The organism is Sphingomonas hankookensis (assembly GCF_022664465.1).
GTDB lineage: Bacteria > Pseudomonadota > Alphaproteobacteria > Sphingomonadales > Sphingomonadaceae > Sphingomonas > Sphingomonas hankookensis.
Genome location: NZ_JAKREV010000007.1, coordinates 1 through 56,157, shown reverse-complemented (window position 1 = coordinate 56,157; position 56,157 = coordinate 1). Strand labels below are relative to the sequence as shown.

At 66.0% G+C, this 56,157-nt stretch carries 54 protein-coding genes and 2 pseudogenes (1 of these 56 only partly in view); 25 read left to right on the top strand and 31 right to left on the bottom strand.

What is annotated here, in order from left to right:
• Both MF610_RS16475 and MF610_RS16470 read left to right on the top strand, forming a co-directional pair.
• On the top strand, positions 1-34 hold the 3' end of the coding sequence (locus tag MF610_RS16475; RefSeq protein ID WP_242200981.1) for a TOBE domain-containing protein. 173 nt of this gene lie to the left of the window's left edge; 34 of the gene's 207 nt are visible here — the last part of the coding sequence; its start codon lies beyond the left edge, outside the window; its stop codon occupies positions 32-34.
• Positions 31-423 (top strand): MFS transporter, encoded by a 393-nt coding sequence (locus tag MF610_RS16470; RefSeq protein ID WP_242200956.1) that lies wholly within the window; start codon positions 31-33, stop codon positions 421-423. Before MF610_RS16475 ends, MF610_RS16470 begins: the two co-directional genes overlap by 4 nt.
• Before the next feature lie 41 nt (positions 424-464).
• Here MF610_RS16470 and MF610_RS16465 read toward each other — a convergent pair whose 3' ends face one another.
• Both MF610_RS16465 and MF610_RS16460 read right to left on the bottom strand, forming a co-directional pair.
• Positions 465-3,473 carry a glycosyl hydrolase family 28-related protein gene (locus MF610_RS16465; protein WP_242200923.1) on the bottom strand — a complete coding sequence of 1,003 codons (3,009 nt, stop codon included), beginning with the start codon at positions 3,471-3,473 and terminating at the stop codon, positions 465-467.
• Positions 3,474-3,535: 62 nt separating this feature from the next.
• Entirely contained in the window at positions 3,536-3,784 is a 249-nt protein-coding gene (locus tag MF610_RS16460; protein ID WP_242200909.1) for a helix-turn-helix domain-containing protein, read from the bottom strand.
• A 259-nt stretch (positions 3,785-4,043) separates the two neighbouring features.
• Here MF610_RS16460 and MF610_RS16455 point away from each other — a divergent pair, with 259 nt between their 5' ends.
• Positions 4,044-5,396, top strand: a complete 1,353-nt coding sequence (locus MF610_RS16455) for a GntT/GntP/DsdX family permease (protein WP_242200882.1) — start codon at positions 4,044-4,046, stop codon at positions 5,394-5,396.
• 22 nt (positions 5,397-5,418) lie between these two features.
• Positions 5,419-6,096: a FadR/GntR family transcriptional regulator gene (locus MF610_RS16450; protein ID WP_242200880.1), complete on the top strand. Its 678-nt coding sequence runs from the start codon at positions 5,419-5,421 to the stop codon at positions 6,094-6,096.
• A 125-nt stretch (positions 6,097-6,221) separates the two neighbouring features.
• Here the strand turns inward: MF610_RS16450 and MF610_RS16445 are convergent, their stop codons facing one another.
• The gene (locus MF610_RS16445) at positions 6,222-6,716 is read right to left on the bottom strand and encodes a gluconokinase (protein ID WP_242201442.1); all 495 of its coding nucleotides are present in this window, start codon (positions 6,714-6,716) and stop codon (positions 6,222-6,224) included.
• 213 nt (positions 6,717-6,929) lie between these two features.
• Between MF610_RS16445 and MF610_RS16440 the strand changes: the two genes are divergently transcribed.
• The 3 genes from MF610_RS16440 (at position 6,930) to MF610_RS16430 (ending at position 13,899) form a co-directional block, all read left to right on the top strand.
• Positions 6,930-10,004: a glycosyl hydrolase family 28-related protein gene (locus tag MF610_RS16440; RefSeq protein ID WP_242200878.1), complete on the top strand. Its 3,075-nt coding sequence runs from the start codon at positions 6,930-6,932 to the stop codon at positions 10,002-10,004.
• Positions 10,005-10,122: 118 nt separating this feature from the next.
• The gene (locus tag MF610_RS16435; protein WP_242200876.1) at positions 10,123-13,098 is read left to right on the top strand and encodes a TonB-dependent receptor plug domain-containing protein; all 2,976 of its coding nucleotides are present in this window, start codon (positions 10,123-10,125) and stop codon (positions 13,096-13,098) included.
• A gap of 96 nt (positions 13,099-13,194) precedes the next feature.
• Positions 13,195-13,899 carry an NAD-dependent deacylase gene (locus MF610_RS16430; protein WP_242200866.1) on the top strand — a complete coding sequence of 235 codons (705 nt, stop codon included), beginning with the start codon at positions 13,195-13,197 and terminating at the stop codon, positions 13,897-13,899.
• 84 nt (positions 13,900-13,983) lie between these two features.
• Here the strand turns inward: MF610_RS16430 and MF610_RS16425 are convergent, their stop codons facing one another.
• The gene (locus tag MF610_RS16425) at positions 13,984-14,319 is read right to left on the bottom strand and encodes a hypothetical protein (protein WP_242200865.1); all 336 of its coding nucleotides are present in this window, start codon (positions 14,317-14,319) and stop codon (positions 13,984-13,986) included.
• Between the two features lie 106 nt (positions 14,320-14,425).
• Here MF610_RS16425 and MF610_RS16420 point away from each other — a divergent pair, with 106 nt between their 5' ends.
• A complete protein-coding gene (locus tag MF610_RS16420) occupies positions 14,426-14,782 on the top strand; it encodes a hypothetical protein (RefSeq protein ID WP_242201441.1) in 357 nt (118 codons plus the stop codon).
• 183 nt (positions 14,783-14,965) lie between these two features.
• Here the strand turns inward: MF610_RS16420 and MF610_RS16415 are convergent, their stop codons facing one another.
• The 7 genes from MF610_RS16415 to MF610_RS16385 all read right to left on the bottom strand — a co-directional run bounded on the left by MF610_RS16415 (position 14,966) and on the right by MF610_RS16385 (position 20,728).
• Entirely contained in the window at positions 14,966-15,853 is an 888-nt protein-coding gene (locus MF610_RS16415) for an MBL fold metallo-hydrolase (protein ID WP_242200863.1), read from the bottom strand.
• 20 nt (positions 15,854-15,873) lie between these two features.
• The gene (locus tag MF610_RS16410; RefSeq protein ID WP_242200861.1) at positions 15,874-16,374 is read right to left on the bottom strand and encodes a DsbA family protein; all 501 of its coding nucleotides are present in this window, start codon (positions 16,372-16,374) and stop codon (positions 15,874-15,876) included.
• Positions 16,375-16,572: 198 nt separating this feature from the next.
• A complete protein-coding gene (locus MF610_RS16405; RefSeq protein WP_242200851.1) occupies positions 16,573-17,352 on the bottom strand; it encodes a sulfite exporter TauE/SafE family protein in 780 nt (259 codons plus the stop codon).
• Positions 17,349-19,010, bottom strand: coding sequence for a bifunctional protein tyrosine phosphatase family protein/NAD(P)/FAD-dependent oxidoreductase (locus MF610_RS16400; protein ID WP_242200849.1), 1,662 nt, complete (start codon positions 19,008-19,010; stop codon positions 17,349-17,351). Before MF610_RS16400 ends, MF610_RS16405 begins: the two co-directional genes overlap by 4 nt.
• A complete protein-coding gene (locus MF610_RS16395) occupies positions 18,988-19,266 on the bottom strand; it encodes a DUF6691 family protein (protein ID WP_339328547.1) in 279 nt (92 codons plus the stop codon). Before MF610_RS16395 ends, MF610_RS16400 begins: the two co-directional genes overlap by 23 nt.
• Before the next feature lie 77 nt (positions 19,267-19,343).
• A complete protein-coding gene (locus MF610_RS16390; protein ID WP_242200811.1) occupies positions 19,344-19,781 on the bottom strand; it encodes a YeeE/YedE family protein in 438 nt (145 codons plus the stop codon).
• Positions 19,781-20,728, bottom strand: a complete 948-nt coding sequence (locus tag MF610_RS16385) for an MBL fold metallo-hydrolase (protein ID WP_242201440.1) — start codon at positions 20,726-20,728, stop codon at positions 19,781-19,783. The genes MF610_RS16390 and MF610_RS16385 overlap by 1 nt, the downstream gene beginning before the upstream one ends.
• 58 nt (positions 20,729-20,786) lie before the next feature.
• Between MF610_RS16385 and MF610_RS16380 the strand changes: the two genes are divergently transcribed.
• From MF610_RS16380 to MF610_RS16365, 4 genes and pseudogenes are all read left to right on the top strand, one after another.
• Entirely contained in the window at positions 20,787-21,407 is a 621-nt protein-coding gene (locus MF610_RS16380; protein WP_242200807.1) for a peroxiredoxin, read from the top strand.
• Entirely contained in the window at positions 21,404-21,781 is a 378-nt protein-coding gene (locus tag MF610_RS16375; RefSeq protein WP_242200803.1) for an ArsR/SmtB family transcription factor, read from the top strand. The genes MF610_RS16380 and MF610_RS16375 overlap by 4 nt, the downstream gene beginning before the upstream one ends.
• A 126-nt stretch (positions 21,782-21,907) precedes the next feature.
• Positions 21,908-22,369, top strand: coding sequence for a DsrE family protein (locus tag MF610_RS16370; protein ID WP_339328546.1), 462 nt, complete (start codon positions 21,908-21,910; stop codon positions 22,367-22,369).
• 8 nt (positions 22,370-22,377) lie between these two features.
• A pseudogene (locus tag MF610_RS16365) lies at positions 22,378-22,668 on the top strand (integrase core domain-containing protein); the annotation flags it as partial.
• Positions 22,669-22,922: 254 nt separating this feature from the next.
• On the opposite strand, the gene MF610_RS16360 reads toward MF610_RS16365, so the two are convergent.
• From MF610_RS16360 to MF610_RS16330, 7 genes are all read right to left on the bottom strand, one after another.
• Positions 22,923-23,516, bottom strand: a complete 594-nt coding sequence (locus MF610_RS16360) for a peptidylprolyl isomerase (RefSeq protein WP_242200781.1) — start codon at positions 23,514-23,516, stop codon at positions 22,923-22,925.
• Complete coding sequence (locus tag MF610_RS16355; RefSeq protein ID WP_242200778.1) at positions 23,516-24,136, bottom strand: TetR/AcrR family transcriptional regulator; 621 nt, start codon at positions 24,134-24,136, stop codon at positions 23,516-23,518. Before MF610_RS16355 ends, MF610_RS16360 begins: the two co-directional genes overlap by 1 nt.
• On the bottom strand, positions 24,133-25,515 hold the full coding sequence (locus MF610_RS16350) for an MFS transporter (protein ID WP_242200760.1): 1,383 nt from the start codon (positions 25,513-25,515) through the stop codon (positions 24,133-24,135). Before MF610_RS16350 ends, MF610_RS16355 begins: the two co-directional genes overlap by 4 nt.
• Positions 25,515-27,641 (bottom strand): TonB-dependent siderophore receptor, encoded by a 2,127-nt coding sequence (locus MF610_RS16345; RefSeq protein WP_242200757.1) that lies wholly within the window; start codon positions 27,639-27,641, stop codon positions 25,515-25,517. The genes MF610_RS16350 and MF610_RS16345 overlap by 1 nt, the downstream gene beginning before the upstream one ends.
• A 459-nt stretch (positions 27,642-28,100) precedes the next feature.
• Positions 28,101-29,324 carry a dicarboxylate/amino acid:cation symporter gene (locus MF610_RS16340; RefSeq protein ID WP_242200754.1) on the bottom strand — a complete coding sequence of 408 codons (1,224 nt, stop codon included), beginning with the start codon at positions 29,322-29,324 and terminating at the stop codon, positions 28,101-28,103.
• Entirely contained in the window at positions 29,321-30,361 is a 1,041-nt protein-coding gene (locus tag MF610_RS16335) for an LLM class flavin-dependent oxidoreductase (protein WP_242200737.1), read from the bottom strand. The genes MF610_RS16340 and MF610_RS16335 overlap by 4 nt, the downstream gene beginning before the upstream one ends.
• Positions 30,361-31,299, bottom strand: a complete 939-nt coding sequence (locus MF610_RS16330) for an ATP-grasp domain-containing protein (RefSeq protein WP_242200720.1) — start codon at positions 31,297-31,299, stop codon at positions 30,361-30,363. The genes MF610_RS16335 and MF610_RS16330 overlap by 1 nt, the downstream gene beginning before the upstream one ends.
• A gap of 121 nt (positions 31,300-31,420) precedes the next feature.
• Here MF610_RS16330 and MF610_RS16325 point away from each other — a divergent pair, with 121 nt between their 5' ends.
• Both MF610_RS16325 and MF610_RS16320 read left to right on the top strand, forming a co-directional pair.
• Positions 31,421-31,585, top strand: coding sequence for a hypothetical protein (locus MF610_RS16325; RefSeq protein WP_242200717.1), 165 nt, complete (start codon positions 31,421-31,423; stop codon positions 31,583-31,585).
• 373 nt (positions 31,586-31,958) lie between these two features.
• Positions 31,959-32,792, top strand: coding sequence for a LysR substrate-binding domain-containing protein (locus MF610_RS16320; protein WP_242200714.1), 834 nt, complete (start codon positions 31,959-31,961; stop codon positions 32,790-32,792).
• Between the two features lie 22 nt (positions 32,793-32,814).
• On the opposite strand, the gene MF610_RS16315 is transcribed toward MF610_RS16320, so the two are convergent.
• The gene (locus tag MF610_RS16315) at positions 32,815-33,408 is read right to left on the bottom strand and encodes a TetR/AcrR family transcriptional regulator (RefSeq protein ID WP_242200712.1); all 594 of its coding nucleotides are present in this window, start codon (positions 33,406-33,408) and stop codon (positions 32,815-32,817) included.
• Between the two features lie 108 nt (positions 33,409-33,516).
• Here MF610_RS16315 and MF610_RS16310 point away from each other — a divergent pair, with 108 nt between their 5' ends.
• Both MF610_RS16310 and MF610_RS16305 read left to right on the top strand, forming a co-directional pair.
• Positions 33,517-34,590, top strand: coding sequence for a saccharopine dehydrogenase NADP-binding domain-containing protein (locus MF610_RS16310; protein WP_242200697.1), 1,074 nt, complete (start codon positions 33,517-33,519; stop codon positions 34,588-34,590).
• Positions 34,591-34,817: 227 nt separating this feature from the next.
• Entirely contained in the window at positions 34,818-35,960 is a 1,143-nt protein-coding gene (locus MF610_RS16305; protein WP_242200678.1) for a cytochrome P450, read from the top strand.
• Here MF610_RS16305 and MF610_RS16300 read toward each other — a convergent pair.
• Positions 35,880-36,407, bottom strand: coding sequence for an MmyB family transcriptional regulator (locus tag MF610_RS16300; protein WP_479687782.1), 528 nt, complete (start codon positions 36,405-36,407; stop codon positions 35,880-35,882). The genes MF610_RS16305 and MF610_RS16300 overlap by 81 nt on opposite strands.
• Positions 36,408-36,413: 6 nt before the next feature.
• Here MF610_RS16300 and MF610_RS19195 point away from each other — a divergent pair, with 6 nt between their 5' ends.
• From MF610_RS19195 to MF610_RS16285, 5 genes are all read left to right on the top strand, one after another.
• Positions 36,414-36,740 (top strand): NAD-dependent epimerase/dehydratase family protein, encoded by a 327-nt coding sequence (locus MF610_RS19195; protein ID WP_339328545.1) that lies wholly within the window; start codon positions 36,414-36,416, stop codon positions 36,738-36,740.
• Positions 36,737-37,051 (top strand): hypothetical protein, encoded by a 315-nt coding sequence (locus tag MF610_RS19190; protein ID WP_339328544.1) that lies wholly within the window; start codon positions 36,737-36,739, stop codon positions 37,049-37,051. Before MF610_RS19195 ends, MF610_RS19190 begins: the two co-directional genes overlap by 4 nt.
• A complete protein-coding gene (locus tag MF610_RS19185) occupies positions 37,030-37,335 on the top strand; it encodes a Rossmann-fold NAD(P)-binding domain-containing protein (RefSeq protein WP_339328543.1) in 306 nt (101 codons plus the stop codon). Before MF610_RS19190 ends, MF610_RS19185 begins: the two co-directional genes overlap by 22 nt.
• 111 nt (positions 37,336-37,446) lie before the next feature.
• Positions 37,447-38,430 carry an amidohydrolase family protein gene (locus MF610_RS16290; protein ID WP_242200674.1) on the top strand — a complete coding sequence of 328 codons (984 nt, stop codon included), beginning with the start codon at positions 37,447-37,449 and terminating at the stop codon, positions 38,428-38,430.
• Positions 38,431-38,670: 240 nt separating this feature from the next.
• Positions 38,671-40,875, top strand: a complete 2,205-nt coding sequence (locus MF610_RS16285; protein WP_242200659.1) for a TonB-dependent siderophore receptor — start codon at positions 38,671-38,673, stop codon at positions 40,873-40,875.
• A gap of 30 nt (positions 40,876-40,905) precedes the next feature.
• Here the strand turns inward: MF610_RS16285 and MF610_RS16280 are convergent, their stop codons facing one another.
• From MF610_RS16280 to MF610_RS16270, 3 genes are read right to left on the bottom strand one after another with little or no spacing between them, the layout of a single operon-like run.
• Complete coding sequence (locus MF610_RS16280; RefSeq protein WP_242200574.1) at positions 40,906-41,328, bottom strand: hypothetical protein; 423 nt, start codon at positions 41,326-41,328, stop codon at positions 40,906-40,908.
• The gene (locus MF610_RS16275) at positions 41,325-41,789 is read right to left on the bottom strand and encodes a hypothetical protein (protein WP_242200571.1); all 465 of its coding nucleotides are present in this window, start codon (positions 41,787-41,789) and stop codon (positions 41,325-41,327) included. The genes MF610_RS16280 and MF610_RS16275 overlap by 4 nt, the downstream gene beginning before the upstream one ends.
• A gap of 9 nt (positions 41,790-41,798) precedes the next feature.
• Positions 41,799-42,602 carry a DUF4198 domain-containing protein gene (locus MF610_RS16270; protein ID WP_242200568.1) on the bottom strand — a complete coding sequence of 268 codons (804 nt, stop codon included), beginning with the start codon at positions 42,600-42,602 and terminating at the stop codon, positions 41,799-41,801.
• Between the two features lie 76 nt (positions 42,603-42,678).
• On the opposite strand from MF610_RS16270, the gene MF610_RS16265 reads away from it, so the two are divergent.
• The 3 genes from MF610_RS16265 (at position 42,679) to MF610_RS16255 (ending at position 46,873) form a co-directional block, all read left to right on the top strand.
• Entirely contained in the window at positions 42,679-44,973 is a 2,295-nt protein-coding gene (locus MF610_RS16265) for a TonB-dependent hemoglobin/transferrin/lactoferrin family receptor (RefSeq protein WP_242200549.1), read from the top strand.
• A gap of 11 nt (positions 44,974-44,984) precedes the next feature.
• Positions 44,985-45,965, top strand: coding sequence for a DUF6607 family protein (locus tag MF610_RS16260; protein ID WP_242200539.1), 981 nt, complete (start codon positions 44,985-44,987; stop codon positions 45,963-45,965).
• Between the two features lie 554 nt (positions 45,966-46,519).
• Positions 46,520-46,873 carry a hypothetical protein gene (locus MF610_RS16255; RefSeq protein ID WP_242200537.1) on the top strand — a complete coding sequence of 118 codons (354 nt, stop codon included), beginning with the start codon at positions 46,520-46,522 and terminating at the stop codon, positions 46,871-46,873.
• A gap of 145 nt (positions 46,874-47,018) precedes the next feature.
• Here the strand turns inward: MF610_RS16255 and MF610_RS16250 are convergent, their stop codons facing one another.
• From MF610_RS16250 to MF610_RS16225, 6 genes are read right to left on the bottom strand one after another with little or no spacing between them, the layout of a single operon-like run.
• Positions 47,019-47,822, bottom strand: coding sequence for a DUF5829 family protein (locus MF610_RS16250; protein WP_242200534.1), 804 nt, complete (start codon positions 47,820-47,822; stop codon positions 47,019-47,021).
• Between the two features lie 26 nt (positions 47,823-47,848).
• Positions 47,849-48,616 carry an ABC transporter ATP-binding protein gene (locus MF610_RS16245; protein WP_242200519.1) on the bottom strand — a complete coding sequence of 256 codons (768 nt, stop codon included), beginning with the start codon at positions 48,614-48,616 and terminating at the stop codon, positions 47,849-47,851.
• Complete coding sequence (locus tag MF610_RS16240; protein ID WP_242200502.1) at positions 48,617-49,639, bottom strand: FecCD family ABC transporter permease; 1,023 nt, start codon at positions 49,637-49,639, stop codon at positions 48,617-48,619.
• A gap of 18 nt (positions 49,640-49,657) precedes the next feature.
• Positions 49,658-50,812, bottom strand: a complete 1,155-nt coding sequence (locus tag MF610_RS16235) for an ABC transporter substrate-binding protein (RefSeq protein ID WP_242200487.1) — start codon at positions 50,810-50,812, stop codon at positions 49,658-49,660.
• Between the two features lie 2 nt (positions 50,813-50,814).
• Positions 50,815-52,914, bottom strand: coding sequence for a TonB-dependent siderophore receptor (locus MF610_RS16230; RefSeq protein WP_242200484.1), 2,100 nt, complete (start codon positions 52,912-52,914; stop codon positions 50,815-50,817).
• Positions 52,915-52,934: 20 nt separating this feature from the next.
• Positions 52,935-53,528 carry a DUF1826 domain-containing protein gene (locus MF610_RS16225; protein ID WP_242200481.1) on the bottom strand — a complete coding sequence of 198 codons (594 nt, stop codon included), beginning with the start codon at positions 53,526-53,528 and terminating at the stop codon, positions 52,935-52,937.
• Positions 53,529-53,843: 315 nt separating this feature from the next.
• Here MF610_RS16225 and MF610_RS16220 point away from each other — a divergent pair, with 315 nt between their 5' ends.
• Positions 53,844-54,974, top strand: coding sequence for a PIN domain-containing protein (locus MF610_RS16220; RefSeq protein ID WP_242200464.1), 1,131 nt, complete (start codon positions 53,844-53,846; stop codon positions 54,972-54,974).
• 163 nt (positions 54,975-55,137) lie between these two features.
• On the opposite strand, the gene MF610_RS16215 is transcribed toward MF610_RS16220, so the two are convergent.
• On the bottom strand, positions 55,138-55,803 hold the full coding sequence (locus tag MF610_RS16215; protein ID WP_242200449.1) for an HAD family hydrolase: 666 nt from the start codon (positions 55,801-55,803) through the stop codon (positions 55,138-55,140).
• A 262-nt stretch (positions 55,804-56,065) separates the two neighbouring features.
• A pseudogene (locus MF610_RS16210) lies at positions 56,066-56,157 on the bottom strand (integrase catalytic subunit); the annotation flags it as partial.

Here is a 56,157-nt window from a genome sequence, read left to right as displayed (position 1 = left end):
CGTGAAGGCGAGCGATGTGATGATCGGGAAGTGAGATCAGCAGCCTCTGCTATCACCTGCGCGCTGTTCCGCCCCGACTGGCCGGTCGCGGCGATCGTCGCGGTCCTGGCGCTGTCGGGTTTCTTCACGTCGTTCCAGTTCACCGGCTATAATGCCATCGCCTATGCCGAGGTCGAGGGCGACCGGATGAGCGCGGCGACCACCCTCTATGCGACGTTCCAGCAATTGATGCTGTCGCTCGGCATCTGCGCCACGGCGATGGTGCTGCAGGTCGGTACGCTGGCCGGCGGCCGGCGGCAGCCGACGCTGGCGGCGTTCTCGGCCGCGTTCGTCGTCGTGTCCGCGATCTCCGGCATAGCGTTCTTCTGGAACCGCCGTTTCGCCGCCGACGCGGGTGAAACAATGAGCGGGCATCGCACGTAGCGATACGCGTCGTCGAACACCGCGCGTCGGCAGCGAAAGCCCTACAGTCCGATCGCGTAGAGCGCGTGGTGGGCGAGGATGAAGAGGGTGCGTCCGTCCGGGCCGCCGATCAGCAGTTGCAGGGGGCGTTCCGGGACGTCGATGCGCCGCACCTCGCGACCGTCCTTGTCATACACCCACACCTGTCCGTTGGCGACGTAGAGTTCGCCGCCGGGTCCGCGTGCCACGCTTTCGCCGCCACGCGGCGCGACGACGCGCAGGTCGGTCAGCGCGCCGCCGGTCGTGACCCGGCCGCTATAGGTCAAATTCTCCGACGCGTTGGTCAGGACCGCGCGCTCGCCCGCCCGCGCGGTGACCAACCCGTAGCTGTCGAGCGTGTCGGACCAGCGCCAGCCCTGGTTATCGTCCGGCCCCTGGTTCCAGACCCGGAACGCCGGGATGGCGACCGACCCGTCGGGTGAGACATAGGCCTGCCGCTTCGCCTCGCCCATCTTGGCGGCGAAGAAGTCGGACAGCGGCGGGAATTGATACGTCTTCTGGTCGATGCGGTCGGCGAATTCGCCATTGGCCCACACATTGACCGGCAGGGCGATCGCGCCGCCGGCGCGTGGGGCCGTGGCGGGGATGGTGCGGACGTCGTCGGGTGCCCTGGGATCGATGCTGTAGACCGTGCCGTCGCGCCCGGCGCCGGACAGCACCAGCAATCGTCCCGACCGGTCGATCGTCAGGTTCACCGGGTCGAGGCTCGCCTGCGAAACGGTGGTCAGCCCTTCGGACGCGGACCAGCCGTGGATGCGCTGGTGAAAGCGGTCGATGAAGTAGAGCTTGCCCTGTGTATCCACGGCGCCGCCGGCGATCGAGTAGAAGCCGTCGGCGAGCTTGGTCACGCCGGGCGTTGCCGGAACCGCGGCAACCACCGCGGGGCGGGGGCTGGCGGGGGGCACGTCGAGTTTCGCGAACTCGCGCTCGCGTACTTCTTGGCCCGTCGTCAGGTCTTTGATCGCATTTTCGAATGGATATTTGCTGGCCCGGACGAAGGTGCCGCAGCCTTCGGTATCGCAATGCGCATAGGCGCTTTCGGCGTTCACATGGACGTTGCGGAAGCGGATATCGCCCGAGTTCACCAGCCGCACCGCCGTGTCCATCGGCTTGGCCGTCCGGGTGACGCGATAGCCGTGATAGTTGGCGAACAGGATGTTGTGGCTGTTGTGAAACTCGGTCGACACCGCATAGACGCCGTCGCGCACCTCCTGTTCGGTCTGGGGCGCCAGAAACTCCCAGTTTTCGACGTTGCGCAGCACGATCTCGTTCTTGAAATGATGTTCCGCGGATAGCTCATAGACATGGCCCGGCGTCTTGGTGTCGCTGATATAGAAGCCGGTCGACGCCAGCCCGTTCGGTGTCCAGATCGCGTTGAACGTGCCGCCGCCGCCATCGGTGACCCAGATGCTGGCCTGCTGCCCGTCCCAGCGGGCTTGCGGATCGATCCCGCCGCCACTCGCCTTGCCCTGATTATAGATCACCGGCCCATGGATGCGGACGTCGTTGATCATCGATCGTTCGCCCGCGCGCCAGATGATGTTCGACGCGCGCGGGTTCACGCCGCCGGCATAGAGGCCGAGGCCATAAACGATCGCATTGCCGCCCTTGGCGCTTTCGACCATCGCCCTGGCGCTGCCCACGCCCGCAAAGCGCGGCGCGTTGTCGGGCAGGTAGAGCTGCGTCTGGTTCGGGTGGAGCGCGATCAGGACGCTGTCGGGGCGCAGCTTCAGCGTGTCGCTGATGCGGTAGCGGCCGGTCGGGAGATAGACGACGCGGTGGGTGTCGACCGCGCGCTGCAATGCCGCGGTATCGTCGGTCTGGTCGTCGCCCTTCGCCCCGAGCGTACGGGCATTGGCCCATTCGCTGACCGGGGGCAGCAGCGGCAACGCGGACGCGGCACGCACCGGCGCGCTGGCGAGTGGATTCATGGTGATGTCGGTGGCGGTCTTGCCCATCTCTCCCACGCGCGCCACTTTCAGCCCGTGCGAGAAGTCGGCGACCCGCCATTGCGCGCCGGCGCCGGCGATGGTGCGGCCGCTTTCCCGAAATTTCGCGAACACCGGCGTGTTGATGCCGATCGCGTTGTCGAAGCCGACCTGGGTGAACACGCTCTGTTCGCTGGAGACGACGACGCCGGCATCGCGCACATTCTCGAACCGGACGTTCTTGCCCCACAGCGAGTCGGAATAGCCGCGGTCGATCTCGATTCCGACCGGAGTATCGCGGATCGCGACGTTCACCAGCGTCAGGTCGACCTCATGTTCGCGGATCGCGGCGGCGCGCTGGCCCGAAAATTCCGAATCGATCAGCGTGAACTGCCATGCCGGCGACGTCTTTTCGGTCACGATGCCGTAGCGGCCGCCGAAGAAGCGCAGATTGTCCGCCTCGTTCCCCGCCTGGTAGATGCCGGCAAAGCCCGAGCCGAGGCGGAAGTCGATGTGGCGCAGGAAGCCGTGCTGCGCGACGCGAAACCGCACCGCGACCGCCCCGGCATTGCCGTCGCCGATTTCGAAATCGACATTCGCCAGTGCCGAGTAAAAGGTCGTCGAGGTCGCATCGAAGATCGCGTCGTTGGCGGGCACGCTGGTGGGCGGCGGCACCGGTGGCTTGCCCGCACGATACTGATCCTCGCCGCTGAAGCTCAGCATCGCGCCGATCCCCTTGGCATAGCCGGGGGTGTTGTCGGCGAGGAGCAGCACGGGGCGGGTCGCCCCGACGCCGAACATCCGCACGCCGGAGCGCAGGAACACGGTGCGCGAGATGCGATAGCGGCCCGACGGCAGGAACACGACGCCGCCACCGCCGCGCTGGCGATCGGCCGCGACCGAGTCGATCGCCTGCTGGATCGCGGCGGTATCGTCGGCGCGTCCGTCGCCGACGCCCCGCACTGTTACGGCGCGCGGATCGTCGGGGGCGGTCAGGAAAACCGACGTCGATTGCGCGGACTGCGCGGCGGCAGGAACGGGGGCGAGCAGGGTCGCAGCGAACAGCAGGCTGTGCACCTTCATGGGGAGGCTCCGTCGATGGAGGGGCCCGGCGCCGGGGTCAGCCGCACACGCCGGGCAGGGGGTCAGGCGATGTGCGGTACCAGCGACTGCGCCGCGATCGCCACCTGCGTGCGGTTCTGCACGTTCAGCTTGCGCATCAGCGCCGTCATGTGCGCCTTCACCGTGGCTTCGGCGATGCCGAGGTCATGCGCGATCTGTTTGTTGAACTGTCCCGAACGGACGCCGTGGAGCACCTTTGCCTGGGTCGGGGTCAGTTGCACCTGCAGGCTGACGTCCCGTACCGGCGGCTCCGCTATCATGAGCGCTACCATTGCTGCCCTTTCATTGCTCTCTCCCTGTGCCATGACCGGAAACGCAGCCGACACCTGCGCCTAGGGCCTGTCCGATCCGTTCCGGTTGATCCGAAATCGGTTGGACAGCTTTGATTATGTCTGACTATAACGACGTTGTTCAAGCGGTTTTTTCAATAAAGTCGGTTTGATCTGTTGGACAACTCGCACGGCACGACCGCAGCGGGGCACATGGGGGGAGGGTGGCGATGCCACAGCGGACGAGTCGCGGAGTCGCGAAATGACGGGCGGGGACGACCTGCGGCTGGCCGTAGCCGCGATCGCCGGTATCGCGCTGGCGATCGTGTTGATCGTGCGCGGACGGCTGCATCCGTTCATCGGATTGTTGTGCGGTGCGTTTGCCGTCGGGCTGTTCGCCGGGCTGCCGCTGATCGACACGGCGAAGGCGGTGCAGAAGGGTGTCGGCGACATCATCGGCGGCACCGGGCTGGTGGTCGCGCTCGGCCTCTCGCTGGGCGCGATGCTGCACCTGTCGGGGGCGGCATCGGCACTGGCGACCAGTGCGCTCCGCCTGACCGGTCCGCGCGCTGCGCCATGGGCGACGCTGGGCATCGCCATCGTCATCGGCCTGCCGCTGTTCTTCGAAACGGGACTGGTGCTGCTGCTGCCGATCGTGGTCGCCGCCGCCAAGGAGATGGCGAGCGGCGCGACGCCTGCGGACCGCGACGCGGCGAAGCTGCGGCTCATCATGCCCGCGCTTGCAGGGCTAGGCGTCGTCCATGCGCTGGTGCCGCCGCATCCGGGGCCGCTGCTGGCGGTTGAGGCGCTGGGCGCCAATCTTGGCCTCACCATGCTCTATGGCGTCGCGATCGCCATTCCGATCGCGATCCTTGCCGGACCGGTGCTGGCGCGGTTCGTGACGCCGGGCGTCCGGCTGACCGAGCCGGTGCTGAGCGATCCGGTGATCGACCTGGTCACGCCGTCGCGGGCCAGTGCGCTGTTCATCGTCCTGCTGCCGATCGTGCTGATCGCGTCCGGCGAACTGGCCAAGCTGGTGCCGGCGCTGAAGGATTCGGGCGTACTGGCCGCCGCGGCGAACCCGATACTCGCGCTGCTGATCGCCAATCTCGTCGCGCTGCCGGTATTGTTCGGGCGGCGGTTGAGCGAGGCGGCCATCCAGGAGTCGATCTGGCACGAGACGATGGGCGCGGCGGGTGCGATCCTGCTGGCGATCGGCGCGGGCGGGGCATTGAAGCAGGTACTGGTGAGCGCCGGCCTGTCCGACCTGCTCGCGCGGCTGGTGATGATGTACCCGATTTCGCCCCTGCTGCTCGGCTGGCTGGTCGCGGTCGGTATCCGGCTGGCCGCCGGTTCCGCGACCGTCGCGACGATCACCGCCGTCGGCGTGATGCCGGGCGTCGTCGCCGCGTCGGGCGCATCGCCCGAGCTGGTCGTGCTGGCGATCGGTGCGGGATCGGTGTTCTTCAGCCACGTCAACGATCCGGGCTTCTGGCTGGTCAAGGGATATATGGGCACCAGCACCGCCGATACGTTCCGAACATGGTCGCTGCTGGAGACGGTAATTTCGGTCGCCGGGCTCATCATGGTCGCCGGTTTGAGCTACATCGTCTGATCGGGCGGAGACGAGGAAGACCGTGACGGGGGAAAGGCTGGCGGATCGCGCCTATACGGCGATCGTCCGGATCATCGAGGAAGACGACCTTGCGTCCGGCGACCGGCTGCCGTCCGAAGCACGGCTGGCCGAGATGTTCGGCATGTCGCGCACCATCGTGCGCGAGGCGCTGGTCCGCCTTGCCGCCGACGGCATTACCGAGGCGCGGCGCGGTGCCGGGTCCTATGTGAAGCGGCGCCCGTCGGACCGGCTGGGCGCGCATGTGCCGCTCGACGGGCTGGCAGCGACGCTCGGCACCTATGAAGTGCGGTTCGTGGTCGAGGCGGAGGCGGCGCGGCTGGCGGCGCAGCGTCGCTCGCACCACGACCTCGAGCTGATCGAGAAGCGGCTGGCGGCGCTGCGGGGGGCATTGCTGTCGAGCGCGCCGGCACATGAAGAGGACTGGCAACTCCACCGCGCCATTTCCGAGGCGACCGGCAACGACGCCTTCGTCGCGATCTTCGACCAGTTGCAGGAAGGCGTGATGCGTATCCTGCGCGCCGGGGTGGACATTTCGCGCGCGCGTCCACGCCAGGTGATCGAAGCGATGATGGAGGAGCATGACGCGATCGTCGACGCGATCCGCACACAGGACGGCGACGGCGCGGCGCTGGCGATGCGGTGGCATTTGTCGCAGGGGCGCAAGCGGTTGATGCCGTAGGGGGCTTTGCTTCGCCAGTCGTCATCCCAGCGCAGGCTGGGATCTCCCGGTGGTAGCACGCAGCAGGAGCCGCGGGAGACCCCAGCCTGCGCTCGGGTGACGGTTCCATGCAGAGGGATCGAACGCTAGATTATCGCCTCGCTGGGGGTATGCTCCGACACCGCTGCGGACAATCGCCCGACCGGCCACGTACAAGGCAGCACCAGCGCGTTTTCGTCCGGCGTGGGGCGTTCGAGCGTGGCGAGCTGGCTGTCGAGCAGGCTGGGCGGCATGTAATGCCCCCGACGCCGGGCAAGGCGCTTGGCGAACGCCGCCCGATCGCCGTCGAGCAGCACGAACAGCAGCGGCACGCCCGCGGCTTGTTCCAGACGCTCCCGGTAGCTGCGCTTCAGCGCGGAACAGGCAGCGATCGCCAGTCCATCGCGCTGGACCGCCGCGCCGATCGCCGCACCCAGCCGGTCGAGCCACGGCCAGCGATCGGCATCGTCCAGCGGATGGCCCGCCCGCATCTTGGCGACATTGGCCTCGCCGTGGAACGCGTCCCCTTCGAACCCGGCGCAGTCCAGCCGATCCGCGAGGTGGCGCATCAGTGTCGACTTGCCGCAGCCGCACACGCCCATGACGACGACGGCGCAGCGGGGCAGGGCGGCGGGGATCGGGGGCGGTGGCAGGTGATTCGTCCTTGCTGCCGACCCGGCCGATGCGGCGCGGGCGGGTTCCTTCGTGGGTGCTGCCTGCTTCGGCACGCGCTGACCACCGCGACCTTGGTCGCGGTCCCATGGACAACGCACCGTGCTAAGGAAGGTATCTACAGGGCGTAGAAGGATTATTCGATGGGCAAGGTGGCGACTTCGATCTGGTGCGGTGTCCTGCTCGCCGCGCTGCCCGTCGGTGCCGTCGCCGTCGCGCAGCCGGTGCGCGGGCCGTCAGTGTTTTTGACCGCCCCGAACGATCCGCGCGCGATCACGGTCAAGGCGCAGGGCGACGGGGTCGCCGACGATGGTGCGGCGATCCAGCAGGCGCTCGACGCCGCGGCGGCGAAGCCGGGCGGCGGGATCGTGTTCCTGCCCGCTGGCCGATACCGCATTACCCGCACGCTTTTTATCTGGCCGGGGGTGCGCGTGTTCGGCGTCGGGCGAACGCGGCCGGTGCTGCTGCTGGCGGCGAACACGCCCGGGTTCCAGCGCGGCGTCGGCACGATGGTGCTGTTCGCCGGCAATAATCCGCGAGGGGTCACGCTCGACAATTGGGGGAACCCGATCAAGGGGGCGGCGACCGTCCCGGTGCCGCCGCCCACCAGCGTGCCGTTCGACGCCAGCATCGCCGACGCCAATTCGGGCACCTTCTATTCCGCGCTGTCCAACGTCGATTTCGAGATCGGCGAGGGCAATCCGGCGACTACGGCCGTCCGCCAGCACACCGCGCAGCACACCTATCTCGCGCATATCGACTTCCGCCTCGGCTCGGCGCTGGCCGGGGTATATCAGGTCGGCAATCTCGGCATGGATTTGCGCTTCTTCGGCGGGCGCTATGGCATATTGGCGGAGAAGACTTCGCCGGCGTGGCAGTACACGCTGCTCGATTCGACGTTCGACGGACAGCGCGACGCGGCGATCCGCGAACATGACGCGAGCTTCACGCTGGTCAACACGCTGATCCGCAACACGCCCGTCGGGATCGATATCGATCGCGGCCATAGCGACCGGCTGTGGGGCAGCGACGTCCGGTTCGAAAATGTTTCCCAAGCCGGCGTCGTCATCAGCAACGAAGGCAGCGTGTTCACGCAGATCGGCTTTGCCAGTGCGCTGGCGAGCAACACCCCGACCTTCGCGCGGTTTCGCGACAGCGGACGGACGGTGGCGGGGAAGGGATCACGCTACCGGGTAGGGGAGTTCACCTATGGCCTGACCGTCGGTGGCCTGAACCAGCCGGGTACGTACGAGACGCGCTTCGATGCGGCTGCGATCGCCAGCCTGCCCAAGCGCCGCGACCCGGCGATCCGCGCGCTGCCACCGGTGGCGAGCTGGGTCGATGTGCGCAGTCTGGGCGTGAAGGGCGACAACAAGGCCGACGATACCCAGGCGATCCAGCGGGCGATCGACCGGAACCGCGTGCTGTATTTTCCCGCCGGCTTCTACCGCGTCACCGACACGCTGAAGCTGCGCCCCGACAGCGTCCTGATCGGCCTGCATCCGGGCATGACGCAGATCGTACTGCCCGACGACCTGCCCAATTATCGCGGCGTCGGGTCGCCCAAGGCGCTGATCGAGAGCGCGAAGGGCGGCGATGCGATCGTCAGCGGGTTCGGGCTGTTCACCGGCGGCATCAATCCACGCGCGACGGCGATGCTGTGGCGCGCGGGCGAACGCTCGCTGGTCGATGACGTGAAGTTCCAGGGCGGGCACGGCACCACGCTGGCCGATGGCAGCCGGTTCGAACCGTACAACGCGAACCACAGCGCCGACGCCGATGTAGCCAAGCGGTGGGACGGCCAGTTTGCCAGCCTGTGGGTCACCGACAATGGCGGCGGCACGTTCAACGGGCTGTGGACGCCCAACACCTATGCCCAAGCCGGGCTCTACGTCTCCAACACGACCACGCCGGGCCATGTCTACGAAATGTCGGCGGAGCATCATGCCCGCGCCGAGATCGTGCTGGACGGCGTGCGCAACTGGAATTTCTTTGCCCCACAGACCGAGGAGGAAGCGGGCGAGAGCCGCAACGCCGTCGCGCTGGAGGTGCGAAATTCGCGCAACATCCTGTTCGCCAACTTCCATGGCTATCGCGTTACCCGATCGATCCAGCCGGCAGCGGCGGCGGTGAAGCTGTACGGGTCGAGCGACATCCGCTTCCGCAACGTCCATGTGAACGCCGAAAGCGGCTTTGCGACCTGCGACGACAATGGCTGCGGCACCTATTTGCGGGCCAGCAAATATCCGTATGAGAATGCGCTGACCGATGTCACGCGAGGCGGGAACGTGCGGGAGCGCGAGTTCGCGGTGCTCGACATCACCGACGCGACGAAGACGATGCCTGCTACCGCGTCGATGACGCCGGTCAGCAAGCTGGCCGACGGCTTCTATTCGATCGGCGGCGGCGCGGTGGACCAGAGCGGCAAGCTGTATTTCATCGACCGCCAGTTCCAGCGCATTCATGGCTGGAGCGATACGGTCAAGCTGTCGGTCGTCGCCGATGCGCCGCTCGATGCGGTCAACCTGGCGGTCGATGGTTCGGGTGACCTGTTGGTCATGTCGTCGGACGGCCCGGAAACCACCGTCTATGCGATCGATCCCAAGGCACCGAACGCGGTGCGCCCGATCGCACCGACCGCCGCCCGCAGCGGATCGCGGGCACGTGTCGCACTGCCCGGCAGCTTCTGGAACAATGGCGAGTTCCGCGACCAGTACGACCCGGCGCGCGACCGGTTCACGACGCTGCCCGAGATGTTCGCGCGCGACATGTCTGCACCCAAGCCGCGCGAATATCTCTCGCCCGACGGCAGCATCGTCCTGCCCGCCTATCGCGTGTGGCAGCAGGGGCCGACCAACCATCTCGGCTGGCGTTTCTCCGACCTGCTCGACACCTATGGCTGGGTCACCGGCAAGGTCGGCGATCGGATCCACGTCGTCAACGCATCCGAGAACCGCACCTATACCGGGCTGTTGGGTACGGGTGGCGCGGTCAGCGAACTGAAGCCCTTTGCCCCGCGCGGCGGAGAAAGCGTGGCGACCGGTCCCGATGGCCGCGTCTATGTCGCGAACGGACAGGTATTCGTCTACGACGCCGCAGGTGCCGAGGTCGGTCGCATCGACGTGCCCGACCGGCCGCTCCAGCTGTTGTTCGGCGGCGAGGACCGGCGGACGCTCTATATCCTCACGCATCATGCGCTGTATTCGGCGCGACCCTGACGACCCGCGACACCCGCGACCATGGTCGTGGATGTTAGCGCGAACAGCATCCGCTAAATCCGACTCAACGGTCCGCTCCCGGAGGGGGTGACGGACCGGCCATGAACCTGGGGGTTGGATGATGCACCGTTTTTCGCCTGATCGCTGCCGCCTCGGCACCGCGTCGAGCCTTTTTGCCCTTGCCTGCGCCCTCGGCGCTGCGCCGGCCGTTGCACAGACGACCCCGAACGTGCCGACCGCCGTGCCGCAAGAAGTGCCGGCCCAGCCGGAACGGGAAAGCGATTCGTCGGACATCACCGTCACCGGCAGCCGCATCGTCGCCAACGGGTTCAACGCGCCGACGCCCACGACCGTGATCGGCGAAGAGCAGATCGCGAACAACGCCCAGCCGAACATCTTCAACACCATCCAGCAGCTGCCGTCGCTGCAAGGGTCGACCGGTGCGTCGACCGGTACGTTCAGCACGTCGAGCGGCACGCAGGGGCTCAGCTCCTTCTCGCTGCGCGGCCTTCAGCCGATCCGTACGCTGACGCTGCTCGACGGGCAGCGCGTGGTCGGGGCCAACGTGACGGGCGTGCCCGACATCAGCATGTTCCCGCAGCTGCTGGTGAAGCGGGTCGACATCGTCAATGGCGGCGCATCGGCCTCTTATGGTTCGGACGCGGTCGGCGGCGTGGTGAACTTCATCACCGACACCCGGTTCAACGGCTTCAAGGCCAATGTCCTTGGCAGCATCACCACCTATGGCGATGACAAGACCGCGCTGGTGCAGGCGGCCTATGGCACGTCGCTGTTCGACGATCGGCTGCACCTGATCGTCAGTGGCGAATATGATAATGAAGGCGGCGTCGGCCCCGGCAATTACGGCATCGACCTTGCCGGACGGCGCGACTGGCACCGTGCATCGACGCTGCTCAATACCGGGATCACCAATGGTCCGGGTCCGCAGTTCATCTATTCCGATTTCGCGCAGCCCTATCAATACGCCAAATACGGCCTGATCAACAACGGCCCGCTGCAGGGGATCGCGTTCGATGCCAACGGGACGCCGGTCAATTTCAACTATGGGTCGGGCGGTACGCCGCTGGGCAATGGCCGGGTATCGAACTGCTTCCCCGGCAACAGCTTCTGCGTCGGCGGCGACCTGTCGGGTGCCCCGGGATCGAGCGCGTCGCTGAAGTCCAAGCTGGAGCGGATCAACGGCTATGGCCGGATCGGCTACGACCTCGACGCGGCCAACGAAATCTACGCCACGGTCAACATCGCGCAGGTGAAGACCAGCAACCAGCCGAGTCCGGGCTATAACCGCCCCAACCTCACCGTGCAGTGCGCCAACCCGTTCCTGCCGCAGCTGGTCCGCGATCGGTGCGCGACGGCGGGCATCACCTCGTTCAACTTCGGGTCGAGCAACGGGCAACTGCCCAATCAGCTGGTCCAGACCGATCGCGACCAGTATCGCTTCGTCGTCGGTGCGAAGGGCAAGGTCGACGTGATCGGCACCGACTGGACCTACGACGCCTATTACCAGCATGGCACCACGAAGGTCGCGATCGACGTCGACCGAATCGTGCTCCAGCCGCGCTATGTCGCCGCGACCAACGCGGTGGTCCTGAACGGTGCGATCGTCTGCGCCGACGAACGCGCACGGGCGCTGGGGTGCCAGCCGATCAACATTTTCGGCAATTTCCGGCCGAGCCAGGCGGCGCTCGACTATCTGATGCCGCAGGCCGGGCCGCTGCAGCGTACGACGCTGAAACAGGATGTCGCCAGCCTCAACTTCTCGGGCCAGCCGGTCGACCTGTGGGCGGGGCCGCTGTCGATCGCCTTCGGTGGCGAATATCGCCGCGAATATTACCGGGTCCGGGGCGATGCCTATGGCGCGGGCGTTGCGGATGCCAGCCCCAACAATGCGCTGTATCCCGCCGATCCGCTGCTGAACTCGGCGCAGGGCAGCAACTGGGCGGCGGGCAACTACAAGAACGGCACCGGCAAATATGACGTGCTGGAAGGCTTTGTGGAGGCCAATCTGCCGTTGTTCGACAGCGACGCCGCCGGCCGGGCCAATCTGAACGCCGCCGCGCGCCTGACCGACTACAGCACGTCGGGTACGATCTGGGCGTGGAAGGTCGGTGGTACGTGGAAGACGCCGCTCGACGGGCTGACGCTGCGTGCGGTCACGTCGCGCGACGTGCGCGCGCCGAACCTGTCCGAGCTGTTCGCGGCCCCGACCGTCACCACCCTGCCGAGCTTCAACGATCCGTTCCGTAACGTCGCGGTGCAGGTGTTCCAGAACACGGTCGGCAATCCCAACCTGAAGCCCGAAACCGCGCGGGATACCGAACTCGGCATCGTCTATGCACGGCCATCGTGGTTGCCGGGCTTGAGCCTGTCGGTCGATTATTACCAGATCAAGCTGAGCGGCGTCGTCTCCACCCTGTCGCCCGACCAGATCGTGCGCTTCTGTTTCGAAGGGGATCAGGCCTTCTGCGGCGGCTTCCGGCTGGACGGACCGCAGGGCAGCAATTTCGTCAACGTGCAGCCGTTCAACCTGGCGTCGTGGAAGACGAGCGGCTTCAACCTCGAGGCCAGCTACCAGTGGCGCCAGCCGCTGGGCCTGCCGGGCAACTTCACGGTCCGCGCGCTCGGCACGCATGTCCGCGAATTCATCGTCGATGCCGGGATCGCCGGCGTCGCCAAGCGCGACGATGCCGGCGCCAACAGCGGTGCCATCCCCGACTGGAAGTGGCTGGCGACGCAGACCTATGACAGCGGCCGCTTCACGCTGACGGTGCAGGAACGCTGGTTCTCCGACGGCGTCTTCAACAACAACTATGTCGTCTGCCAGACGAGCTGCCCGGTTTCGACCGGCAACTACAACACGGTCAACTTCAACAAGATGAAGGGCGAGTTCTACCTAGATCTGGGCGCATCGTTCAAAATCACCGACAATGCCGTGCTGTACGGCAAGATCGACAACGTGGCGGACAACGACCCGACCCCGTCGCCGCAGACCAACACCGGGCTGGACGTGAACCCGGCGCTCTACGACACGCTGGGCCGCACCTATCGCGCGGGCATCCGCTTCAACTTCTAGGCCGGATCGACGATCGGCCGGTACCCCTGCCTGCGCCGAGGGGGTACCGGCTATCCGGCGCCTTGCGACATTCCCCAAGTCCCGTAAGCTCCGGCCATGCGCGCCACACGGAACATCGTCATCCTGACCGGGGCGGGTGTCTCCGCCGAGTCCGGTATCGCAACCTTTCGCGGCCCCGGCGGGCTGTGGGAAGGGCACCGTGTCGAGGACGTCTGCACGCCCGAGGCGTTGCGCGCGGATCCGGCGCTGGTCCATCGCTTCTACGACCTTCGGCGGGCGGCGCTGGCCGGGGTCGTGCCCAATGCGGCGCATCATGCGCTGGCGACCCTCGACCGCGATTGGGCGGGCGGCTTGCTGATCGTGACGCAGAATGTCGACGACCTGCACGAGCGCGCCGGGGCGACTCGGTTGCTGCACATCCATGGTGCGCTGGGTTCGGCGCTGTGCGCCGCATGCGGGGCACGCGCGCCACAGACGGGCGCGTTGCCGCCGGGCAGCCGATGCGACTCCTGTGGATCGGCGGCATTGCGGCCGGACATCGTGTTCTTCGGCGAAATCCCCTATGAGATGGACCGGATCGTCGAGGCAATCGGCGCGTGCGACCTGTTCGTATCGATCGGCACGTCGGGTGCGGTCTATCCCGCCGCCGGGTTCGTCGAATGGGCGAATGATCGCGGTGCCGCGACGATCGAACTCAACCTAGAACGCTCGGCAGGGTCGGAACAGTTCGACGAGAGCCGCCTTGGCCCTGCCAGCGAACTGGTACCCGCATGGGTGGCCGAGATACTGGCCGGGCAGTGAGCCTGGCCCGCGGCTTGCCGACCGGATATCGCGCGACCTGCCACCCGAGCCGCATCAGCCGTTGCACGCAGCCGATGACGGCGGTCAGCGCTGCTTCTTGGTGATCGTCGCGGTAAAGTCCGGGTCCTTCTTCGCTACCCAATCCACGAATTTGCGCACGTTCGGATTGTCCAGCAGCCCCGCTACCTCCATGCCATGCCGCTGCAATTCGGAATTGGTGAAATTGGAGATCAGCGTCTGCTGGCAGACCGGATGCATCGGCACGACATCGCGGCCACCGCGACTTTTCGGCACGGGATGATGCCAGACGATGGTCTTGCCGGTCGGTCGACCGCACAGCCAGCACGGTACCGGCGGGGGCGCGGAGTCCTCTTCCTGCGGAAGATGATCGTAGGGGTCGTGCTTCGAACGTCGGGCCATAATGCGATCTAACTGCGTTGCCTGCCCTGCCTGTAGCGAAACGATACGCTGCGTCCTATGGAAAGCCGGAGACAGGGTTAGATCGCCGGGATCGGCTGGGAGCATGATGACGAATCCGAAACCCTGGGACGCGGCATTGGTCCGCACATGGCTGGAACGGCGGTACGAGGTGTCGCGGCTGGATCAGGCAGCGGCGGACCGGCGCGGCTATGACGCCCGCGACGATTTCGACAAGGCCGCGGCCGAGGAATGGGTGTGCCGCGCGCTCAAGCGCGCCGACTGCACTGACGACCCGGCCAAGCTCGCCGCCCGTCTGAAGGAACTGATCGGACAGGACGAGTATCCCGCGACCGGTCTGTATGACGATGTCCGGTTCGAACGGCATGTCCGCGCCTATCTGCGGAAGCTGGCCAAGATGACGAAGGCGAACGAAGGCTTTGAGAACACGCTTCGCAATCAGTAAGGGGGATGGTCGGACCGATCGACCGGCCTAGCGCGTCGGAGTCGAGGCGATCCGGCACGCGGGCGTGACCCGTGACATGCCATCTTCGCACCCCGTCCTGGGCGAAATCCCCGATCGCCAATTCTGATACGGGAATCCGTCGGTTTGGTCGGGGAAGTGGCGGAGTCGGAGGTAGCGGTTCCCTCATTCGTCTTGTCCGAAACGATTGAGCGGCACCTTGAGGAAGGCGGTGCCGCACGGTTCCGTCTCGGGTAGCCGGCCACCCCGGATGTTCACCTGGAGCGCGGCGAGCATCAGGTCGGGCAGCGGCAGCGTCGCGTCGCGCTTCTCGCGGGTCGCGACGAACTCGGCTTCGTCGATGCCGTCATGGACATGGATGTTGTCGCGGCGCTGTTCGGCGACGGTCGCTCGGCCGTTCACCTCGCGACCGTCCTTCCCGTAATCGTGGCCTACATAGGTCACGGTGGTCGGAGCCAGATCCAGAATGGCGCGGATTGAACGCCAGAGAGCGTGCGCGTCGCCGCCCGGGAAATCGGCGCGGCTCGTGCCGCTGTCGGGCACCATCAGCGTGTCGTGAACGAACGCGGCGTCGCCGACCACATAGGTGATCGAGGCGAGCGTATGGCCGGGCGACAGCATGACGCGAGCATCGAGCGAGCCGATCCGGAACGTCTCGCCGTCAGCGAACAGCCGGTCCCACTGGCTGCCGTCGACGGGCAGATCAGGCAGGCAGTAGATATCCTGCCACAGCTTCTGTACCTTCACGACCTTCTCACCGATCGCGGTCTTCCCGCCCGTTTTGCCGGCGAGATACGGGGCGGCCGAGAAGTGATCGGCATGAGGGTGTGTGTCGAGCAGCCATTCGACCGTCAGCCCGTTCGCGCGTACATAGTCGAGGATCAGATCGGCGTTGCGCGTCGAGGTGGCGCCAGCGCGCGGATCATAGTCGAGAACCGGATCGATGATCCCCGCGATCTTGGTCGCGTCGTCGACGACGATATATTGGAAGCTGCCCGTGCGCTCGTCGTGGAGCGATGCGACCGTCATGCCCTCGTGGTGATATTCGATCATACATAGTCCTCCCATATCCGTCAGCTTGCCGCCCGCGACCGCGCGAACAGTCTTGCGAAATCGTCCGCGTTGATCGCGCCCATCACCAGCATCTGCCCCGCCAGGAACCCTGGGGTGCCGGACAGCCCGATCGAATAGGCTTCCTGTCCGTTGGCGCGGAGCCGCCCCGCGACCAGCCCAGCGTTTGCTGCCAGCCAGCGCATCGCGCGCGACCAGTCGCCGCCTGCGCCGATGACGACGTCGCGCAGCATGTCGTCGTCAATGATCCGGCTGTCGGTCATCAGGCTGCGATGCACCGCCGGGTATATCCCCTGTTCGGCACTGGCGAGCGCGATGCTTGCCACACGTTCGGAGGGCGGGCCGAAGATCGGCCAGTCCTTGTAGATGACCCGCACCTTGCCATCGCGCCGCACCGCCTCTTCCATCGCCGGGAAGGCGTGGCGACAAGGCCGGGCATCGATAGTCGGTAAAGACCGCAAGCCGCAGCGTGGCATCGGCGGGTCCGTCTTCGGGCGAGCCATCACCAGCCATGATCGCGTCCGCACGCGGGCCGATCGCGCGACCGATCGGCGTGGTTCGACGCAATACCTGCCTTACCGCCCAGCCCCGACCACCACGGCGCCGAGCTGCACCGCTTGTCTCCGGGTGAGCAGAGCCGGCACCCGCCGCGATCAAAGCCGCGATCTCGCGACAGCGCCGGTCCTTGGCCGCAAGCCGCGTCACAGCGCAGTCCAACTCTTCCACAGCATGTAGATGGCAACCACGAAGATCAGCGCGGCGAACACCGTCGTCAATGTGCCGGTGCCGGACAGCCGTTTGGCGAGCATCGTTCCGAGCAGACCGCCCGCGACGCCACCGGCGATGAACACACCGGCGAGCGGCCAGTCGACTAGACCGGAAAAGGCATAATTGAGAGCCGTCGTCAGCCCGAAAGCGGTCACCGCAACGAGGCTGGTGCCGACTGCGTTAATCATAGGCATCCGCGTTGAAGCGACCAGCCCGGGTACGATCAGGAACCCGCCGCCGATACCGAAGAAACCGGAGAAGATGCCCGTACCGAGGCCGTAGCCAAGCACCTTGGGCGCGTTCTCGCGATTGCATTCCGCGCCCGGGACGCCGCGATCCTTGCGCCCACGCAGCATCAGGCCGCCCACTACCAGCATGACAAGCGCGAAGAGAAACAACAGCTTCTGCCCGTCGAGCGCCTTGCCCAAGGTAGAACCTGCGAAGGCGCCGACGACCCCGGCCGCCGCGTACATGCCGCCGCAGCGCCATTTGACCGTGCTGGCGCGCGCGTGGCCGATCAGCCCGGTCGCAGCGTTGGCGGCGACCGCGAAAGCGCTGGTGCCGATCGCCATATGGGCGCTCGGCACGCCGACCAGATAGACCATCAGCGGCACGGCAAGGATCGAACCACCCCCGCCGACGAGCCCCAGCGTGAACCCCACCAGCGCGCCGGATACGCTCCCGAGCACGTACTGGATCGGCTCCAGCGTCATGCCCCCTTGCCGATCATATGGGGTGCGGCCATCGGCTCGCGGCCCTTGAGCATACCATGCCAGTAGATTGCGGGCAGCAGCCGCTCCTTGAGATACCAGGCGGCGCGTGTCGGCTTCGACCCGTCGATGAACCAGCGCGGGAAGCTCGGCAGCAGTTTCCCGCCATAGCCGAACTCGGCCAGCACAATCTTGCCGCGCTCGACCGTGAGCGGGCACGAGCCGTATCCGTCATAATCGGCGACCGGAGGCTTGCCGTCGAGCGCCGCCAGCACGTTGACCGCCACCACCGGAGCCTGCTTGCGCGCCGCGGCAGCGGTCTTGGCGTTGCTGGTCCCGGCGCCATCGCCGAGCGCGAAGACGTTCTCGTACTTCTTGTGGCGCAGCGTCGGCTCGTCGACCTCGATGAAGCCGCTGGCCGCAGCGAGCGGACTCTTGGCGACCCACTCGTGCGACACCTGGGGCGGCACGACGTGGAGCATGTCGAACTCTCGTTCGACCCGGACCGTCTCCCCGTCCTTCTTCTGCGCGAAGGTGACGACCTGCCGGTCGCCGTCGACCGCGACGAGGTTGGATTCAAGGCAGAGATCGATGCCGTACTTCTGGATATATTCCATTAGCGTCGGGACGTAATGCGCGACCCCGAACAGCACCGCGCCGGCGTTGTGGAACTCGACGTCGATCCCCGGCAGCACGCCGGCCTCGCGCCAGATATCGCACGACAGGTACATCGCCTTCTGCGGCGCGCCCGCGCACTTGATCGGCATGGGAGGCTGGCTGAACAGCGCGCGCCCCTTCTTCAGTTCCTGAACGAGGCGATAGGTGTAAGGTGCCAGGTCGTAGCGATAGTTGGAGGTGACGCCGTTGCGGCCGAGAGTCTGTTCCAGGCCCTCGATCTTTTCCCAGGCAAGCCGGAGGCCCGGCGCGGCGACGAGGACGCGGTAGGTCAGCGTGCGCCCGTCTTCTAGCGCGACCGCGTTGCGATCGGGATCGAAGCCATTGGCCGCGACCCGTATCCACTCGATGCCCTTCGGCATCACATTGGCTTCGGCCTTGCGGGTCTGTTCGGCCGTGAAGACGCCTGCCCCGACCATCGTCCAGCCGGGCTGATAGTAATGGTCCGTCGCCGGATCGACGATCGCGATCGTCACCTTGGGCTGGCGCTTGAGGATGCTGGCGGCGGTGGCAATGCCGGCGGCACCGCCCCCGACGATAACGACGTCGTAGGTCATGTTATGGGCCTTTCTGCGGCGCCGAAGCGCGGGTTCGAGGGCAGCAATGTCGTGGTCGGCGCCGGCCGCCCGCTGGATAAGATCGCCTGGCTCCGCCTTGTCGGCGTTCGCCAGCGCCCACAGCGTCGTCGAGCGCGTGCCGCTGCGGCAGTAGGCGAGGATAGGCTTCGGCATGGTAGCGAGCGCCTGCGCCATCGCGTCGCCATCGGCGTCGCCGGCTTTGCCGGAAACGATCGGAATGTGTGCGAACGCCATTCCATTGCGCTCGGCTTCGGTCTGGATCGCCGCGGCCTTCGGTTGGCCCGCTTCCTCGCCGTCCGGGCGATTGGAAATGATCGAGCGATAGCCTTCGCGCGCGGCCCGGCCGACATCGGCGAGGCTGAGCTGCGGCGAAACCGCGATGCCGTCATCGAGCTGCTTGAAGGCCATCACGTGATCCCTTGCGGGTGGAGGAGGTAGCCGGCACGAGGCGGTACAGGCCGAAGCCCACCGCCATGCCTGCGCAAAAGATCAGGGCCGGGATCGGCGCCACGCCGAGGCTGGCGATGGCGGGGCCGGGGCACAGGCCCGGCAGACCCCAACCGATGCCGAACAGGGCCGCGCCTGCGATCAGGCGACCGGCGATCGGCCGCGTCGCGGGAAGGTGGAACTCCGTCGCCACGATCGGACGGGCGCAACGGCGCACGATCGCCCACGATCATGGGATCGCGAGACCGGCACCGAAGAGCGTGCCGGTTGCGAGCGAGACGAGCGTCTGGCGGTTCATGGCATCACGCCCCACAGGCGCAGCGCCGTGGCGGTGATGATACCCAGCGCCATGAACGTCGCGGTCGCGGCGATCGAACGCGGCGACAATCGCGACAGGCCGACCACGCCGTGTCCGCTGGTGCAGCCCGACCCGAGCCGGGTGCCGAAGCCGACGATGACGCCGGCGACAGCGAGCAAAGCGAAGGACGCCGAAAAGCGCGCTTCCACGCCCATCGTCAGGCCGACGATCGCGGCGCCGATCGGCAGCCCGATAGCGAAGGCGAGCGCGAGACTGCGCGGCATGTCGCCGCTGGCGATGCCGGTCGCCCGCGCGAAGAGGTCGCTGCATCCCGCCACGCGCCCGTTGGCGAGCAGCATGGGGGCGGCGGCCAGCCCGATCATCAGCCCGCCGATCAGGCCGTGGAGCGGCATCGCTTGCGGAAAGCCGGGCATCAGAACGAGTCCAGCGGGATGCGCAGGTAGCGGGTGCCGTTCGCCTCGGGCTCGGGCAGCTTTCCAGCGCGCATGTTGACTTGGATCGAGGGCAGCATCAGCCGGGGCGCCGAAAGCGTCGCGTCCTTTGCCGAGCGCATCGCGACGAACGCCTCCTCGTCGATGCCGTCATGGACGTGGACGTTGCCGGTGCGCTGCGCACCGACCGTCGTCTCCCACGCGAACTCCTCGCGCCCCGGCGCCTTGTAGTCGTGGCACAGGAACAGGCGGGTCTCGTCCGGCAGCGTGAGCAGTCGACGGATCGATCGGAACAGCTCGCCGGCATCACCGCCCGGGAAGTCGGCGCGCGCCGTGCCGTAGTCGGGCATGAACAGCGTGTCGCCGACGAACGCGGCGTCGCCGATCACAAAGGCGACGTCAGCCGGCGTGTGGCCGGGAACGTGCAGCACAGTGCAGGCGAGATCGCCGATCGCGAAGAGATCGCCGTCGTCGAACAGCCGGTCGAAGTCTGATCCGTCGCGCGCGAACTCGCTGCCGGCGTTGAACATCTTGCCGAACACGTCCTGCACGCATGTGATCGCGCGCCCGATCGCGAGCTGCCCCCCGACGATGCCATGGAGGTACGGCGCGGCCGACAGGTGATCGGCATGAACATGGGTTTCGAGCAGCCAGTCGACGGTCAGCGCATGCTCGTGGACATAGGCAACGATCGCGTCCGCAGGTGCCTTGTCCGTCCGCCCCGATGCCGGGTCGAAATGCAGCACGCTGTCGATGATCGCGGCGCGGCGGGTGACAGGGTCGGAGACGACATAGCTGACGCTGTTCGTCGGCTCGTCGAAGAATGCACGAATATCGGCCGTCTCGCTGGACCGAGAAGCCGCGATGATGCCCGCGGCCTGTTCGATATGAGGATCAAGCGACACTTGCGACTCCTGTAAAATCACCATTAAAGTATGTCTGTAAGTGTCTTGCGTCAACCGTCCGCGGGTGCCATGTTCGAGGACGATGAACGACACCGTCCCTCCTCTCCGACCACTCCGTCTCGGTGATCCCGCCCCCAATTTCACCGCGCGCACCACCAAGGGCGACGTTAGCCTCGATCAGTACCGTGGCCGTTGGCTGCTGTTCTTCTCGCATCCCGCCGACTTCACGCCGGTCTGCACAAGCGAGTTCATCGCGCTCGCGCACGCCGCGCCCAAGTTCGAGGCGATCGACTGTGCGCTGCTGGGCCTGTCGGTCGACAGCCTGTACAGCCATGTCGCCTGGATGCGCGCGATCCGCGAACTCGCGGGGATCGAAGTGCCGTTTCCGGTGGTGGAAGACCCGTCGATGGCAGTCGGGCACGCCTATGGGATGCTTGATGCCGATGCCACGGACTCCGCGGCGGTGCGCGCGACCTTCTTCATCGATCCCGAAGGCGTGGTGCGCGCGATCAACTGGTATCCCATGAACGTCGGCCGTTCGATCGAGGAGATGCTGCGCACCGTCCAAGCGCTCCAACGCGCCACCAAGGGCGACGCGCTGACGCCGGCTGGATGGTATCCGGGTGACGACGTGCTGCTGCCGCCGGCGTTGCCGGTCGATGGCGAGGCGGACTGGTTCCACCGGCTGAGGCCGGACGCATGAGCCTCGATCGTCCCCAGGCGGATGCGATAGTGGAGCGCCTGCGGACGCTCGCGCAGCCGCAACGGCTGATGATCCTCTCCGTTCTGCTGGACGGTGAGCGCGCGGTGGGCGAGATCGAGGAGGCGACCGGCATTGGTCAGCCCGCGCTCAGCCAGCAGCTCGCCGAGTTGCGGCGCGCCGATCTCGTCGCCACCCGCCGCGAGGCGCGCCAGATATATTACCGTATCGCGGCCGAGGACGTCGACGAGAGGGTGCGCGCATTGTTCGCCGCCTTCGGCGCGGCGCGGCCGGTCGCCAAGTTGCAGCGTGTCGCGACCTGTGCATCCGCCCCGGTGCGCCTGTCGGGTGCGGCCGCCTTTGCCCGGATCGGATGATCGGGGAGTGTCACATGGTTTTCAAATTGGGTTTGGTCGCGGCAGCGACGATGCTGCGTCGAGTAGCGGCGCGATGGCCGTTGATCCGCGCCATCCGGTGATCCCTGGCTATGGTGCGATGCGCCCATGCCCGACGCGAAGGAGCGGCCCGATCGCTCGCTGCACTATCGCGTCCTGTTCAGCGTCGCCAAGGCGGCGACCTTGCTGGATCAGGTCAACCCGAACCTGGAGAAGGTCGCGCGCTTCGTGAACCTGCTCGGAGCCGATGGCGTCAGGCCTGCCGCCGGGGACGTCGCTGTCTTGATCCACGGGCCGGCGACGACACTGGTGATGAACGATGCCGCTTATGGCGAGCGGACCAAGATCTCCAGAAACCCGAACCTGCCGCTGGTGGCAGCGTTGCGGACCGCGGGCATATCGGTGCGGGTGTGCAGCCAGGCGCTGGTCGGCAACGAGATCGATCCGGCTGTCGTCGACAATGGTATCGAGATTGATGTTTCGGCGCTCACGACGATGGCGACGTTGCAGCTGCCGAGCAGCCCCGCAACCGCAACACCGCCTGGTCGCGCCAGATGCGCTTTGACATGATCTGCGAGGCCAACGACATCGAGCACCGGCTCACCAAACCGAACCATCCCTGGACGAACGGCCAGGTCGAGCGGATGAACCGGACCATCAAGGAAGCCACCGTCAAGCGCTTCCACTACGAGAGCCACGACCAGCTCCGGACGCACCTCGCCGACTTCATGGCCGCCTACAACTTCGCTCGACGGCTCAAGACGCTCAGTGGGCTCACACCCTACGAATACATCGCCAAGATCTGGACGTCAGAGCCAGACCGGTTCATCGTCGACCCGATCCACCAGATGCCGGGACTAAACACCTAGGCTTGCGGGTTTGGTGCCGTCAGCGATCTGACGATACGTGCTTCCTCGCGCAATTGGGCGGGTAGCGCGTGACCAAGTTTGGTGGGAGACCGGAAAGGCCGGTTTGGCGCGAGAGATCGAGGTAAGCCGACGTTCATTCACAACCCGGTACTTGAAAGATGGCTTTCGACGCCAGATTGCCATTCGCTTCCAGCCGGGGCGGGCCGTCAGCGAATGGCTATGATCATCTTCGATCCGGACCCGGAAAGCAGACGCTACGCGATGTGCCCCGTTAAGTGTCCGGTACTCGAAGGTATTAGTTGAGTGGAAAAGGGAACGGCATCGGTAAGGAACTGCCCGTCGAAACGACCGTGTCCGGGCGGTGGCGGCCCGTCGCAGGCAAGTCGGTGAACCTGCCGTACGACATCCATCCCGCCAACGACTTGGCCGAACACCGCGAAGCCGGCATCGAACGGCCCTTCGCCGGGACGCGCATCAAGGCTCGGCTGATCGCCCAGGCAGATGAACAATTCGCTGGTGGCCGGCCGGTCCGCCCAGCGACCGATCGACACCGCGCCGTCGACATGGCGCAATCCGGTAACCGAGGTCGGTTCGTGCACGACGCCGGGCAGGTCCTCGCAACGCTGCCAACCGACACCGCCCTGCAGGACCGAGATACGGGTCGGCGGATCGGTCGCGTCGGTCGGCCGGACGGCGCGATAGAAGGTGGCGGGGGAGAGCAGATCGCGCTGCACCAGTTCCATCACATGCCGCGCGGTGCGGGGCGCCCGGTGCAGCGCGAGGGCGACATCGATAGGCCCGAGCGACGTATCGAGCCGCAGCACGGGGAGGTCGGTCCCATCGTCCATCACGAGGCGCGTCCCCCCGGCGTCTGCAGGCGCACGAACGCCGTCATCGCTTCGACGAAAACCTCATAAATCCGCTCGACGGTGCCGGCGTCGCTCATCAGCGCCTCCAGCAGCAGGCCCCGCAGGAAGCATGCGAGGACCATCCGGACGATCAGCGGCTCGCCCGAGCGTTTGAGGTCCGAATCCTGGACCGTGTAGCGACTGGTGAACGCGCCCTCGTTCGCCTGAAGCTGGCTCTGGAATTCGCGGCGCAGATTCTCGTCGGTGCGCAGCGCCCAGAAGAATTCGTACGACAGCGGAAAGGTCTGCGCCATAAGTTGCCGCATCTCGTCGGCCTCGTCACGGATCGTACCATGTCCGATCTGCGCCCGCCGGACCGTATCGTCGATCAGCTCGATCTGCCGCTGGATCGACGCGGTCACGATCAGCGCGTTTTTGCTGGGAAAATGATGCAGCAAGGCGCCGCTCGAGACACCCGCCCGCTTGCAGATTTCGCCGACGGTCGTTCTCGCAAGGCCCAGCGTGGCGAGGCAGTCCTGCGTCGCGCGGATCAGATTGTCCCGTGCCGCGGCCGTCCGCTCCTGCTGGGTGCGTCTCTCGGCTTTGCGTACGGTCGTCATATTGCCCCGTTACCCGATGGTGCGGGCGTCAAGTCAAGGGCATGACGCCGTCCGATCCGGCGGGCGATGACCGCCTGCCGCCGGCGATCCAGCGGAAAGAACCACGAAAGGGCGGCGGACAGGACGTTGAGCGCGAGCGGAATCCAGATGATCGCGAGGAAGAAGCCGGTCATCGCCAGCGGACCGTTGCCGCCTTCGACCCGGAACCCGAACAGGCCGGCGATGATCAGGCCGATCCCGCTGCCGACCGCCAGCGCCGCCTTGCCCACAAAGGCGAACAGGGCGAAATAGTTGCCGGGATGCTCGCGCCCCGACTGGAGAACGCCGTAATCCGCGACATCGGCGAGCAGCGCGACCTGCGCGGCAACGGCACCCGAGGTGGCGATCGCCGCCACCGAGAACATAACCAGCAGCAAGAGGAAGGCGTCGGGGCCGGGGGTGATGACGTACATCAACACGTTCGTCAGCGCCGTGAAGAGGCTGCACAGGGCGATGATGCGGTGCTTGTCGACGATGCGCCCGATCCGCAGCCACAGCGCGCTGCCGACGATCGACAGCGTGTATACCGCCAGCATCACGCTGGTATAGTCGCGGCTGAGCCCCAGATAGATGCTGACGTAGAAATAATAGAGGCCCGTCACCATGCCGGACGACACGCCGGTCAGCGACTGCATGGCGATGAAGCGGCGCAGCGGCCGGTTGGCCCATAGGTCCCGCGCGACCTGCCGGATACCATGGCTGCGGCTGTCCGTCGCCCTGACCGGGGGATCGGGCACCAGCCACAGCGCCGCAGGCACCGCGATGCCGAGCAGCAGGATTGCGACGAAGGACGCCAACTGCGTCACCTCGGGTGTCACCGCCCGGTTCGGAAGCCAAGGCAGGAACGATATCAGCGGGAACAGCGCGGTGCCGGCCATGCCGGCGATGTAGCGATAGGTCGACAGCCGGTTGCGGGCGCCATAATCGTGGCTGATCTCGCTCAGCCACGCGGTGTGCGGGATCTCGACCATCGTCCATGCCAGTGTCAGCAGGAAATAGCTGGCAGTGAAATAGACATAGCCGGTCGCGGGACCGGGGCGAAAGACGAGGAGGACCGCCGGCACGCACAGTGCGGCGCCCAGCGCCACCCACGTCCGCCGCCGGCCGAAGCGCAGGCGCGTGCGGTCCGACAGATAGCCGATTGCCGGATCCATCACCGCGTCGCCAAGCCGCAACAGCGTCATCAGGATGCCGATGACGACCATGTCCAGCCCGGCATATTGGACATAGAGCGACGGCAGGATGATCGACGCCGGCCCCTGGATCATCTGCAGCGGCATGTTGACGAGCGCATAGCTGACTGCCGTGCGCCCGTCGGCTTCGCCGGTCCCCGCCCGCATCAGAAGGCGAATCGCATCCCGAGCGACAGCGTGCGCGCCTCGCCGGGAAAGATGAAACTGGGCTGGATGTAGAACCAGTAGCGCTCATCGGTCAGGTTGGTCACGTTCGCGCGCAAGGTGGTCTGATGCCCGAGCAGCGCGAGGTCGTACTTCACCCCCAGTCCGACGAGCGTATAGGCCGGCGTCCGCAGGGTAGCGGCGCTGTTGATGGTCACGTCGTCGTTGCGCCGGACGTCCGCACTGACGCTCAGCCCCGGCACCGCTGCGAACTGATAGCCGATATCACCCGACAGCTGGAAATTGGGCGTGCCCTCCACGCGGTTGCCGACGATCGCCGGGCTTGCCTGCTCATATTGGGCGTCGAGCACCAGCACGCCGGCGCCCAGCGACACGCCGCGCACCGGGCGGACCCGGCCGTTGATGTCCAGACCGCGATAGAGCGCGTAGCCGTCCTGCACCAATTCGTTGGCGGCATTGGCATAGGCGGCGCCACGCCGGACCGCGAAGACGGCGGCCGATCCGGTCCAGTCGCGTTCGTCGATCTTGAAGCCGGCCTCATATTGCCGGCTGCGTAGCGGCGCCAGCAACGCGTCGCGATTGGTATAGAGGCTGGATACGGTCGCGGCCTGTTCGAGCGATTCGACGTAGCTGGCATAGAATGCTGTCGTCGGCGACGGCTTGTAGAGGACCGCCAGCGTCGGGGTGACCGGCGATTTGTCATATTGCGACGCCCGCAGCCGGGTCGTGGCATAGCCGCGCTGGCGATACTGGGTCCATCGCACCCCCGCCAGCAACGACAGGCCGGGCATGACCTCCACCGTATCGCTGGCGAACAGGGCCTGTTGTTCGACCTCGGCGCTCTTGTACGGGTCGACGAACATCGTCGAGGTATAGGGGACTGGCGCGCCGGTATAGATGTTGCTGGACCCGGTCGCCCGGAACACCTGGTTGACGTTGCCGAAGACGGTGTAGCCCTGTGCCGACGCCCCTAGAACGAGGTTGTGGTTCAACGGTCCGGTGGCGAATTTTCCTGCGACGAGGAGCCGCCCCTGGTCGAAGCGGTTACGCGACCGGCTGTCGTTGACGAAGTTGGTATAGTCGCCGGCCGCGTTGCCCAGATAGGCGAAGTCGAATGAGAAGCTGCGCCGGTTGCCCGAACTGCTCGCATCCGCCGATATGGTCCATCCCTGCGCGATCGCGATCCGCAGCCCGGTCGCCAGCAGGTAATAGTCGGTGTCGAAGTAACTGCCGGGCGTGACCGGCAGCGGATCGTCGCCGGCCGGCGGGGGCGGCAGCGCCGTGCCGGTGAAGCTGCTGACGCTGACGCCCTGCACGACGTTGCCGGTCTCGCGCTTCTGATAGATGCCGTCGAACGTCCAGCGCAGCCCCGGCGCCAGATCGGCTGACAACGACAGCGCGGCGCCCTTGTTGCGGATGCGGGCGCCATTGCGAGCATCGCCATCCTCGACGATTGCGTTCAGCCGATAACCGAAGCCGGGCACGACCGGTCCGCCCAGATCGACATGACCGGAAAAGATGCTGTCGGATCGATAGCCGGCCTCGACCGCCACCCGCGTGTCGTCGGTCGGCTTGGCCGTCACATAGTTGACGATGCCGCCCGGCGCGCTGAAGCCGTAGAGAAAACCCGAGGATCCCTTCAGCAGGTCGATCCTGTCGAAAAAGGCGATCGGCAGTTCCGCGCCGAAATTATAGATGGGCAGACCATTGATCTTGTAGCCGTTGGCCGCGTCCAGCGGCAGGCCGCGAACGCTCAGGTTCGACGAGTAGATCGTAGTAGTATCGCCGAGCGAGGTCACCGCCGGGTCCCGTGCGAACACCTCCCCCAATGCCGTCACCGCGCGATCGGCCAGATCCTCCCGCGACACGCTGCTCACCGACAACGGCGTGTCGAGGATAGAACGCGTGCCCAGCGTGCCGCCGAGATCCGCTTCCCGGCTCAGTTGCCCGGTGACGAGGATGTCGTCGTTCGCTGAAGGATTTCCTTCCGCCTCGGTATCGCGCGGCACGGGTTGCGCCTGCGCAGCGGCAGCGTGAGGCTGCACCATCCCTGCCGTCGCGACCACCAACCCGATGACCGGAACACCGTAACCCCCCAGCTTCAGCATACGAACCCTCCCTTGACGGTAGCAATACATAAACATACCGCACGATCGTTATGTAAATAGTTTTTCGTTGCGGTTGCGAAGGTTCGCTTTACGCTCGGCCAGTCGCTGCCGAAGACGGTGCGCGACTGCACGGCATGGGCGGATCGCGGGTGTCACCGATGGTGAACTACGGCAGGCGGTCAGGAGTATCGTCGCCAAACCGACGCGGTCGCACACGCCCGATCACTTCAAGCCCGCGCTCATTGACTGGCCGAGGCGCAGGGTGATCGCGCCAGGCGCCCGACAGGTCGTGGCACTGCCGGGGGGCGGGCCAGCCGGGTACGACGGGGCCTCACCTATGTCGAAGGGGGCTGCGACCGTCACCGACGACCGTGCCACAATCGCGCGCGCGACCCGCGAGCGGCGGATGCGTGTCGGGACCGGCTGCCGCAACCCGTGTGATGCTCGGCGGCGGGGCGGTCAGGCGGATGCCTCTGCCGCCACGTCTTGTTCGTTCTCGGTCAGGATGGTCGTCAGCGCGAGATCGGCGGTGACGTTGGCGCTGGTCGCGAACATGTCGGGGATCGTGTCCACCGCGAGGAACAGCGGCAGCAGGTCGATCGGTACGCCTACCGCCAGGGCGACCGGCGCATAGGCGGCGAAGAAGCTGATCTGGTTGGGCAGGCCGGCGATCACCAGATTGTTGAGCACCGCAAGGACACCGACGAGCACGGTTTGCGGCAGACCCAGCTCGACGCCATTGAGCCGTGCGAGCGCCAGCACGGCAAGGCTGATTGCCGTCGGCGCGCTGATACGGAACAGCGCGACCGCCAGCGGCAGGACGGTGCCGACCTGACGCTCGGGCAAGCCGAGCGAGCGGGCGCCCTGCAGCATCGCGGGTAGCGACGCGAGCGAGGATTGCGTGGAGAACGCGACCGACTGCGCTGGCAGTGCCGCCCGCAGAAACGCCGACAACTGCGTTCGTGCCACGACGGCCACCAGCAGGACGAACGCCCCGAGCAGCACGATCCCGCCGATTACCCGGGCGGCGACGTACCACGCGAGCAGTGCGCCTACCGCCATGCCGCTGCGTGCAGCGACGTCGAACGCCAGTGCGAACACCCCGATCGGCGCAAGAAGCAGCACCCAGCCGATGATGACGAGCAGGGTGTCGGCGACGCCTTGGAAAATGCCGAGGATCGCGGTGCTGCGCGCGGGCTCGATCCGGCGGAGTGCGATCGCGAACAACAGGGCGAAGATGACGACCGGCACGATGGCTCCGCCCGCCGCGGAGGCGATCGGATTGGCGGGCACCAGCGCGCGCAGCGTTTCGCCAAGCGGGGGCAGATCGGGTATCGCCTCGCCGGTGCCGCGCACCGCGTCGAGGCCGGCCACCGCCCAACCACTGAACATCACCCATCCGAGCGCAACGCCGAATGCTGCGGATGCGGAGAGAAACAGGACGAACGCCCCGATCGCGCGCGATGCCACGCGGGTCGATCCATCGGCCCCCGATCCACCGCCCAGCCCCGTGACGACGAGCGCGAACACCAGCGGAATGATCGGCATCCGCAAGGCATCCAGCCATACTCCGCCGACCGTCTGCGCGGCGGGCAACATCCCGCTTTGCGGTCCGGCGAGATAGCCGACGAGCAGCCCGGCGATCAGGCCGATCAGGATGCGTCCAGCCGTCGGCAGCTTCATGCCGCCGTCGACTCGGGGAGGGGGGCGGTGCCCATCACCTGCGCGGCGAAGCGCTCCATTTCCTCGGCCTGCGGGCTCATCTGCAACAGCAGCAGGTCGAGCCCCGCCGCTTCATATTCGGCGATCCGCTCCTTGAGCTGCTCGGGTGTGCCGACGAGGTTGGGGCGCAGGCCGCGATTCGACACGGAATATTCCTGCAGCTTCAATTCGCGCTCGAGCTGCGTTCCCGACAGCCACTGGTCGAAATTCGCGTAGCCTGCCGGCAGTTCGCTGACCGTCGTGATCCGCTCGAGCTCGCGTTTCGCCTCTGCCTCGCTGTCACGGACGATGGCATAGGCGGCCATGCCATACTGCATCGGCGCCCCGCCTGCCGCCGCCCGCCGTGCCGCCATGTCGGCGATCTTGGGGGCGATCGCCGACACCGGGTCGCCGTGCATGACATAGGCGTCGCACTGCGCGGCGATCATGGTCTTGGCCGCCTCGCTCTCGCCACCCGCATAGATCGTCGGGCGCTTGACCGGCTTGGGCGCGCAGATCGCGTCCTCGGTGCGGTAGAAGTTGCCGTCGAAGCTGAACCGTTCCTCGGTCCACAACCCGTCGACCACGCTCAGCCATTCGGCGGTCCGGGCATAGCGATCGTCATGCTGGTCGAATTGCAGGCCGTACTGCCGCGCCTCGTCCGCCCACCAGCTCGACACGACGTTGAGCGCGAGGCGCCCCCCGGAAATCCGGTCGATATTGGCCGCCGCCTTAGCAAACAGTGCCGGATGATGGAAGTTCGGGCGGACCGCGACCATCAGCTCCAGTCGCTCGGTCACCGCCGCCAGCGCAGCGGCGGTGGACCATGCGTCGAGCGCGGGCTGCTCGACCCCCTTGATATCGTTGAGGTTGAGTTCGGCGATCAGCGTCAGGTCATATCCCCAACGCTCGGCGTCCTGCGTCAGGCGGCGCGCATATTCCCAGGTCGCCGCCATCCCCTCGTCGGGCACGTTGCGCAGCCAGCCACCGAACACCGGCATCCAGAAACCGTAGCGCATCAGCGTGCCTCCTGCCGCCCAGAAGCACGGGTACGCGCCTCCATGAGCCATGTTTCCAGTCGGTCCACCAACCGTTCGTGCGGGTCCCACCCCAGCACGTCGAGCGGCTTCGCGACGAAGTTGGACAGAGCGTTCACGTCGTAGAAGCGGGCCACGCCGTCGCGGTCGTCGATCATCACCTCGACCCCGCCGAGGTCGAGCAAGCCGGCGCGGGCGATCGCCTCCGCCGCGTCGCGCAACGTCGACGGGGGCTCGACCGCGGTCATAGTGATCGCGCTTCCCGGTACCTGACAGGCATCCGCCGGGCACAAATCGAACGCGCCGCCGCCCGCGACGTCGATCGCATAGAGATAGGTGCGGTCGAGCGTCTCGATCCGGGTGATCGTGCCGCCGCGCGCGGGCACATAGTCCTGGACCAGCAGCACGCCGTCGATGCTGGTCGGCAGCGCCCCGTCGGCAACCGCCGCCCGTACCTCGTCCAGACTGTCGTAGCGGGCGATCCCGGCACCCGCACCGCCGATATTCGCCTTGACCACCAGCGGAAAGCCGATCGTCGCGGCCGCCGCCGGCACGTCGGCCGCACGGTGGACCACGCGGGTCGCGGGGGTGGCAAGGCCGAGCGAGGCGATCAGTGCGAGTTGGCGCGCCTTGGAGGTATCGACGCCGAGGGCGGCGGTGCCGTTCAGTACCCTAGCGCCGGACAACTCCCAGCGCGCCATCAGCGACTGTGCCCAGAAGATCGGGTGTTCCGCCTCGCGCAGGAACGCCGACATGGCAAGTCGGCTGAGGATCAGCGGCGCGGGGACGGCGGCGTCGGCGGGATCGAAGGCGGTACCCGGTGACAGTCGCTCATACGCGATCCCGCGCCGGTCGAGCGCGGCGAACAACGGCGTGAACCACTGTGGATGTTCGAAGAGAATGGCAAGGTCTGGAGTCATGCCAAGGCTTGTGACGCGCGGGTCACGGCTTGGAAAGGTAACCGGACTTGTCCTATGGAAAGAAAGGCTTGGCGTTGACGAGCTACTCGCGTTCCATGATCGCACTTAGAGCGAAGCGGTAATGGCCAACGACGCGGGCGTCGTGGTGGACAGCCGCAGCAATGCTGAAGGTACCGTTGTCGACCTCTTTGATGGCTCGATGCCGGTTAGGCCCTTCGCTCAGGTCGGCGTGGGTAGTCCCGTCGTGCAGTTCGAGAACCGCTACCGTCCCCGGAACGGTGAGTGACGCTGGCCTTCATGGGTGGCGGTACTCGAAAGCGGCAAACTCGACTCGATCACCAGCGACGTTACGAAGGAGAACCCCGTTCCGGTCTGCACGCGGCACCCGAAAGACGTACTTCGCCAAATCCAGCCCAACTGCGTGAATATGTGTCACGGACGCCTACCCGGTGTCCTGCACACCGCCTCTTCGATGCATATATGCCGTCGGGGGCATCCACTCCACCAACCTGCCGATCCACAAGGCGCACCGGGCCGCGGTTGAGGGAGCTGCTGTGGCCTTTGCGAGATGCTTGGCAGGCATGACTGATAACCAACGGCGTTTTCTCAAGCGGTGATCCGCGCCGGTAGAACATCCCTCTCGATCGACAGGGGGTCCTATGCGTGGTTCGGACGATATCAAGGGGATGGTGAGTGGCTGGTGCGTCACGTTGGCGACGGGCGTAGCCCTCGGCGCGTTCGCCTTCCCCTCAATGGCGCAGACGGTGTCGCCAACCGCCCAACCGGTCGCCAGTGGACAAGCCACCGGCGGCGCGAAACTGGACCGCGCGCGGGTCGACGCGCTGCTGGCCGCGCCCTCCGGCGTCGTGTTCGTCGATGTGCGCCGTGCCGATGAGATAAGCGCGATCGGCGGGTTGCCTGCCTATCTCAGCATCCCGCTGTCCGACCTCGAGCGGCTGTCAGGCTTCATCCCGCGCGAGCGTCAGGTCGTCACCGTGTCCAACCATGCGGCGCGTGCTCTGAAAGCGGCGGCGCTATCTGCGGGACAATCTGCCGAACTATTACGGCACGCCGCTCGCGTCCGCCTCGTTCGCGCGCGATCCGATCGACGGCATTGTGCAGGCACCTGGCGGGTATGTCGTCGACCTTGCCGGCCATCGGTGCATCATGGGCAGCGGCGTGCGCGCCGGCAGCGGATGGCCGTTTGGCGCCCGCGGCAGAAGATCGTAGAAATGGTCCCCCGCCTCATCGTCAATGGTATCGATGCGATCGTCGCTGCCGCGGAGGCCGGCGTGGGACTTGCCAATGTGCTGAGCTATCAGTCGGCCGCGCATATCGCAGACGGCCGACTGGTCGAGGTTCTGGCGGACCACGCGCCATCCGCCGTGCCGGTGAGCCTCCTCTACGATCCCGGCCGGGCGACAATGCCTGCGGTGCGCGTGTTCATCGACGCGATGCGGGAACAGGGGCGGCAGGGTGCCTTCGCGGGATGATCATCCCATCATCATGACAAGGTCATGGTCGCCACACGTCTGGACCCTGGATCAGACGCTCGATCGCATCGTCGAGCACAGGCTTCGCACCGAGCCCGCCGAGACGTGCCCCGCTCATGAACGCTCCGTCGAAGAGCAGGCCGATCTGCTGTGCGCGTAGATCGGCGGTCGAGGCGTCCAGCTCGCGACACAGCGCGGCGAGCCGGGTGACCATCTCCGCCTTGTGGCGATGCGCGACTATGCGGGCAGGATGCCCGGCATCCGCGAACTCGGCCGCGACGTTGATCTGGGGGCACCCCCGATAGCCGTCGCGCGAAACCCGGCCGCCCACCCAGGCGCTCAAGGCCAGCAGGGCATTTCTGGGTTCCCCTGCGCTTGAAGCGACAATCTTGTCCCATTGCTGCCAGAATTCACGATCCTCCGCCTCAAGGAACGCCTCCACCAGCGCGTCCTTCGTCGGGAAGTGCCGATAGATGGTTGTCTTCGCCACGCCGGACCGCTCGACGATCAGTTCCATGCCGACCGCGCGCACACCCTCGCGATAGAATAGCTGCGACGCGGTTCTCAGCACGGCGTCACGGGCGGGGCCGGGCGAGGTGGAGGCGGGATCGTTCATGGATTTCCAGGACCGGTGAGGTGCGGAAGCCGTAACACAGGCAGATTGACAGCGATACCGAGCGGTAGCACAAACGATACCGATCGGTATCGGTCTGAGGGGGTAGTCATGGCTGTGCATCGCATCGGTGTTTTCGGAGCAAATGGTCATACCGGCCGATTCGTCGCCGCGGAGCTGGCGCGTCGTGGAGTGGAGGCTCGCTGGATCGGGCGTGACGGCGCTGCGCTGTCGCGGCTGCAGGCAGGGCTCCGGCACGGCGAAGCTCGTGTGACGTCCGTCGATGATTCCACGTCGATGCGGCACGCCTTCGATGGCCTCAATGCGGTCATCAATTGCGCGGGGCCGTTCTTCGACACCTGCCAGCCGGTGATCGAAGCGGCGCTTATGGCTGGTTGTCACGTGCTCGACGTGACCGCCGAGCAGGTCACCGTGCTGGATACGATCGCCACGTTCGATGCCTCGGCCAAGGCGGCCGGTCGCGTCGTTATGCCGGCGATGGCCTTCTTCGGGGGGCTTGCCGACCTGCTGGCGTCGAGCATCGTGGACGACTGGCCGGACGTCGATGCGATCGAGATCGCGGTCGCGCTCGACTCCTGGCATCCGACGACGGGCACCCGCCTCACCGGTGAGCGGAACACCGCCACGCGTCTTGTCGTCCGCGATGGCGTGCTGGCGCCGGTGCCGTCGCCTCCACCAGCCTCGCTGTGGCCGTTTCCGAAGCCGTTCGGATCGCAGCCGGTCTCCTGCGTCGCGCTGTCGGAGATCGTCCTGCTGTCCCGGCACTTGAAGGCGTGGGCGATCACGAGCTACATGAACGGCAAGCCGCTCGCCGATCTGGCCGATGCGGCGACGCCGCTCCCCCAGGCACAGGACGCGCTTGGCCGATCGGACCAGATGTTCGCCATGTCGGTTCGCGCCGAACGGCGCGGGCATAGGCGCGAGGCGACCGTTACCGGACGGGATATCTACTTCGTCACCGCGCCGCTGGTCGTCGAGGCCTGCCTTCGCCTGTTGGCGGACGCGACGCCGGATTGGGCGGGCGTGCGGGCGCCGGGCGAGCTGTTCGATGCGCGCGACTTCCTCGCCGCTCTGGCCGACGTGCTGGTGCTTCAACCATCTGCGTTCGGTGATGAGCCGCTCGATGGCGCGATCGCCAATGCCTCGACGCGCTCGCTCGCCTAGCTGTGTCTGGCCGGACTCGAGGTGCAATTCCGGCAGCGGCTGGCAGGCGCAGAATTTGCCCACGCAGCCATCGCGACGTAACGTTCCTGAAGCAGCCACTGTAAGTTTCTGGAAAGACGTCATGACCTTCTACGCGCACTGCCGGATCCGCTGACCGAAAGATCATTCGAACGCTGCACCCTGGCTGACCGCCGGGCGCTTCGTCATGTTCTTTTGAGGATCACTTCATGCGTGTTTTTGACGACTTCACCCTGCCGGGGTTCTGGCAGGATCCCTTTCCCGCGTTCAAGCGGAGCTTTCTAAATGGCGACCGAGTTCAGCGCAGCCCTGATGGCGGGCTGGCAATCCTCGGCCATCGCGCGCTTCGCGCATTCGGGATGCATGCGGCCGTCGACGGAACGCCAATGCCCGACGCACCGGACGAGCCTTGCCGTAACGGGGACGACATCCTGCGTCACGGCCTCTTCACCCAGACCGGATTCGAGCATCGTCGTCTCCGCAAGGCCGTGCTGGCGGGGCTCAACAATGCGGCGGTGACAGGCTTTGCGCCCGACGCGCGGTCGGTGATCGACAGATGGGTCGCTGTTGCGCGGGACCGGCATGTCGACCTTTTTCACGACATCTGCCTTCCCATTGCGACGGAATGTTGGGGGGCATTCGCCGGATACGGCAGCCAGGATGCGGCGAGCCTCGGCGAACAGGTCGACGTGTTCAGCCGGCAACTCTCCTTCGCGCCGGATGCCGCCGACGCGACAGCCGCGGATTGCGCGGCTGCCGAGTTGTTGAGGCGATCGGCCGAGGTGATCGGCAGCGACCGGGAATGCCCGGCGCGCCGTATCGCGAGCGTCGCCGGAGCGGCGCAGGGCGCGCCTCTGGTCGCATCCCTTTTGTTCGATGCCATCGATACTGCGGCGGCGGGCCTGGCCGGTATGCTGACGGTTCTACTGCTGGAGGAAACGGACAAACTGGCGCTCGCGGACCCATCCTACAGGGAACTGGCAATCGAAGAAGCGTTGCGTCTCGCGACTCCGACGCTCTTCACCGTGCGCCAAGCCCGCGTGGAGGCGCAGATCGGCGACCGGTCCGTTGCGGAGGGCACGCTCGTCTGGATGTGGTGGTCGGCAGGAAATCGCGATCCGGACGTGTTCCCTCAGCCCGCACTCTATCGTCCGGGTCGGTCTGATCGCGGCCTGCCGTTCGGCATCGGAGCGCATAGTTGCGTTGGCCACGGTTGGACGAAGCAACTCGCCCATCTGCTGGTCGAGATTGCCTTCTGCGACGGACCAGCGTTATCCCCAAGGTCGGAACACTGGACCTGGGCGATCGGCGGCGCCCGTCGCCCGGTCGGATTGATGGTGTCGCAAGACTGATGGAGGGCGGGCTCGGCGTCTACGTCGGGCTCGCCCTCTGACAGAGCGATCGCAACGGCGCGTGCCAAGCGTAGTCGACGGTCGGGCGTCAGCCAGCTTCGGCAATGCAATGAATTCGGGGCTGACCGCGCTGAGGTCCGCTACCAGCCTGGTGACCTCGGCGCTGGTGCCTGCATTTGCCCGCGCTACGTCTGCGCGAAAGGCACCCACGACGAAGCGGGCGATGCTTTCCCAATCTTCGTTCCGGCTGCGGACATAGTTGCTGCCGAACATCAAGGGGAGGACGTTACGGTCCTCGCGCGGCAGCTTGGAATAGTCGGTCAGGAGCACCGTCGCGGCGCGGTTCCAGCCAACCACATCCCACATCGCTGTCTTGATGATCGCAGGGCTCAGCACCATCCCGTCAAGCACACGTTGCAGCCGGGGGGTGATGCCCAGGCCTAGCATGTACAGATGCTCGCGTTCCGGCTCATGCGGGTATTCCTGACCGGCGCGACCGGCTTCGTCGGTTCGCACATCATTTCCGAACTGCTCGACCGCGGCCATCAGGTGCTCGGTCTCACGCGATCCGACGCAGGCGCGCGTCAGCTTGAAGCGGCCGGGGTTGACGTTCATCGCGGTGATCTCGACACGCTTGCGCGTGGCGTCGCGGCGGCCGATGCGGTGATCCATTGTGCATTCGACCATGATTCTGCGAACTTCGTGGAGAACACCAGAAAGGACGAACGCAACATTGCGGCCATGGGAGAGGCGCTAGAGGAACGGGAAAGCCGATCTTGATCAACTCGGGGGTCGGCATCGGCACGCCGCTGAATGGCGGACCAGCGACGGAAGACGTACTCAACCCGCACTACGCCAACCCGCGCATCGCGACGGAACTCGCAGGCGCGGCACTGGTGGCGCGCCGCATCGACGTGCGCACTATTCGATTGCCTTATGTGCACGACACCACCAAGGCCGGGCTGATCACACCGCTGATCACACCGCTGATCGCCGAAGCACGCCGGGCGGGAGCGGTAGCGTATGCCGGCGAGGACAGGCGCGCTGGTCCGCCGCGCACGTCAGAGACGTGGCGAAGCTCTACGTGCTAGCCCGCGAAAAGGGTGAACCGGGTGCACGTTACCATGCCTCGGCAGAGGAGGGCGTCATCACGCGTGCCATCGCCGAGGTGATCGGCAAATGCAGCGGGCTAACGGTGCGCTCCGTCGCGGCTGACGAGGTCGAGCATTATTTTGGGTGGATGACACCCCTCGCAGGCCTCGACATGACGGCGTCGAGCGCCTGGACGCGGGCGCGGCTCGGGTGGGAGCCGACTGGCCCCGATCTCCTCACCGACCTTGCCGCGAAGGACTATTCAGCGATCACCGCCGCGTGATCTGCGACCGTTGCTCACTGCCGGATCGGATCGTCGTCGAGCCGGTGAGCTTGCATCAGGAAACCCGGCGGCGGATTTGGTGGTTACCCTTAAGCTATATGCGAGACGTCCATGCGCCTGATCGCCATCGAAGAACATGTCCTGCCACACATTGTTCGTGACGCCTGGACGTCAGCGCCGCCTCCACATGACCCTGTATCTGCCATCGCAGACGGAGGTGTGACAGGTGAGCGTCTGGCAGACCTTGGTGAGGGGCGCCTGGCGCTGATGGACGAGCAGGGCGTCGATGTCCAAGTGCTGTCCCTTACCACGCCGGGTCTACACAATCTCGAGCCTGAACCGGCGGTCGAGTCTGCTCGGCGGGTCAACGATTTGATTGCCGATGCGTGTGCGCGTCATCCCACACGCTTTCAGGGTTTCGCGGCTCTTCCGACATCCGATCCAGATGCCGCCCCCCGCGAGCTGGAACGTGCCGTGAAAGAGCTTGGGTTGAAGGGAGCGCTGCTCTGCGGCCGCACACGTGATCGGCACCTCGACCACATGGCGCTGCGGCCAATGCTGGCAAAAGCTGAGGAATTGGGCGTTCCTCTATTCATCCATCCCCAAACGCCGGCACCAGACGTACGCGCGTCCAATTATTCCGGTATCAGTGAGAGGGCGGATCTCGCACTCGCCGCCTTTGGTCTAGGCTGGCACTATGAAGCAGGCTTGGAATGGGTCAGGCTCGCGGCTGCGGGTGTCTTCGACGAATTGCCAGCGCTGCAGATCATCCTTGGCCATTGGGGCGAGGTGGTGCTGTTCTACCTCGAGCGAACATCGGCTGTGATGGGCCGAGCCCTCGAGCTTGGGCGATCGCTGTATGAATATGCGCGCAGCAACCTTTACGTCACCGGCAGCGGCATGTGGAGTGAAGCCTATCTGCGGCAGTGCCTGGAGATCGTTGGCCCGGATCGTCTGTTGTTCTCGACCGACTTCCCATACCAGTACCGGCCGGGCGGTGAGCCACGTCGCTTCCTCGAGACCATCGACTTGGACGACGCAGCGCGCCGTGGTTTCGCCTTCGCAAATTGGGAGCGTCTGACGGGGCCAAAGTAGCCTAGGCTCGACCCTATGAGCGCCAATCGTAAGATCACGGTCCCCGGATTGCCCGATTAACGAACGGCCGTTTCAGGAAAGCTACCTGCTCGCTTTGAATGTCCATAATTGGGTCGAGGCGGCCTGCGTCACCGGCACGTCAATATCATCCTGAAATCTGCTATTGCTAGCTAGTCGCAATAGATGTAGCGGCGGGATCTAAGGCTCGCTCGGATGGGCTGGATATGATCGGGGAATGAAATGAAGACGTTATGGTTGTCGGGTTGTGCCTTGCTAGTAGTTTCCTTGCCGGCGACAGGACAGACCACCCAGCAACCAACCGGAAACGGCGCTTCACCGGAAACAGAGCAGACGCAAGAAAGTGACGATATCGTCGTCAGCGGACGGTATACGCTCCCCGATCGGATCGACACGGCGACAGGGCTGGGGCTGACCGTGCGCGAGACGCCGCAGTCGGTCAGCATCGTCACCGCGCAGCGTATCCTCGACCAGAACCTGATCAGCGTTCGCGACGTGATCGAAAACGGCGTCGGCGTCGCGGTGAATGAAAGCGACGACGTGCGAAACTCGTTCTTCGCACGCGGCTTCGATATCCAGAACACGCAGATCGACGGGGTTCCGACCGCATGGGCGCTGGGCGGCGATCGCGGCGAAACCATCGCCGACGTATCAATCTACGAACGGGTCGAGATCGTGCGCGGCGCCACCGGGCTGCTGAGCGGCGTGGGCGATCCGTCGGCATCGATCAACTTGGTGCGCAAGCACGCCGACCGTGCCGAATGGGGCGGTTACCTGAACGCGGCCTATGGCAGCTGGGATACGTGGCGCGTGTCGGGCGATGTCGGCGGCGCGGTGGTGCCCAACGGCACGCTGCGCGTCCGCGCGGTCGGCCGTTACGAAGAAGGCAATTCGTTCACCGACTTCTACAGCAACCGCAAGCTCGTCCTGTACGGCACGCTGGAAGGCGACATCACCGACGATACGCTGCTTCGCGTCGGGTTCAGCCATCAGCGCAACGTACCGAAGGGCGCGTTCTGGGGCAGCCTGCCGACCTTCTACAGCGACGGGACCGTCGCCGAATGGGATCGTTCGAAGAGCACGGCGCAGCCCTGGACGACGTGGACGACGCAGAACCAGAATTTCTTCGCCACGCTGCGTCACGATTTCGGCGAAGGGTGGAGTCTGACCGGCAACTACAACCGTCTGCGCAATACCCAGTATACCCGCATCCTGTACCTGTTCGGCAATGTCGATCGCACCACGGGGCTGGGGCTGGGCAGCAACCCGTATTCGGCGGACGGCGAAAGCATTCAGGACAGCTATGATGCGCAGCTGAAGGGGAAGCTGACGATCTTCGGTCGCGACCATGAACTGGTGCTCGGCTACCTCAACAGCGTCATCAACCGGCAGACCGACACCTATGCCGCGCTGAACGAAATTCCGCCGCTGGGATTCTTCCGGTTTCCGCCGGCGGGCAATTTCCTGAACTGGAACGAGAACTCGTATCCCGATCCCGGCTTCTCCAGCACCCCGACCGTCGGGGTCGAGCAGGAACGCATCCGTCAGATCGGCTATTATGGGGCGCTGCGCGTCAACGTCGCCGACTGGCTGAAGGTCATCGGCGGCGGTCGCGTCGCAAACTGGCGCCAGAAGGGCGTCGCCTATGGCACGCAGCGTGACTATGGCGACAGCGGCGTGTTCATCCCCTATGTCGGGGCGTTGGCCGACCTGACGCCGAACCACCGGCTGTACGCCAGCTACACCACGATCTTCCTGCCGCAGAGCGTGCAGGACCGCAATTTCGAGCAGCTCGATCCCATCCGGGGCAAGGCGTACGAGGTCGGGTTGAAGAGTGCGTTCTTCAACGAGGCGTTGCAGACGTCGGTCGCGCTGTTCCGGATCGAGCAGGATAATCTGGGGCAGATCGACGGTACGCCGATCACGCGGCCGGGCTCGGGCATTCCGTTCCAGCCATACCGCGCGGCGGACGGCGTCGTCAGCGAAGGCTTCGAGATCGAGGCGACGGGCAGCCCGCTGCCCAACTGGAACGTCAATGTCGGCTACAGCCAGTTCAAGGCGCGCGATGCGAACGACAACGACGCCAATACGGACCAGCCGCGTCGCCTGCTGAAGGCCTTCACCACCTATACCGTACCGTCCGTCCTGAACGGGCTGACCTTCGGCGGCGGTGCGAACTATCGCAGCTCCGCCTATTCGAACGGCACCGTCCCCGGCACGACGCCCGCGGTTCCGTTCCGGTTCGAACAGGGGGGCTTCCTGCTGGTCAACCTGATGGCGCGTCTGGCCGTGAACGATCAGGTCAGCGTGCAGGCGAACGTCGATAACGTCCTCGACAAGACCTATTTCAGCCAGGTCGGATCGTTCGGGCAATATCGCTATGGTCGCCCGCGCAACTTCACCGTCAGCGCCAATTACCGGTTCTGACCGGCGCCTGAAACGGCAGGGTCGGTTCGCTCACGATCCTGCCGGTAACATCGCGGCGGCGACTTTTCCGGCGGCACCCGCCAGTTGCAGGGCCATATCGTCGCTTACTAGGCTGGTGGCGATCCGGATCAGCCCCGGATCGCTCACCCGTGCCGCGCCGAACAGCGCCAGGACGCGCGCCTCGTCGTCGCTGACGTTCGGATAGCGGACGTCAGCGAAGCGCATCGTACCATAGCCATAGTGGTCGAGAAGTGTCATCGAGCACAGGAACGGCAACAGGGCGTCGCCGACGCGGCGGGCGGTGAAGCCGCTGCGCAGCATCGCCTGCGCACAGCGCGCGTTGCGGACCGCGAAGACCCATGTCCGGACGGCGGACAGGACGAAGATGTCGTCATGGGCCATGTCGCGGACGTGCCGGTCGAAATAGTCGTAGAGCGCCGCCATCGCCGTCACGCGCCGGCAGGGTGGTGGAACGGGCAACCCGGATCGCCGACCGGCAACGGGCGGGCGGGTAGCGAGAGGATCGTGCCGCACAGCGACCGGACGCTCAGGATGGCCCATGCCAATGCCCCGGGCAGGCCATGGGGTATCTCGACGGTACCGGTTCCGGCGATGCACGGCAGGCGGGCACCCAGGAGGCAGATGACGGCACGCTCGTCCGCGCTGTAGTCGCAGGAACAGCAGCATTCGGTGACGAGGCTTCGCCCCAGCACCGCCTCGGTAAGCTGGAAGACGCTGGCCAACGCCACGCTGCCGGCCGGGGGAAGGCGCAGCTTCTGACCCAGCGCGACGAGGCTGGCCAGCGCACCACCGCCTTCATCGCGATCATGGACGCCGCGATAATGCCGCAGCAACCGCACGACGACCAGTTCGCCGTCGGTGTCGGGTTGCTCGATACGTTCCATGAAGGCCATGTCGGTTCCTCACCCCGCCTCGAAGGCGAGCGTCGTCGTGAAAATGGCGTATCCGCCTGCGGCGTGCGGCGTGGCGGTTCGATAGCGGACGAGCAGCAGGTATCGCCCGGGATCGGGCGGTGTCAGCGTCACGATCCCGGCACCGTCGCTGGTCGCCGTGCCGGCCTGCTTGCGACCGTCATACAGGCCCGCCTCGCGGAACAGTGTTACCTGCTGCCCCGGCAGCGGCTTGCCGTCGTAGAGGATCGCGAACCGGGCTGCCCTGCCCGGGGCGAGCGCCGTGGGATCGCCGAGGGGCTGGATCTCCAACGCCTTGCCGCGCGGTGCCAGCGCACCCGGCGAACCGGGGCGGCCGCGCAAGACATAGGCGTCGGCGAGCGTCATGCTGCGCACATCGACCGGTTCGACGCCCGGCGGCGGCGTGGCGCCTTCGTCGACCATGACCCACTCGTCCCCCTTGCGGTACATCTTGCCCGAACGCCCGGTGCGCTGCCCCGACGACAGCCGGTAGATCCCGTCGACCGGCAGCGCCGCCTCCGCGATCGTCCGGTCGCCCGCCAACGTTGCCGGGGACAGCCTGGTGGTTCGACCGTCCGGAGCGGTGATTTCGAACGGGGCGTCGCGCATCGCGACTTCGGGGCGGAACGCGTCTTCGGTAAAGGAGGCTTCCAGCGTTACTTGCGTCCGGCTGCCGACGTCGAACTGGGCCGGCAACAGGTAGGGCATATGCGCCAGCGCCCCGGTTGAGGTCGATACTAGGGCAAGCGCCAGCGCTGCCGACCCCGCGCGAATCCTGCCGATCGAATGTTGCATCCCCGTCCCTCCAATCAAACGCTTGCTAACGATAGTGACTCGCATTAACGCACCTTGGCGAGAAGGGGAAGCGTCAATGACATCTGCATATCTGCTGCGCGGCGTTGCCGTCGCGGCCCTGAACCTCTGCGTCCTGCCGTTCATGGCTCTGGCACAGACGGTTGTTCATCCTGCGGCGATCACCGGCGATGGGGGGAAGCAAGCACCCGGCGATAGCGAGGTCACCGTGACGGCGACGCGCGGCCAGAAACGGGTCGAGGATGTGCCGCAGACCGTTTCGGTGATCGATGCCGCCACGATCGACGACCGGATGATTACCGACATCAAGGATCTGGTCCGTTACGAACCCGGCGTGGCGGTACGCCGGGCACCGGCCCGGTTCACCGCGGCGGGTTCGTCGACCGGTCGCGACCGCGACAGTGGCTTCAACATCCGCGGGCTGGAAGGCAACCGCGTCCTGATTACCGTCGACGGCGTGCGGGTGCCGGATGCCTTCAGCTTCGGTGCGCAATCGGTCGGGCGCGGCGATTATGTCGACCTCGACCTGCTGAAGTCGGTGGAGATCCTGCGCGGTCCGGCATCGGCATTGTACGGCAGCGACGGCGTGGCCGGGGCGGTCAGCTTCATCACCAAGGATCCGCAGGATTTCATGCACGACGGCCGTCTGGTCGGCGGCGGGGCCCGGGTCGGCTATGATTCGTCGGACGACAGCTGGACCAAGGGGCTGGTCGTGGCCGGTCGGCAAGGCGACCTGCAGGCAATGCTCACCTATACGCGGCGCGACGGCCACGAACTGGATAACAAGGGCGGCAACGACAGCGCCAATACCGATCGCACGACGCCCAACCCGCAGGACATCGCCTCCAACGCGGTGCTCGGTCGCCTCGTCTGGAGCCCGAGCGATGCGCACCGGGTGCGGTTGACCTATGAACGGTTCGACGCCGTCGTGGATACGAACGTGCTAAGCGCGATCACCAAGGTTACTGCTGCTCCGCTGGCGGCGACGGCGGTGCTGGGGCTCCAGGCACGCGACACCACCGCGCGCAACCGTGGCACGATCGATTATCGATATGTCGGCGATGGCTTCGTCAGCGGGGTGCGTGCCGCGGCCTATTACCAGAAGAGCGGCACCGTGCAGACCGGGTGGGAGGACCGGGTCGGGACCGACCGCATCCGCATCAACCGGTTCGACAACGAGGTCTATGGCGGCACGCTGCAACTTGAGAGCCGGGTCACGACCGGCCCGGCGACGCACCTGTTCGCTTATGGGGCCGATTATTCGAAGACCCGCCAGACGGGCGTGCGCGGCGGCACGGTGCCGCCCGCGGGCGAAGCCTATCCGACCCGCGCCTTTCCGACGACCGATTACGAACTGGTCGGGGTGTTCGCGCAGGACGAGATCGCGGTTGCCGATGGCCTGCTGACACTGTTCCCGGCGATCCGGTTCGATCATTACCGGCTCGATCCGCAGAACGATCCGTTGTTCACGACCTTCGTGCCCCGCGGACAGAGCGGATCGCGGGTTACGCCCCGCCTGGGTGCGGTGGCGCGGGTGACCGATAGCATCAGGCTGTTCGCCAATTACGGGCAAGGCTTCAAGCCGCCCGAGCCGAACCAGATCAACAACGGGTTCGCCAATATCGTCGCCAACTATCGCTCGATCCCCAATCCCGATCTGGAGCCGGAGACGAGCGAGAGCATCGAGGGTGGTATCCGCCTGACAGGGACGCGCTGGTCGCTGAGTGGTACGGCGTTCAGCAGCCGCTTCCGCAACTTCATCGATCAGGTGCAGGTGTCCGGCGCGTTCACCGCGGCCAATCCCGCCGTCTACCAGTTCATCAACCGCGGCCGGGTGACGATCGAAGGGTTGGAGGCGCGGGGCGAGGCGCGGCTGCCGATCGGCGTCGGCGTCCGCGCGGCCGCTTCCTATGCGAAGGGCAGGGCGCGCACCGATGACGTCGCCGGCACCCTGCCGCTCGACAGCGTCGAACCGGTCAAGGTGGTCGCCGGTCTGTTCTACCAGCCTGACGACGGCCCGTTCCGTGCCGAATTCGTCGCGACGCATTCCGCCGGCAAGGATCTGTCCGACACCAACAACAGCTGCAACGTCGCGGCGCAGCCGGCGACGGGCACCCGGCCGGCGGTGCCCGGCACGTCCTGTTTCACACCCGGCGGATTCTGGGTGTTCGGTGCCACCGCGTCGCTGCGCATCCGCGAGGCGACGACGATCCGCGCCGGCATCTTCAACATCACCGACAAGCGCTATTTCTGGTGGAGCGACGTGCGCGGGCTGACGTCGACGTCGACCATCCGCGACGCCTTTTCACAGCCGGGCCGCAATGCCGGCATCTCCCTGTCCCTCGTCCTGTGAGGTCCGATCCGATGAAGCATTCCTATTTCCTGTTCGCCGCGATGAGCCTCGCCACGCTGACGACGTCGCCCGCTCTGGCTCAGGCCGCGGCCCCGACCCCTATCGTCACCGCCCAATATGGCGACCAGCGGCGTGACCATGCCGCGATCCTGAGGATGGCCGGCACCTTCAAGGTGACGTTCGACATGCGCGAGACGACGCCATTGGTCGCAGGCTACACACCGTACCCGGCCAAGGTCAGCGGTGGGCACGAAGTGGTGCGCGCGGTCGTTGATACGCCGGACCATGTCGTCCTCCAGCACTTGTTGGTGGTGAACGACGGCAACGGCAAGACGATGGTCATCAAGCATTGGCGACAGGACTGGACGTGGCAGCCGGCGACCGTGCTGGTCTATGTCGGTCCGGGTCGCTGGGCCCTGCGTCCGGTGCCCGAGAAGGAACGGCGCGGCGCCTGGTCGCAAACCGTGTGGCAGACCGATGATTCACCTCGGTACGGTGGGATCGGTCGCTGGCGCTACGACGATGGTGCGACCCGCTGGACCAGCGACGAAACCCGCCGGCCGCTCGCCCGCCGCGACGCCACGCGTAATCCGCCTTACGATCATTATGTTGGGATCAATCGTCACGTCCTGACCCCGGCAGGCTGGGTGCACGAGCAGGACAACGCCAAGATCGGTACGAAGGACGGTCGGTCAGTGACGTTCGTTCACGAGTATGTCGTCAACACCTACGTCCCCGCCAACGACTTCCCGATCAAGGCGGCGGACCAGTATTGGGACAAGACCAAGGATTACTGGGCGTCGGTCCGCGCCGATTGGGATGCGGCGATCCGCCGCGCGTCGGGCCTAACGCTGGTCGAGGTCGCCGATGTCGGTTCGTCGACGGCGCACGAACTTATGCTGCTGGCGGAAGACATCCTGTCAGGCGAGGCAACGGCCAACGGCGCAGCAGCTGAAGCTGCCAGCTTGATACCGACGGGAACTCGCCAATAGCTGACACCATTACGGGATCAAACATGAACGAATGGCAGTAGTTGGGAAGGGTCTATGGCACTTCGAACGTCCGCAAATGGGTCTTGTAGGCGATCAATTAGGCGAAACTTCGCTTTCAAACCCTAGCGAAGCGAGGTCGCGCGGCCGGCGACGCAAGAGCAGCGGCCGTTCGACCGATCTGCAGGTTATGACCTATTCGTTGAACTCACACTCCTCTAGTCTGTCGCAGTGGTGCGCTACCAGACCGATCCTGAACGCCGTCGCGTTGCCGCTCTCGTCGACGAAGAAGTTGCTCGAGCGCGTGCGGCAGAGGCGGAGGGCGGATGGATCACATACCTGATCCGGGACCCCAGATACCCAGATAAGCTCGGGAACCCCGCCGGGACACCGATCTATGTCGGTCAGAGCAAAGAGTTTGGGAGGCGCGTTCGTTCACGGTTCGACAAATGCGAAAAGGCCGCCACGGCGAAAGATAGCGTTGAACGACGTGTGGCGGATCTGCTCCACTGCGGCCACGTTGCGCGATATGAAGTGCTTGAGCGCGCGCCGACACGATGTCGTCGCTGATTTCAGAGACCAATTGGGCTCGTCGATGCGTATGGCGAGGATACGACATCGCCAATTTGCTGCCGCAGCAGCGACTGCATGCAGGGAACATCGACCGCCGGGAAATCCCGGCCGAGTGGATTTGGCCTTTCCTCTTAAGCGAGGCGATTGAGGACGAGATCACTCTCGAGCTGCGCTGCGTGAGATGCAAGCTGGCGCTGCCCCTCGATCTCAGTCGCTTTCTTCGCGTTGCCGAGCCGCCCAAATCGCTATTTCAAGTTCGCGCAAACGGCATATGGCAGGCAGAAGCCTGCACTGGGTGTAGCCAGCGTAGCAGTCGATATGTCGCTCTTAAAAATTAATTTCCGGCCGCAACCGATCGTATGTCGCGCCAACGAGCGTAAGCTCGACAGTCTGCTGATGGCCGAGTTTCGACCTTAGTATCCTGCTTTGACGAACGTCCACTTTCGGGTCGGCCACGATCTGGCGTAAATGGCCGATTGTGGGTCAAAATTTTAGTGCGGCTTTACGCCATCCAGATTTCAGCAAGCTGCTACCCAATCGCAGTATCGACTTTTCCGTCGTGCGAACCCGCATTCGAATGGCCGTGATCGCGGCGCTGGTGTTGCTTGAGGACTGAAGAGTGATCGTCCAGCCGTCGCCGCGAAGCACTGTCCGGCCCTCGCGATCGGTGCGGCTGAGTCCGGCCGCGGCCAGCTGTCGCGCGATGTGCCGATGATCCGCGGCGGGGATCGACAGGACCAATCCGGTCACGTCGAACTGACCCTGACCCGCTCTCCTGCGCGGCGCGAGCATCGTTCGTCGATCGGTCGCTTGCGATCCCGTCTGCCACCGTCCGAACGCGGGCTGGTAGACCACCGCCCAGATCGACAGGTCCTTGGCGACCGCGGTCTCATCGCATTGGACGGAGTCGTACCAGGGGATCGGCGGTCGGCTGCGCGTCCAGGCGACGGTGGCGCGGCTGAAGCGGGTTGGGCAATGGATCTGCCACCGTTTCGCCAGCGCCTCGAAATCGCGCGGACGGTCTTCGGCGATGGCGATGCCGACTTTCCCGATCGGTTCGTTGAAGCGGTTCCTCGGTGCGAAGAGCTCCAGATAGGTGGTGCGCCCGCGCAGGAAGATGCGGTCGGCGTCCGCGCGGGGGCGCGCGTAATCGGGCAGGCCGGCGTCGCTCGGTCCCAGTATGCGGGTGACCTGCGGGTCGCTGCGCAGCGCATCGAACGTCGCCTGATCGAGCACGACATAGATATGGTTGAGCGCCGGGCGCGCCTGAGCGGCCGACGCGGCCAAGAGGGCGGTCGCGACAAGTACGCCCCTCATGCGACCAGCTCGAAGCGGCCGAGCGCAGCGGAGAAGCGCACCGACAGTGTGTCGAAGGCGGCACCGATGCGGCCGCTGGCGATCAGTTCCGCAGAGGGGCCGACAGCCAGACCGCCGGTGCCGTCGAGCAGCCACACACTGTCGGCGAGTTGCAGCGACAGGTCGAGGTCGTGGCTGGAGAGTAGCACGATCGCGCCGGTCGCCCGCGCATGTTCGCGCAGCAGCGCCATCGTCTCGACGCGGCCGGGCAGGTCGAGGAAGGCAGTGATCTCGTCAAGGATCATCAGCCGCGGCGCCTGGGCGATGGCACGCGCGATCATCACGCGCTGGCGCTCGCCGTCGGACAGATCGTCGAACAGGCGGCCGGCGAAGGCGCTCGCTCCCGATACGGCCAGCGCCGCGGCGACCTGCGCGCGGTCGTCGGAGGACAAGCGCCCCTGCCAGCCGGTGAAGGGCTGGCGGCCGAGCGAGACGACGTCGTCAACGCTCAGCCCGGGACTGGCGGCGCGTTCGGTCAGGACCACGGCGACGCGGCGCGCGCGGGTCCGCGGGCGCATCGCGGCGATGTCCTCGTCATCCAGCAGCGCCGCCCCGCCGAGCGCGGGCTGGAGTGCGGCGAGCGTGCGCATCAGCGTCGACTTGCCCGCGCCGTTGCGCCCCAGCACGCAGACGAAGCTGCCCGGCGCGACACCGACGTCGAGTCCGCCGAGCACGCGCCCGCGCGCGCCCGAATAGCCGACCGAAAGCGAGGATAGCCGCAGCATCTAGCGTTGCCCCCGCATCGACGGCGAGAAGATCAGCAGCGCGATGACGACCGGCGCACCGACCAGCGCCAGCACCGCATTGAGGTGCAGGAAATGCTGTTCCCAGGGCGCATGGACGACGATGTCGGCGGCGAGCGCCAGTAATGCGCCCGACAGCCCGGCAAGCGACAGCAAAGGCAGGATCCGCGCGCTGCCGGCGATTGCGCGCGCGAAATGCGGCACTATCAGCCCGATGAATGTCACCGGCCCACAAAAGGCTGTGACGGGCGCGACGAGCAGGACGACGGCGGTCAATGTCAGGCGGCGCAGCCGGGTGACGTCGGTGCCGAGGCTCTTTGCATAGGTTTCGCCGAGGAGCAGCGCGGTCAGCGGTTTGGCGCTGACCAGCGCGAGGACGACGCCTACTGCGACCGGCGCCGCGAGCATCGGCAGGTCGGCGGGCGTGACGCTGGCGAAATTGCCGTCGTTCCAGCCCGAGAAGACGCGCCCGCCGACGCGATTGGCGAAGTGGATGACGACGCTGACGATGCCCTGCACGGTGAATCCCAGCATCAGCCCGACGACGAGCAGCGTCACCGTGCCGACACGCCGCGCAAGGCTGGCCATGACGAGCGCGAAGACGGCGATCCCGACCATCGCCCCCGCCGTGATCGACAGCCCCTCTAGCGCGCGGAGCGCAGCGATCGCGCTCGGCCCGGCGAAGGCGGCGGCGGTGACGAGCAGCGCCACGCCCAGCTGCCCCCCGGCGGTCAGCCCGAGCGACCAGGCATCCGCCATCGGGTTGCGGAACAGCGCCTGCATCAACACACCGGCGATCCCCAGCGCGCTGCCCGCGATTATTGCGGTCGCGACGCGCGGCAGGCGCAGGTCGGTGACAATCTGAATTATGCCCGGATCGCCGCGGCCGGCCAGTGCGGCGAGCACCGCGTCGACCGGTATCGCGATCGCGCCCGAGGATAGCGCGAACAGCGCGGCGGCCAGTGCTGCGAAGGCAAGCGCTACATTGCCGAGCAGGACGCGCATTATCGCGGCACCTTTGTATCAGGGCGAATGTAGCGAAACGGCCGGTCGCGCAGGCGGGGATGCAGCATGCGGACCAGGTCGCCCAGGATCAGGTCGGGGCGGATCACGGCTGTCTCGTACAGGTCGAAGGCATCGGAATCGGGCTTGGTCATCCCATCGGCAGCGAACAGGCAGCCGTCGCGATAGGCGCGGAAGCGGCGCAGGACGGACAGGTCGGTGAAGAGCGCGGAATGGGTGTCGCGCAGGATCCAGCAGTCGGCATCGCGCGCCCTGGCGATCAGCTGTTCGGTCGTCACCGCCTGGGAAACTGTCGCGCGCCGGATCGTCGGGCTCGGCGAACAGGTTGCGGCCGTTCGCATCGCGCAGCAGCTGCGCGTCCGCATTACGCACGGTCGGGTTCCAGCGATCGGCGCCGGCGAACCAGGCCGAAAGCACGCTGCGCGTCGGCTGGGCGGCGGCGGCGGTCTTCAGCGCGGCGATGTTGCGGGCGACCATGGCGGCGAAGGCATCGGCCTGTGCCTCGCGGCCGACAAGCATGCCGATCAGCCGTACATAATCGACGCGGCCCATGTAATCGGCCTCGTTGTCTAGGAAGATCGGCACGACGGCGATGCCGAGCGACTCGATCCGCGGCTTGGCGCCGACCGAGCGCATGTCGCCCATCGTCATCAGCAGCACCTCGGGCTGGGCGGCGACCAGTGCATCGAGCTGCGGCGGGCTGTGCCAGCCATAGCCGATCTGGCGCACCGCGCCGGCGCGAACCCGCGCGCGCAGGGCATCGTCCCAGGACTTGGTCCCACCGACCGCGACCAGTCGGTCGTTGACGCCGAGCACCTTCGTGATCGCCTCGTGAAAGACGGCGTTACTGGCAAGGCGCGTCACCGGCGTGCGGATCAGCCTGGCGCCGGCAAGATCGCTGGTCAGCGCCGGCGCAGGCACGCCGCGCGGCACCAGCACCAGTCGCTGGAACTGTTCCTCGCCGATCGCAGTACCGCCCCAGCCGACGACCGACGCCTTCAGGTCGACGACACGGTATCCGTCCCGCGCGACGACGCGGAAGGTGCGCGCGTGCGGCATCGCGATCTCACGCCCGCCCGTGATGGCGACCCGCGATGGCTGGGGCGGCAGGGCATCGCACCCCGCCACCGCCAAGCCGATCGCGAGCGCCGCCATCCTCACCGCCGCGCGCCGCCGAACCGGTACGCCAGGCTCGCCGTCACCGTCCGCGGCGCGCCGGGGTAGAGCGGGATGAACGCGCCGCCGCTGTCGTAATAGAAGCGATCGAACAGGTTGAGGACGTTGAGCTGTGCCCGGAGCGGCCCGAAGCCGGCGTCGAAGTCATGGGCGAGATTGGCGTCAATCCGCGTGTAGGCGGGCAGGGTGATCGAATTGCTGGTGTTGCCCGCGCGTTCGCCGATGTGCTGGGCGCCAAGGCCGATGCTGGCGCCGCGCAGCCGCCCGGCGAGGTCGTAGGTCGTCCACAGGCTGGCCGAATGGCGCGGCGCGTTGACCAGCCGGGTGCCCGGCGCGACTAAACTGTCCGCCTCGACCGTCGCGTCGAGGTGGGTGTAATTGGCGATGACCCGCCAGCGCGGGGTGATGACCGCCGGCACCTCGACCTCGACGCCGCGCGAGCGCGATCGGCCGATCTGGAGCACGAGGTCGAAGTCCGCCGGGTCGGACACCGCAGCATTGCGGCGGGTGATATCGAACAGCGCGATCGTCGGGGTCAGGCGTCCGCTCAGGAAGCTGCCTTTGGCGCCGGCCTCCCAGCTTTCGCCGATCAGCGGGCGGGGGAGGGCACCGTCGCGCAGCCGGCCGACATCGACCTGACCGCGGAACGAGCGCGACCAGCTGGCATAGAGCGACACCGCCGGCACCGGAGTCCAGGTGACCCCGGCGCGCGGGCTGAAGGCGCCGCGACCGGTCGGCGCATCGCCGCTGCCGGTCAGGACGTTGCGGTTCCGCAGGCGGTTCCAGTCGTAGCGTCCGCCGACAAGCAGCCGCAGGTCGCCCAACTTCAGCTCGTCCTGCGCATAGATCGCGGTCGAATCGCTGTCCCAACTGCCGTTGGACACCAGCACGTTCGCCGTCGCGCGCTGGCCATAGACGGGCGCGAAAAAATCCACCGGAATATTGACCCCGAACGGCGGCGTGCGGACGTCGAAGCGCCAACGGTCATAGCCATATTCGACGCCGGCCAGCGCCTTGTGCTCGACCGCACCAGTCGTGAAGCGGGCATAGAGCTCGCCCTGCGCGGTCAGGTCGCGCTGACGGTCGTAGGCGAGCGTCGGTCGCCGGTTGACCCGCGGCCGCACGGGATCGGCGCGGCTGATCGGTGGGAAGCCATAGGCGTAGTAGAAGCTGTCCTTGGTGAAGTCCGAATAGCCGACCGCGATGCGCCCAGACAGCGCGTCGGAGAAGCGCTGATCGACGAACAGGCTGCCGATCCCGCCCGTATTGGTATAGCGCGCATCGGGTTCGCCGTACTGGCGCTCGCGCGGGGCGAGGAGGAAAATCGGATCGTTGGCGAAGCCGCGGTCGAAATAGCCCCGCTTGTGGGCATATTCGCCCTCTACCGTGATCGTGGTCCGATCGGACGGCTTCCATTGCACCACCGGCGCTACGAACACGTCGCGCGCGAAGACGAAGTCGCGAAAGCCGTCGCGGGTATCGCGCGACAGGTTGATGCGGACGCCCAGCGTGTCGGTGATCGGGCTCGACACATCGGCGGTCAGGCGCAGGTGATCGAAAGACCCGTAGAGCGCGGAGACTTCGGCGAACGGCGTCGCCAGTGGCTTCTTGGTGACGAAATTGACGACGCCGCCGGGCTCGAACCGGCCGTACAGCGCGGACGCAGGCCCCTTCAGTACCTCCACCTGCTCGACATTCTGCAACTGCTCGTCGGGCGCATAGGCCGATCGCCGCAGCCCGTTCTTCAGATTGTACGGCGTGATGAACCCACGGATGTAGAAGCGGTCGTTCGACGCACCGAAGCCGACCTGCGGGCTGAAGCCGGGGACATAGCGCAGCGCCTCGCCGATGGTCGTGATGCCGCGGTCGCGGATCAGTTCGCGGGTGACGACCTGGACGGAGAAGGGCGTTTCCTTGACCGGCGTCGTCGACTTGTTCGTCTGCGGCGCGACGGTTGCGCGATAGCCCTGTTCGCGAGTGCCGAGGACGAGGATCTCGTTCTCGGTAGGCGTCTCCTGCGCGACCGCGATGCCGGGTGCGCAGGCGACCGCGCACAGTGCGGCTCGATGTAAGATGTACATGCTGTCCCCCGAAAGAATGATCAGGCGTGTGCGATCGGCGACGCCGCGGCGGGGTCGATGACGAGCACCAGCCGCTGCACCCCGGTCCCGGCGATCGGTGGCGAGCGATGAATGGCCGGTGCATCTGGCGACCAGAGCCGCCCCTTGAAGATCGCCACGTCGCCGGTTCCGATTTCACGGATCGTCAGCGTCTCAGGATCGGCGCCCGCCGCCAGCGCGACCGCATCGGCGGCGTCGAGCCACTGCGTACCCGGTCCGACATATGTGCAGATCAGCCGCGCCGTGACATAATCGGCGTGGAGGCGGCGGCAGGCATCGGTTTCGACGACCTCCAGTCGGAGCGCGACCCGATCGATATCCATGATCTGCGAAAACCGCGTGGCGAGACTGGCAATGTCGCTGGCAAGCGCGTCCATTCCCGGCGTTTCATAGCCGGCATCGCTCATACGCTTCGGCAGGTCGAACGCCAGTGTCGCGACGGCGAATTCATCCGATAGGTCGTCGACCTGGCTGAGGTTCCTTGGACTAAACGCGGCGGTAGCGGTCGATCGGCGCCAGATCGCAAGGCTACTCGTCGGATCAGCGATCGCGTAGAGGTCGCTTCCCCACGCCACGTCTGATCGAGTGGTAGGTGCAGCGCTTAACGGGTCGGGAATGTAACAAGATAACATGACATCGGATTAGCGTCGTGATGCCGCGTTGTCGAGTGATCAATCCATGGTTCTGCACTTCGCCCATACGTTTGCGCCCATCATCCAACGATGCTGCGCGGATCGCAGTCAGGACGGCGCCGCTAAGGCCGAAGCGGAACGAATGTCAGGAATATAGAAGGAGGATTTAATGCGCGAATGTCGTCTTGTGGGTCCTGGCGGCTGCGCAGGACAGGATGTATCTTCGTGGCCTCCGCACCAATTTCTTTGGACCCGACCATGCCCGTTTTGAAGATCGACGAGGTTCAGCGCTTGGTAGACGCTGAGGAGATCGGTGCCATAACGCTCGACACGACTACGTTCGACCAGTTCGGCTGCAACCTTGCATACAGGCAGCTTACCGCACTCGAGCAATTCCGCGGCACCGCGATTACGGTGCTCCTATCGGAGATAACGCTCGGCGAGGTGGCTTCGCACATCGCGCGGGACATCGCGCTGGCGGCCGAGAAGGCCCGTGCCGGGGTAAACCAGTACCTCAAGGCTTGGAGCGGCGGTGACGACATCCCGGCAGCGCTGAAGGCTCTCGGCGTGGCGAGACCCCCGGCCGACCGCGCCCGGGAGCTTGTCGATGGATTTGTCGATCGCGTCGGTGCCGACCGGCTTGGAGTGGACGAGGGTGTGTCGGTGGCGGAGATGGCTGACCGATACTTCGGCCAGCGCCCGCCGTTCTCCAACAAAGTGGGCAAGAAGAGTGAATTCCCGGACGCCATCGCCCTGCTGTCTCTTGAGAACTGGGCCGCGGAGCGCGGCACTCGCGTCGTCGCGGTCAGTAAGGACGGAGACTGGCAGAGCTATGCGGCGCAATCCGACCGTGTGATCGTCATCCCCGAACTTGCGGCCGGCCTGAACCTCTTCAACCGGGAGAGCAGCGTGGCAGCGGCGAGGATCGCAGGCGTGATCCGAGGCGGGAATGCCAACCTGCTGCTTGCAGCGCTCCATGGTCCCCTGACCCGAATGGTGGAGGATTACGAAGTCATCGCGGGTGCGCCTTACTTTTACGAGGAGGAGAATGAGGCGTCCTCGCTAATTTCGGTCGCCTTCCCGGAGGACGCGACCTGCGACGTCGTCGCCGCTGACGATGATACGATAAGTATCGCTACCGAGATCGAGATGGAGGCCGAGTTCACGACCAACTTCTCCTTTTACGTGGAGGACAACGTGGACAGGGACGAGATCGGCATCGGCTCGAACTCGGTGACTGTGACAGAGCGCTTCCGGCTTCCAGTAGTGGCCACATTTCTGAAGGAGGCGAAAGACGATCCCGAGCCGATCGACGTCGAAGTCGAGGCTCGGCACGTCGCGGTGGACTTCGGCTACGTGGAGCCGGACTGGCGGGGCGACGAGGACTAATCAGCCGAGTTCGGCAGCTAGGAGCTCTCGCGCAGACCTACAATCAGTTGAACGAATGACCGTTTAGGGGAAGCGGGCGATCGCGCGTAAACGGCCGAGATTGGGTCAGTCGGGCCATGATCGTGGACATCGTCGCTGCCCCGGTTACGGCCCGCACGGATCTTCAGCCGTTCAACGGCGAGGCCTCAAAATCAGCTAGCAGGGCAGCGACATCGTCGTACAGCGCTACAGCGCCGGCACCCCGAAGCACCTGGTCGTTGAACTTGCCCGATCGGACGCCAACGGCTGCGATGCCGCACCTGGCAGCCGCTTCGATGTCATACGGCGTGTCACCTACGACGATCACCTCACTGGCGTCGAGCGACGAAAGCTTCTCGAGAGCGGTGGCGAAAATGTCGGGGGCAGGCTTGGTTCTCTCGACGTCGTCCGACGTGGTCGAGACGCCGACGATCTCACCGGCATCCAACAGCCTAACGTAATACTCGAGCTCTTCCGACGACGCGGAGGACGCCAGCACGACCTGCCGGCCGCTGTCCTTGACCTTTAGAAGGAGGTCCCTGGCCGCGGCGAAAGGGGTCACCTTCTCCAGGTACTTCGACTTGAATATCTGCCCGTGCTCCTCGCCCATCCTCTCTTGCTCGGCTTCGTCCGTGTCCGGGAGCAGAGTCGGCACCAGCATGTCGGTGCCCTTGCCGATCTGGTCGTGAACCGCCCGCTCATCGAACGTCGCGCCGATCCGGATGAACACCGTCTGCCAAGCCTCAACGTGATAGTCGTTACTGTCGACGAGTGTGCCGTCAATATCGAAAAGGACTGCCTTGATGGCCATGGTGTCATCGCTCCTGAGTTGACGCTGCAACGCACGGCGTACGGTGATCGGCACCACGGGATAGACCATTGTAAACTGCTGCGTTTGCTATGCCTCGGACTTTACGATCAGGCGTCGGTTACGATGCCGATTTGAACACCGTCCGCGTCCCCAGCCGCGCTGAACGAGCGTCCGCGTGTGGGAAAAGATCAAGATGCCGGTGAATGACCGGAAGTGGGTCCACTAGGCTGAGCAGCCCCCACCGTGTGGTCCGGGTTGTTAGTTAGTGCATTGTCGTCTCCGCCGCCATTGCCGGACGTAGGTGCAGCGAAGCGGAACCGGAGGCCGGCAATGGCGGTGTCGCCGTGTCGGGGG

Excerpts from the sequence above, each read along its gene's own strand:
- MF610_RS16465 (WP_242200923.1), bottom strand. The coding sequence starts at position 3,473 with ATGAAGGTGCACAGCCTGCTGTTCGCTGCGACCCTGCTCGCCCCCGTT.
- MF610_RS16460 (WP_242200909.1), bottom strand. The coding sequence starts at position 3,784 with ATGGTAGCGCTCATGATAGCGGAGCCGCCGGTACGGGACGTCAGCCTG.
- MF610_RS16455 (WP_242200882.1), top strand. The coding sequence starts at position 4,044 with ATGACGGGCGGGGACGACCTGCGGCTGGCCGTAGCCGCGATCGCCGGT.
- MF610_RS16445 (WP_242201442.1), bottom strand. The coding sequence starts at position 6,716 with ATGGGCGTGTGCGGCTGCGGCAAGTCGACACTGATGCGCCACCTCGCG.
- MF610_RS16440 (WP_242200878.1), top strand. The coding sequence starts at position 6,930 with ATGGGCAAGGTGGCGACTTCGATCTGGTGCGGTGTCCTGCTCGCCGCG.
- MF610_RS16435 (WP_242200876.1), top strand. The coding sequence starts at position 10,123 with ATGATGCACCGTTTTTCGCCTGATCGCTGCCGCCTCGGCACCGCGTCG.
- MF610_RS16430 (WP_242200866.1), top strand. The coding sequence starts at position 13,195 with ATGCGCGCCACACGGAACATCGTCATCCTGACCGGGGCGGGTGTCTCC.
- MF610_RS16425 (WP_242200865.1), bottom strand. The coding sequence starts at position 14,319 with ATGGCCCGACGTTCGAAGCACGACCCCTACGATCATCTTCCGCAGGAA.
- MF610_RS16420 (WP_242201441.1), top strand. The coding sequence starts at position 14,426 with ATGACGAATCCGAAACCCTGGGACGCGGCATTGGTCCGCACATGGCTG.
- MF610_RS16415 (WP_242200863.1), bottom strand. The coding sequence starts at position 15,853 with ATGATCGAATATCACCACGAGGGCATGACGGTCGCATCGCTCCACGAC.
- MF610_RS16410 (WP_242200861.1), bottom strand. The coding sequence starts at position 16,374 with ATGGCTCGCCCGAAGACGGACCCGCCGATGCCACGCTGCGGCTTGCGG.
- MF610_RS16405 (WP_242200851.1), bottom strand. The coding sequence starts at position 17,352 with ATGACGCTGGAGCCGATCCAGTACGTGCTCGGGAGCGTATCCGGCGCG.
- MF610_RS16400 (WP_242200849.1), bottom strand. The coding sequence starts at position 19,010 with ATGGCCTTCAAGCAGCTCGATGACGGCATCGCGGTTTCGCCGCAGCTC.
- MF610_RS16390 (WP_242200811.1), bottom strand. The coding sequence starts at position 19,781 with ATGCCCGGCTTTCCGCAAGCGATGCCGCTCCACGGCCTGATCGGCGGG.
- MF610_RS16385 (WP_242201440.1), bottom strand. The coding sequence starts at position 20,728 with ATGGTGATTTTACAGGAGTCGCAAGTGTCGCTTGATCCTCATATCGAA.
- MF610_RS16380 (WP_242200807.1), top strand. The coding sequence starts at position 20,787 with ATGAACGACACCGTCCCTCCTCTCCGACCACTCCGTCTCGGTGATCCC.
- MF610_RS16375 (WP_242200803.1), top strand. The coding sequence starts at position 21,404 with ATGAGCCTCGATCGTCCCCAGGCGGATGCGATAGTGGAGCGCCTGCGG.
- MF610_RS16370 (WP_339328546.1), top strand. The coding sequence starts at position 21,908 with ATGCCCGACGCGAAGGAGCGGCCCGATCGCTCGCTGCACTATCGCGTC.
- MF610_RS16360 (WP_242200781.1), bottom strand. The coding sequence starts at position 23,516 with ATGGACGATGGGACCGACCTCCCCGTGCTGCGGCTCGATACGTCGCTC.
- MF610_RS16355 (WP_242200778.1), bottom strand. The coding sequence starts at position 24,136 with ATGACGACCGTACGCAAAGCCGAGAGACGCACCCAGCAGGAGCGGACG.
- MF610_RS16350 (WP_242200760.1), bottom strand. The coding sequence starts at position 25,515 with ATGCGGGCGGGGACCGGCGAAGCCGACGGGCGCACGGCAGTCAGCTAT.
- MF610_RS16345 (WP_242200757.1), bottom strand. The coding sequence starts at position 27,641 with ATGCTGAAGCTGGGGGGTTACGGTGTTCCGGTCATCGGGTTGGTGGTC.
- MF610_RS16340 (WP_242200754.1), bottom strand. The coding sequence starts at position 29,324 with ATGAAGCTGCCGACGGCTGGACGCATCCTGATCGGCCTGATCGCCGGG.
- MF610_RS16335 (WP_242200737.1), bottom strand. The coding sequence starts at position 30,361 with ATGCGCTACGGTTTCTGGATGCCGGTGTTCGGTGGCTGGCTGCGCAAC.
- MF610_RS16330 (WP_242200720.1), bottom strand. The coding sequence starts at position 31,299 with ATGACTCCAGACCTTGCCATTCTCTTCGAACATCCACAGTGGTTCACG.
- MF610_RS16325 (WP_242200717.1), top strand. The coding sequence starts at position 31,421 with ATGGCCAACGACGCGGGCGTCGTGGTGGACAGCCGCAGCAATGCTGAA.
- MF610_RS16320 (WP_242200714.1), top strand. The coding sequence starts at position 31,959 with ATGCGTGGTTCGGACGATATCAAGGGGATGGTGAGTGGCTGGTGCGTC.
- MF610_RS16315 (WP_242200712.1), bottom strand. The coding sequence starts at position 33,408 with ATGAACGATCCCGCCTCCACCTCGCCCGGCCCCGCCCGTGACGCCGTG.
- MF610_RS16310 (WP_242200697.1), top strand. The coding sequence starts at position 33,517 with ATGGCTGTGCATCGCATCGGTGTTTTCGGAGCAAATGGTCATACCGGC.
- MF610_RS16305 (WP_242200678.1), top strand. The coding sequence starts at position 34,818 with ATGCGTGTTTTTGACGACTTCACCCTGCCGGGGTTCTGGCAGGATCCC.
- MF610_RS16300 (WP_479687782.1), bottom strand. The coding sequence starts at position 36,407 with ATGCTAGGCCTGGGCATCACCCCCCGGCTGCAACGTGTGCTTGACGGG.
- MF610_RS19195 (WP_339328545.1), top strand. The coding sequence starts at position 36,414 with ATGCTCGCGTTCCGGCTCATGCGGGTATTCCTGACCGGCGCGACCGGC.
- MF610_RS16290 (WP_242200674.1), top strand. The coding sequence starts at position 37,447 with ATGCGCCTGATCGCCATCGAAGAACATGTCCTGCCACACATTGTTCGT.
- MF610_RS16285 (WP_242200659.1), top strand. The coding sequence starts at position 38,671 with ATGAAGACGTTATGGTTGTCGGGTTGTGCCTTGCTAGTAGTTTCCTTG.
- MF610_RS16275 (WP_242200571.1), bottom strand. The coding sequence starts at position 41,789 with ATGGCCTTCATGGAACGTATCGAGCAACCCGACACCGACGGCGAACTG.
- MF610_RS16270 (WP_242200568.1), bottom strand. The coding sequence starts at position 42,602 with ATGCAACATTCGATCGGCAGGATTCGCGCGGGGTCGGCAGCGCTGGCG.
- MF610_RS16265 (WP_242200549.1), top strand. The coding sequence starts at position 42,679 with ATGACATCTGCATATCTGCTGCGCGGCGTTGCCGTCGCGGCCCTGAAC.
- MF610_RS16260 (WP_242200539.1), top strand. The coding sequence starts at position 44,985 with ATGAAGCATTCCTATTTCCTGTTCGCCGCGATGAGCCTCGCCACGCTG.
- MF610_RS16255 (WP_242200537.1), top strand. The coding sequence starts at position 46,520 with ATGTCGTCGCTGATTTCAGAGACCAATTGGGCTCGTCGATGCGTATGG.
- MF610_RS16245 (WP_242200519.1), bottom strand. The coding sequence starts at position 48,616 with ATGCTGCGGCTATCCTCGCTTTCGGTCGGCTATTCGGGCGCGCGCGGG.
- MF610_RS16240 (WP_242200502.1), bottom strand. The coding sequence starts at position 49,639 with ATGCGCGTCCTGCTCGGCAATGTAGCGCTTGCCTTCGCAGCACTGGCC.
- MF610_RS16235 (WP_242200487.1), bottom strand. The coding sequence starts at position 50,812 with ATGGCGGCGCTCGCGATCGGCTTGGCGGTGGCGGGGTGCGATGCCCTG.
- MF610_RS16230 (WP_242200484.1), bottom strand. The coding sequence starts at position 52,914 with ATGTACATCTTACATCGAGCCGCACTGTGCGCGGTCGCCTGCGCACCC.
- MF610_RS16220 (WP_242200464.1), top strand. The coding sequence starts at position 53,844 with ATGCCCGTTTTGAAGATCGACGAGGTTCAGCGCTTGGTAGACGCTGAG.
- MF610_RS16215 (WP_242200449.1), bottom strand. The coding sequence starts at position 55,803 with ATGGCCATCAAGGCAGTCCTTTTCGATATTGACGGCACACTCGTCGAC.